We start from the raw sequence: 55,734 nt of genomic DNA, 5'->3' as shown, positions 1-55,734 counted from the left end.
GGACAATTTTAGTATTTGTTCCGCCTACTAGTCACATGTATAGGATATAAAACTGCAGTCATATTTTTCCATGAAAATTCATAGCTGGTATGTCAAGAATTAGGAGGCAAGAAATGGAAAAGCTTAGGGTGGATTGGGATGATTTGGACGAAACACACGTTAATCAAGTTTTTTACAAAGGGCAGTACTTTACGGGCTGGGCCTGCACTTTCTTCGAAGATGGAGGTATTGAAGATGAAATGGAATTCCGTGACGGCGCCCAAACCGGATTATATTACCAATATGATCGCCATGGCAGGTTACTGCGGGAAGAGCATTATTTATACGGCAGTCTTCACGGCTGCGCGCGTTCTTGGCATATAAACGGCCAATTGGTTTCGGAAGAACTTTATCAAGGGTCGGTGTTGATGAAAGAGCGGCAATGGGATATGCAAGGCACTTTAATTCGTGATTATCACATTGATCCGCAGGATTCCAGAATAGAATTCCTCAAGAAACTCAATTTATATAAACAATTGCCGGATTAAGCACTATCAAAACGGGTTGTATTTGACCCATGACAATCAAGGGTGAAGAATCTTTACAAACCACTAATCAGCAATGTAGATAGGATTGCTGATCAAGCGACAATTCATATACAATGAAATTCAAGCAACCCTTTGATATGCTTGCGGAATTTTCAAATGACCATGAGTTTAGGAAAGTGCAGGAAAGCGGAAAAAAGCCATCTTTTGAAAAGTGGCTCCCCGGGCCGGATTCGAACCAGCGACCAAGCGGTTAACAGCCGCTTGCTCTACCACTGAGCTACCGAGGAATATTCCTGATAAAAGCGTGTATACAAAAAATATTACCTCCTGGCAAGCAAAACTTCATCCAAAAAATCGATGGATTGTGTTTCTACCCGGGGTTGTATTTTGACCTAGTCGTCCCACAAAAATTATATTTAAAGTTGTAAAAATGACAAAAATATATTTTTTTAGTTGTGTTTATTAATTTAATAATTTATATATCACTTTAACATTGTTGAACAAAGCCTATAAATTTAAGTATAAAAATAAAAAAACAAAAAAATAAAAATAAAAGAAAGAGGCATCAATCATGAACCATACGCAATTAAAGGCTTTTGACGCCGTTGTTCGCGAGGGTAGCTTTTCTAGGGCAGGAATTCGCTTGGGGTTAACCCAACCAGCAATCACCATCCAGGTAAAAGCACTGGAGCGTTATTATGGGAAAAAATTATTTAACCGTCGCGGGCGGGGGGTAACACCAACCACGACCGGACAATCGCTTTATGAAATGACCCAACGTTTATTTAAAATAGAAGAGCAGGTACACCATTTATTAAAAAACCCAACAGATGAGAAATCCGCTGGCGATTTAAAAGTTGGCAGCGACTGCCAAGGGTTGGCGATTGGCATGGTTACTGAGTGGGCGCGTCAGCACCAAGGTGTTTTTGTAACATTCCATAATTGTTCGGTGGATATGGCGTACCGAGAATTATTGTCGGGTCATTTGGATGTGGTGATTACGGCGACGCCTACCAAAGATAACCGTTTTGTCGTTAAAACATTGGGGGATCAACATTTGATGGTGTTAGTACCAAAGCATCACCCTTTATCCAATAGAAAAACCATTGCTTTGGAGGAATTAACGGGTGTCAGCAATTTGATTTATGACAACGGCTCAATTATCCAGCATATTTTTAACCAAGCCACCCAAGGCCAAGATAAAACAATACAACCCACGATGAATATCGGCAGCAGCGATGCAATACGCCACGCAGTGGGCCAGGGTTTTGGCGTCGGTGTGGTGATTGACAGCGAAGCGGCCTCAGACTCGCGCCTGATTGTCTTGGAGGTCACGGGTGTATCCCAACATTTATTTAGTCAGGTGATTGTTTTAAAGGCGATGGAGGATCAGCCCATCCTCAAAAGTTTTGTTAGTGAGGTGGCCCCGCTTGTCAAAAGGCAGCAACCAGTATTTTTCCCAATCGGCATGGGGGATATCTCAAAACCCCGGGAAGATTTGGTTGTTCCCCTTGCCAACTCCGCAAATCTTTTTCAACAACATTTGAAATCAGTTGCGGGAACCGGCAAGCAAACGCTATCAGCGTCGAAGCGGTAGAAAACAGAAATAAAATAAGGGCTGTTTAAACAGGGGAAAAACATCATTTCCCCTGTTTTTATTTTGGGTTGAACGAAGGGGTGCCTGCTTTCTCGTACACCCTAGGCTATCTCCAGAAACCGAAAAGCAAACGGATAATTCCCCGGCTTGTTTTCAAACCAAACAACAGTAATTGACATAATATTATTCTTTGATCATCCTTAGGCGCATCTTTTGCTAGAAAACGCTAAACCTTATGGGGAACCCATGAAAGCTATTATCTTGAGTGCGGGTCAAGGATCACGGTTGTTGCCGCTGACTGAGAAAAAACCAAAATGTTTATTGCCAGCAGGGAAAAAAACCTTGATCGAATGGCAAATTGACCACCTGGTCAAGGCGGGTGTGAAAGATTTTGTCGTGGTGGTTGGGTTCTATGCCCAGGATGTAGAAGCGTTGCTGAAAAAAATCAATTATCCGGGTGTTACGATCCGTACCCTTTTTAACCCCTTTTACAAGGTGGCGGATAATCTGGGCAGTTGTTGGCTGGCAAGACCCGAGATGAACCAGGATTTTATGATTGTCAACGGCGATACCCTGTTTGAGGTGGAAATACCCCGCCGCTTGTTAACGGGCCCCAAGGCCGATATTACGGTTACGGTTGACAGCAAAGATTCGTATGATGCCGATGATATGAAAGTCAAACGCCAAGGATCGCGGCTGTTGGAAATTGGGAAAACCCTGCCTTTAGACCAGGTCAATGCCGAATCGATTGGCATGCTATTATTCCGGGGCCAGGGTGTGCAAGATTTCAGCAAACAGGTTGATGAAAGCATGCGCCAAGCCGAAGGCCTGAAATGGTGGTATCTGCGAGTGATTGGCCTGATTGCCCAGAAAAAAACAGTTGAAACCTGTTTGATCAAAGGGTTGCAATGGGGTGAGGTGGATTTCCCTGTTGATCTGGCGAAGGTAGAACAGTTGGTCAAGAACTGGTAGGTTAATGGCCAGGTTGTAGCCTGCGTTATGGGTTTAGGGCGTTTAGCTATCAAGCATGGGGTGCTTGGGCCGCGCTATTTTTTATGGGGGATTGCTCTTGAATCGCCCAAAAATATACTGGCAAGCCTAAAACAGGTGTTTTTTTAAGGATGCGATACGCTAAGTGGAACATGCGAACGTTTGATCAAAATACTTTCTGCCAAATCGAAGTCGCTAGGTTTATCGACATCAATTGCTGCTTCGGCATAAGGGATAATGGTTGCGCTAGCAATCAGTCCCAAACGCTTTGATAACATGCTAAAAGCCTGGGTAATCCGCAGGCCAAAAAGCCGGAAGCGGATCATCGGCCACCAGCCGATCTCGCCAATCAAACGAAGGGGTTTTTTGCGGAATTTTTCCATTCGCTGCCAAAATACGATCATTTTCTCGGCGGCAGGTGAGCGGATAAGATAAAGGTTGCAGCCTGAAAAGGCGCCGTCACGCATCCGGTAATAGGTGCGGATAGATTGGGGATAGGATGTTTGAATGGTCTTTTCGGTGGCCAGTCCCACGCACAGATCAGCGGTGGGGTCGCTATGCGTGAGAAAGCTGTTGACCATGCAAGCGGTTAACAAGGGATGGTCAGCCGTTGTTAAAAGAAAAGGATATGAAGTGGGATGCTGCCGCAGGAAATTCTGAACGCTGCTGGCGGGGGATTCAGCGGTTGCCATAAAATCAAGTTTACCGTTGGCCAAAGCCTCCTTAACCAACGGTTCCGCTGTTAATAAATCCGGTTGATCAAAACAGATGCTAATTTTACCGATTTCCGGGCAATTCATCAGGGTATTTAAAACTCTTATAACCATGGGGATACCCAAGATGGGCGTCAAAGCTTTATAAGGGACGCCGCGATATTGCACGATCAGGTCTTTTTCATTGCGGCTGCCAGCTAAGATAAGGGCGTGATATAAATGTGGGGTCAATGGATTAACTCTTTGGAGTAAACGCGGTAGGTTTTATATATGACACTACCAATATTTTTTAACAACTGATTCATTTGGCCGTTACTATCCAAAATCCAACCCAGCTCAGCCGATTTATAGCCTTTGTTTGTTGCCCCTTCGCGAATGCTTTCAAGCAATAGGGCTGCAATAATCGAGGATAAGCGGGTTTGTTGATATTTGCGGCGAATGCCAAAAAGGGCAACCCGCAAACTGTCGATAGAACGGCGGATTTTCAAGCGCCATAATAATTTGGCCCACCCAAATGGTAATAATTTGCCATTTAAATCGGGAATGATCTGATAGAGATTAGGCAAACCTAAAATGACCCCGACCGGCTCTTCGTCTAAATCAACAAACCAAATTAGGGCGGGATCAAGGATGGGTTTCATCGCATGCCCAAGATGATCGATTTCCCCTTGGGTAAAAGGCACAAAACCCCAATTCCCTGCCCAAGCGTCGTTATAAACGGCAATCAATTTGGCAATTTCGTCTGGTAATTTTGCCATATTAAAGGGGCGGAGCTGCAAATTGCCGTATTTGGCAAAACGCGCTGTTAATTGGTGCCTATCAATTATAGGAGCAGCTAAAATATCGTAATTGTAGGCATATAAATCCTGGTGTGGCAGGTATCCGGCTTTCTCGAGCAATTGACTCATATAAGGGGGATGGAAAGGCATCATGATCATCGGCCGTTCTTCAAAACCACCGGTCATCACCCCAACTTCCCCAGCTGTTGAGGGGCTAAGGGGGCCAATGATCCGATTCACTTGTTGGTTTTTTAACCAATTTTCGGCAGTGGACAATAAAGATTGGGCAATGGCTAAATCATCTACACAGTCGAAAAAACCGAAATAACCAGTTCTTTCCTTGGTATGGCTGATAAAAGAATGATCAACAATGGCGGCAATCCGGCCAACAATTCTCCTTCCATCCCATGCTAGGAACAATTGGCTGTCAGCATGTTCAAAAAATGGATTTTTAAGGGGGTCAACGATTTTGAGGGCTTCAGTATCCAGGTTAGCACAAAATCCCTTGAGCCCACGATAGAGAGATTTAGGTAGGGCTGCAAATGCTTTCAGATGTTTGCGGGATACGACGGCAGTGATCATAACCATGAAAAAGCCTTTAAAATATTCGTATAGAGTGGATTTTTAATTGGGGGATCCAGGTGGCTGATGGCGATGGCGGCCTGGCCCCTCATCCCTGCGGATCCCCTTTGATAATTGTAATACCCAAGGGTATTTTTGTGCTTCTTGCTCCGTATAGCCTAAATTAAAAACGGTATGGCTGCGAGCAACGTCGTGTGGGCGTCGGTAAAAAGTTCCCATCAAACGGTCCCACCCGTAATTGGTGATCCCAAAATTTCCTTGTTCATTATGAAAATGGTGGGCAAGGTGCCATTTTTTAATTTTTTGGAGAAAGGGGATTTTCGGTTGATAATTTAAATGTTGGATGCAATGACAAAATTCATAAAAGCAAGTGATGATGAGCCCAGCTGCAAAAGCCATTGCCACCCCAGTATGGCCAGAAATTAGCCATCCGGCGGGCCCTGTCACCAGCAAAATGGTTGGCAAAGTTGTATATAAAGCGCCAAATAAAACATGCAGGTTATGGGGATCTTGATGGTGGTCAAAATGGATTCTTTTCCAAGCATGAGATGTCCAGCGTGACTTGTATAGATAACGGCCATGCAGGATAAAGCGATGGATCAGGTACCAAGCTAACGGATACAGCAATATGGCTGCAATCACGGGCAAAACAATCTGCCAAACACTTCCCCCCCAATGGCTTGCCAGATAAATGGCAATCGCTGCCAGGCACAAATAAACCAGGATGGTGGGATAAGTAAAAAACGCTTTGATCAAATCCTTGAGGCCCATCTTATCTAATTGGTACAGGCGGCCCCGCATAAAATGAAAATCCATGATTCGGTCAGATACCCAAAAAATTGCAAAAATATATTTCACCTGGGTAACGTACCTTGAAAAATGCCCAGAAGCAATACTTCATCAATCATTAAACAGCATATTAGTTTCAATACCTGTTAAAGATTGATCTTTGTACAATTTCAGCTATGGTTTTGATAAATAATTTACAGTTTTTTGGCTATTTCATGACCCCATTTTCTCTTGAAGAAAACCTAACCCATAATAACCCGAGCCTTCTGCGCCAGCAAATCCGTGCCCATTATCAGGCGGATGAAGAACAGGTGATAGGTGATTTATTAGCCCAATCCCAGTCATTGATGGGGTACAGCCAGAAAGCTGAAGCAAGGTCTAAAGAATTGGTACAAGCGGTGCGGAATGACCAGCGGGAATGGAAAGGCATCCGGGCGTTTTTGCAAGAATATAAATTATCGAGCGAAGAGGGGATTGTCCTTCTATGTTTGGCCGAGGCTTTGCTGCGTATCCCCGATCAGCGTACGGCCGATTTATTGATCAAAGATAAATTGGCGGGAGCTGATTGGCAAAAGCATATCGGGCAGTCCCCCTCTTTATTTGTCAACGCGGCCAGTTGGGGGCTGATGGTTACGGGGAATTTGTTAAGCCCCAATGGCCAGGGCCAGGGGGCATGGCATAAATTACAAGGGGTTTGGAAAAACCTGTTGGCAAAAAGCGGCCAACCCTTTATCCGCCAAGCCATCCAAACAGCCATGCGCTTGCTTGGTCAGCAATTTATTATGGGGCATCATATCCAATCGGCTATCAAACGTGCCCAGAAATTTGAAAAACAGGGATATCGCTATAGTTACGATATGTTAGGGGAAGCGGCCCGTACCACGGCGGATGCCAAACGTTACACCCTGGCGTATGAGCAGGCAATTAGTGGGGTTGCCAAAGCTGCAACCGGGAAGGGTTGCCAAACTGCCCCCGGTATTTCGATTAAATTATCCGCCCTACATCCCCGCTATGAAATAAGTCAAGCGCGACCAGTGAAAAAAGTATTGATGCCTGTATTGATCAATTTATGCTTGCAAGCGAAAAACGCAAAGATCGGGTTGACTTTTGATGCGGAAGAGGCAGATCGGTTGGAATTATCGCTAGACCTGATGGAAGGGTTGATCCACGCCCCGGAACTTAAAGGTTGGGATGGCTTGGGTATGGCGATCCAGGCCTATCAAAAGCGGGCGGTGCCTTTGGTCGATTGGATTGTGGAACAATGCAGGCAAGCGGGGCGAAAAATGATGATCCGTCTAGTGAAAGGGGCTTACTGGGATACGGAAGTGAAACGCGCCCAAGAAAAAGGGCTGCCGGATTACCCGGTTTTCACCCGCAAGGCGTCAACCGATTTATCTTATATCGTTTGTGCCCAAAAATTGCTGGCCGCTCGCGATTGCATTTTCCCCCAATTTGCTACCCACAATGCCCATACGGCCGCGGTTATTTTGGAATTGGCAGGCTTAGGGGATGTTAACTCATATGAATTCCAGCGGTTGCAAGGGATGGGGGAAAGCCTGTACGAGGAGTTACGCCGCCGCCAGCCGGAGTTGGGCGTACGCATTTATGCCCCCGTTGGTTCCCACCAGGATTTACTACCCTACCTGGTGCGGCGTATGCTGGAGAACGGGGCCAACACCTCCTTTGTCAACCGTATTTTGGACAGGGCCGTTGAGACTGCTGATTTAATCCAAGACCCGATTAGGGTTGTGCAAAACTGGGATGATAAAAGAAACATGAAACTTCCATTACCTCAAGATATTTTTGGCAGTGACCGGTTGAATTCCAAGGGCATTGATTTATCCGATCCGAGGATTATCGACCAAATTGAAGGGCAGATTGCAGAATTTTCAAAGAAAGAGATTCACAGTTATGCCGGTCAAACAATGCCTGACAAGCGAGAAGGAAAAGTAACCATCTGCAACCCGGCGAATCCTTCCCATATCCTCGGATATATGTGGCCAGCGTCTGAGCAAGATATCATCCAGGCTTTGGAATCTGCCCATGCTGCCCAACCCGCATGGGATCTCTTGGGTGGAGAAAGGCGCGCCCAGTATTTGGATTTGGCCGCCGGATGTTTGGAAAAAAACAGCTTAAGGCTGCTGTCCCTTTTGGTGTATGAAGCGGGGAAGACTTTGCCTGATGCTATTGCTGAATTGCGGGAAGCCATTGATTTTTGCAGGTATTATGCCCATTTGGCCCGCCAGCATTTCCAAAATCCCCAATTGATGCCTGGCCCTACGGGGGAAAGAAACAGCCTTTATCTCAAAGGTCGTGGCGTCTTTATTGCGATTTCGCCTTGGAATTTTCCCCTGGCTATTTTCATGGGGCAATTGACGGCAGCCTTAGCCGCGGGCAATACCGTTATTGCCAAACCTGCCGAGCAAACCCCCTTAATCGCAACTCTGGCTGTCCAATTACTACACCAGATTGGCATTCCTGCGGCTGTGCTGCAATTGATCCCCGGGGATGGGAAAACCGGGGCACGGTTGGTGCGTGATCACCAAATTGCCGGGGTGGTTTTTACAGGCTCCACCGCCACTGCACAGGCAATTAACCGCAGCCTGGCTGCCAAACCGGGGCCCATTATTCCGTTGATTGCCGAAACCGGCGGGTTAAATGCCATGATTGTTGATTCATCCGCTTTGGTTGAGCAAGTGGTACGGGACTTGCTGATTTCTTCTTTCCAATCAGCTGGACAGCGCTGTTCCGCCTGCCGGATCGTTTTTGTCCAAGAGGATTTGGCAGATCGTTTAAAAGAAATGCTAATTGGGGCAATGGCCGAATTGCGGGTGGGTAACCCGGCTGATTTATCAACTGATATCGGCCCGGTGATTGATGCCGATGCTTTAGCCAAACTGCAACAACACACAACCTATTTGCAACAGCATGCGAAGATCCTTTATTCCTGCTCGATTCCTGATGCCCAGCTGGGGTACTTCTTCCCACCCACTTTGGTAGAACTGGCTGATCCTTCGTTATTACAGCAAGAGGTTTTTGGGCCTATCCTACATTTAGTCTCTTGGAAAAGCGGTCGGTTAGATCAGGTGATCGACCTGATTAATAAAACAGGGTATGGCTTAACTCTAGGCATCCACAGTCGGATTGAACAAACGGTTCAGTATATCCACCAACGCTGCCGGGTCGGCAACACTTACGTTAACCGCAGTATGATAGGTGCGGTTGTTGGTGTGCATCCGTTTGGGGGGGAAGGGTTGTCGGGAACAGGTCCTAAAGCAGGCGGCCCCCATTATCTCTATCGTTTTGCAACGGAACGGTTGCTTAGCGTTGATGTGACGGCTGCAGGCGGCAATACCCGTTTGTTATCGATGGGCGAATAGGGGGGCGAATAGGGGCTTAAGCCAGATGATGCCGACCATAGTCTTTGGGTTATGGGGCGGGTCGGTAGCGATGGAACAGAATAGGTGGCTCTTGTGGACTCGCAAAATAGGTGAGCTGCCGGATCGTAAAACCATATGTCTGGCCTTGTACCAAGCCAAAATCAGCCACATAGGCGGGTGGAATCTCTGCCTCTAAAAAGGACGGCTGCATATTGTCGGTTTTAATATGTAATTTAATGGTTGAGCCACCGAACAAGATTTTGTCAATTCGCCCAGTAAAATCCGCTTGGCCAATGGATGAAGCGGTAAGCGGGCGGATATGGTAAGGTCTTAAATAAACAAAAGCGGGTGAGGCAAGGGGGGCGGGTTGGTTGCTTGAAAAAAACTTGCCTGCAATTTTCAATTGTTGTCCACTAGTTTCCGCGAGCAATTGGTTAGATTGGCCTAAAAACTGATAGGCAAAAAAGTTTGCTGGTTTTTCATAAATATTTTCCGGCCGGTCAATTTGCTGCAGCATCCCCTTTTCCAGCAAAACAACCCGGTCAGCCATGTCCATGGCCTCTTCCTGGTCATGGGTTACAAAAATGCTGGTTAATCCCATGCTATCATGTAGTTGTCGCAGCCAAACGCGTAATTCTTGACGGACATTGGCATCTAAAGCCCCGAATGGTTCATCTAGTAATAATATTTTTGGTTCAATTGCCAAGGCGCGTGCCAAAGCAACCCGTTGGCGTTGGCCACCAGATAATTGCGACGGGTATCTTTTGCTTAATTCACTGATTTGCACCAACTCCAGCAACTCGTTGACTTTTGCCCGGATGGTCTTGCGTCCTGGCCTTAAAGACCAGGGTTTAACCCTTAAGCCAAAGGCCACATTGTTAAAAACGGTCATATGGCGGAATAAGGCATAATGCTGGAAAACAAATCCCACTTGCCGTTCGCGCATCCGTTTGGTTTGGGCGGGTGCCCATCAAATAATATTTGCCCGCCATCGGCGCTTTCCAACCCGGCAATGATCCGTAAAAGGGTGGTTTTCCCAGACCCTGAGGGGCCAAGTAACGCAACCAGTTCCCCATCATGCACGGTGAAGCCAACTTTTTTGAGTATAGGGACACGGCCATGGTCAAATGATTTACTGATATCTTGGATATCGATCATGATTTTTTTGCTTTCAATGCCAGATTATTTTCGGGTTTGGCACGTGATGACCACTCCAGTAGGGATTTTAAAACCAATGTCACCAACGCCAATACAAGCAATAGGGAAGATACGGCAAAAGCCTGTGTGGAATAATAGCCGTCATATAAATTTTTGATATGCAAGGTCAGGGTGTCTGTTTGCCCCCGGATATTGCCTGAAATAATGGTAACCGCACCAAATTCACCTGTAGCCCGCGCAAGGCAGAGGGTTATCCCATAAATTAGCCCCCATTTGATATTTGGCAATGTCACCCGGAAAAAAATTTGCCAACCCTTTGCGCCCAGTGAAAGCGCTGCTTCTTCGTCATCTTTCCCTTGTTCCTGCATTAAAGGTACCAGTTCCCGGATAATAAAAGGAAAGGTCACAAATATCGTCACCAAGATAATCCCCGGAACTGCAAAGGCAATTTGGATATCCATCTGTTCAAGCCATGTCCCAAACCAGCCGTTACGGCCAAACAGTAAAATAAACAAAAATCCTACAACCACTGGCGAGATAGAGAAGGGGAGTTCAATCAAGGTGGTCAAAAACGTTTTGCCGCGAAAATGGAACTTGCTGATAGCCCAAGCGCCGCTGAGACCTATGATGATATTGATGATGATAGTAATAAAGGCAACCAGTAAGGTTAGTTTGGCGGCATCCAAAGTTTCCTGGCTTGTCAAAATTTGCCAATAAACGCCAAAGCCTTCGCCAAATGCTTCAACCAGGATGAAAAGGATAGGGATTACCAACAGGATGGTCAAAAAAATAACCGCTAAAGCAATTAAGAAAAATCGGCCCATAAAAAGTTCCAGCAAATCGTGGCAAATAAAAAACAGTAATCGTTCCAACGGGCAAATTGCAACTTATTTTATGGGGACACCCTCTGGGAGCCTTTGCCCATGGACTGGACTGTTTTGACCCCTCCAGCCATCGGGGTAGCCTGGATTACGGGGTTATTTACTGTATAACCTAGTCCAACGCTGCAAAAGATTGCCAACCAAGAGTAATAGGAAGGAAAGAGCCATCATCAGTAGTGCAATTACCCCAGCACTTTCATAGCCTGCCTCTTCGTCAACCCGAATGGCAATCAATAGGGGGGCGATTTCGGAAACATAGGGGAAATTGCCAGCAATGAAAATGATAGATCCATATTCACCGACCCCCCTTGCCAAGGCCAAGCTAAACCCTGTTAAAGCAGCTGGAAAAATGGTCGGTAATACCACCCGCCAGAAAAATTGGCGGTTATTGGCGCCCAGGCTTTTGGCGGCTTCTTCCATTTCTTTATTCATATCATTTAAAATAGGTTGGATGGAGCGGACAACAAAAGGGAAGCCGATAAAAACCAAAGCCAATACGATGCCTAATTGCGTTTGCACTACCTCGATGCCAAGTTTTTGCAAAAATCCCCCCAGCAACCCTTCTTTATCATAGAGGCTGGTCAAGGTAATCCCTGTGACCGCCGTGGGCAAGGCAAAAGGGAAGTCAACCAAAGAATCCAACATTTTTCGTCCACGGAAACGGTACCTAACTAATACCCAGGCAACCAACATCCCCACCACCAAATTGATGGTGGCTGCAATAATGGCTGAAAAAAAACTTAGGCTTAAAGCACTTTTAACGCGTTCATCACTAGCAATGCGCCAAAATTCTTGCCAGGTAATGTGGGAGTTATGGATAAAAAGGGCGCACAAAGGCAGGATCAACAAAAAGCTTATAAAGAACAGCGTGATACCCATGCTGAGGCCGAAACCTGGCAGGACATGGGAGGATTGCTTACGGAAATTTTTCATGATCAACTATTATTTGGGTCAAACGCGAGCACCATTATTTTTGGCCCGGGTGGTAAAGTTGGTCAAAACTGGCACCTTCTACAAAATGTTGCTGCATGGCTTTCTGCCAGCCGCCGAACATTTCGTCAATCGTGAACAGCTGCAGTTTGGGGAATATATTTTCGTATTTTGCGGCTACCTCCGGCAAAATTGGCCGATAATAATGGCGGGCCAGCAGATTTTGGGCTTCCACACTATAAAGGTATTTCAAATATTCTTCTGCCACCTGGCGGGTGCCCTTTTTATCTACATTGCCATCCACCACCGCAACTGTGGGTTCTGCAAGAATACTGACCGAAGGTACGACAATTTCATATTGGTCTTGGCCGAGTCGTTCAACCGCTAGCAACGCTTCATTTTCCCAATTGATCAACACATCGCCAACCCTGCGGCGGATGAAAGTATTGGTTGCATCTCGGGCACCTGTATCCAGGATTGGGACATTTTTAAATAATTTGCTGATAAAATCTTTAGCCTGATTTTCGTTATTACTATATTTCAGCAAGGCATATCCCCAAGCTGCCAAATAATTCCACCGTGCCACCCCCGAGGTCTTCGGGTTGGGAGTGATTACCACAACCCCTGGCCTGACCAAATCATCCCAATCCTTAATATTTTTAGGGTTGCCTTTGCGCACCAGGAAAACAATGGTGGAGACGTAAGGGGCGCTACCATGGGGCAAACGGCTTTGCCAATTTTTATTGATCAGGGTGGTTTTTTCGGCAATGACATCAATATCATAGGACAGGGCCAATGTCACAATGTCTGCGGGCAGCCCGTCTATGACAGCCCGCGATTGACCGCTTGATCCGCCATGTGACATATTGATTTGGATCTTTTGGCCTGTCTTTTGCTGCCAATACGGGATAAATAATTTATTATATTCCTGGTACATCTCTCGCGTGGGATCATAAGATACATTCAATAAACTTTGGGCAACACTGGCGTTGGGTGCAACCATAAGGGCTGTTAATACCAAGCATAAGGACGAGATAAACCAATGATTAAAGCGTAAGGATACAAAAGAGGATGCCATGTTCATCAATTAAATTCCCAATGAAACGATTGATTTTTCATTCTAACCTATCACTTGAGAAAGTAAATATTGAAACCTAGTGTCTTGGCATATTGACTGCCCAATCCCCCAAAAAACCGCAGGATTTTTTCTCGAATAAGGTATGGGAATGAGCCGTTTTTTACCAGGGTCACCCGGTTTTTGCTATTGATCTTTCCAGGTAGGTGCGAAACATCGCTAAGAACAGCAATGTTTCGCCGCTTAAAAAATGTTTGATTGCCGGATATTAGGGAACAACCTATGACACATAAATAAAATAACTTCATTTTATAAAATAATTGTTGTATATAAATTTCAGGTAAAAAGTAGTGTTATTGGGCTAAACCAAATATATAGGCTGTGGCCGAACAATAGAATCAGGTGTTCGAGATATGAAAAAATTTTATTTCCTCATATTAGGTGTGCTGGCGTTAGGTGGGGTTTCGTCTCTAGCTTATTTCACCTTCACAACCCCTTCATCCCCCGATGCGGACTCTTTGGTTGAACTTCCTTCAGCCTTGCATCCTGTGGAACTGCTACCGATACCTTCAATTGATTCAAGTAACCAGATAACCATCCAGAGTGCTTTCACGGCCCTCCAGGCAAATGTAGCCAGCATGATAGGAATTTCCTTAAGGGATAGAATAAGCCGCCTGTCTTATACGAACCTTATGTCGGCTGAAATCCTCCAACAATTGGCGTGGGTCTTGCAGCCGACGCTCCATCCTGATTCATCGTTATCCTGGGCTATTCCACCTATAAAACCTGGCAATTCTGTGACGAATCATAGTGCCGCTTTACTTCATATTCAAATTCCACCATCCAAGCCGGTTAATCAAACCGCCCGCAATCCGGTGAGTACATCTCTAAAACCTAATCCTACAGCCAGCTCGGTCAAACCGAATACCACCATCAGTTCAGTCAGGCCAAATCCGCTGGCAAGCGATAATACAGCCGTTTTTCAAGCGCCAGCAATCAATACGGATCCGCAATATCACGGTAAGGTACGGGTCAGCATGATCCCTTATACCGGGGCTAGTTTTGCCACCAGCGGCGTGGTTTGGGAAGTGTATCAAAATGATCTGGCAACCAAAACTGTATCAACGAAAATTTTTGTGCGTTCTGCCCTGGCCCAATTTGAATTCTCCCTTCCTGAGGGTAATTATGTTATCCGGGCTCACTACAATAATATGACCGCTGATTTGCTGGTTCCCGTGCAAGCAAAACATGTTTATCAATATATCCTGAATTTTTATGCTGGCCAAACCCGGTTGGTTGCTGATTTTGCGAATCATTCGGGAAATACCGAGCCGGTTAGCTGGGAAATCCGGCCACGCTCCGACGCCTCCCGGATTGTTGCCTCTGGCAGCGGTCATGATTCCCTGGTTCCGTTACGCGAAGGGAATTATTTGGTGTTCGCCAAAAGTGGTTCTTTCCGTGGCCAGGCGCCGCTTGAAATCCGCGCCGGTCAAACCAGGCAAGTCAACGTCACATTGCAAGCGTCAAATTAGCAGTTTTCATCAGGGAAGCCCCATGACCTGGCTTTCAGCCCCCAGGGATTTAGGCTGAATAGGTTAATATTATTATTAAATAATGGCTTATATTAAATTCTTGATATATAAGCCGGGATGGTGTTAAGTATAGTTACGTTGTTTTACCCTGTTCACTTCGGCATAAATATTCCGCCTCTAATTTATCAAGGGTTTTTTCGATGTCACAGGCATTAATCAAAAAAACAAGAATCTTCTTAAAAAAATCCCTGATGCTTGGTGTCATAGTTATATGTGCCCTTTTTACATTGCAAGTTCAGGCGGAGCTGCCCGTTGCGGAGCAATTAAAAGCCCTTCGCCAGCAATCAACGGATTGGCTGTATGGCTATAGTCCGACCCAGCCGATTTTGCTGGGCGGGTTTAATGATAAGCCAGGCATGATGCCGGAGCGGATGCGCGAATATTTTGCCTGGCTAAGTTCGCCCAAGGAAATTTCTATTTCGGCTAAAGATCCAGGCTTGCGTTGGCGCCGTGTTGGCGCCTGTTGTTCCTTTAAAACGCCGAATGGGCCGATTGAGGAAACCGGCTTATTGGATATTTATGAAGTGACAGTGCCGGGTGAGCGGCCAGTCCGTTTATTCGTCAACCATTATGATGAAGGTCTGATCATGGCGCCGTCAGGCCTCTATTTGCATCTAAGCAATAATTGGCAAAAGGAATGGGCGCCAGCGCTAGCTGCTTACCGTAAAGGGGCATGGCAGCAGGCCGTGGATGAGTTAAAAAAATTGGTGGCTGTGCAACAGGGAAAGGGCGGGGGCCTGGCCGAATATCTGCTGCAAATCAGTTACCATAATCTCAAGGATGATAATCAAGCTGATGACTGGATGGTGAAGGCAGCGGATCTCAAGCATCCCGAAGCATTGGCGGACATTGCCGTCATAGTCGTCAATCATGATCCTGTCGGGGCTGAAAACATGCTCAGATCGGGTGCAACGAAGGGCGGTTCTTTCGCATCCCTTAATCTGGCCTTCAAAATACTGCAGGATAATCCTGATACCCAACGCTGGTTGTCGGCCGTGTTTTTTCTATATATTGCGGCAGAACAAGGTGAGGCTGCCGCGCAACTGAAACTTGCCCAAGTGCTGCATGACGATAAGATACGTCCCGTATCTGAGCGTATTTTAAGAATCCATGATGCAGATGAGATCATGATGTGGCTGCAAACCGCTAAACTCTTACGTCCTGATGGAGCTTCCCAAATTGATCCGTTTATTGAGCAATTTGCCAAGGATTTTGCCATTGCGGACTTAAAACCCAGTGAAGACGCCGCCAAAGCCTGGAAAGCCTCATTCCAGCGTCCTGATTTTGCTTTGGGATTATATACCGATGCCTTAAAAGGCGATGCCCATTCTGCTTATGATTATGCCATCATGCTGTCATTGGGGCAGGTGGTACCGGCGGATGAGACGCGTTCCATAGCCTGGCTGATCGCCTCCTGTCAAGGGGGGTATGAGGGAGCCGTGCAAGCGTTTACAGGATATATTGGCATTCCCTGCCAGGACTTAAGTCCGACCGCTGTTGCCAAAATTACAAGTGAAAGCAAAAGGGAAAAGGTCGTAAATGGCCTGCGGCTTCTGCAAGCTTGGGTTAAATAAAGGATATAAGGCGGATCATTCACAGGAAATAAAAATAATTTTCTTTCCTTATTTTTTCATTGGATTATTTTTTTAAGACCATTCATTATAAAATAAATTAATTGTCATAGAGCTACATCAATCATGGGGTTATTCAGTAAAAAAGGGGCGGAGCTAGGGCACCAGTTTTCTGCGGCATTCAAGCAACAGAAATACGGGATTTTTTTCCTATGGTTGCGGAAGATATCGGCAGCTATCCTCATTAATTTGGTTTTGCTGCCCAGCTGGCTTTTATCAGCAACTGCCTCGTTGGTTGCCCAAGATGTCCAGTTCTTTCGCATCGGTACCGATAATACCGGCACAACTTTTTTCCCTTTGGGCGGCGTTATCGCTGCAGCCATCAGCAATCCGGCTGGGTCGCGCAGTTGTGATCAGGGGGGCAGTTGTGGAGTGCCCGGCTTAATTGCCGTGGCTCAAACCACTAGAGGTTCCATCGCCAATGTGGAAGCTGTTTCTTCCCTGCAAATTGAATCAGGATTGGTACAGTCGGATATTGCTTTATGGGCTTTTCAGGGATCACATCTTTTCAGCGGGAAAGCTGCCTTATCCAATTTGCGGGTGATTGCCAGCCTTTACCAAGAGAGCCTGCACATCATTGTTCCTGCCGATTCAACTGTTAATAATATATCCCAGCTAAAGGGCAAAAGAATATCTTTGGGTGAAAAAGATGGCGGTAGCTATCCCACTGCTTTGGTCGTTTTAGGTTCTTATAATTTGGATGAAAAGGATTTCATCGCCAGCCACAGTTCTTTGCGCCAAGCCTTAGAAGAATTACGGGATGGCAAGATTGACGCTATTTTTGTGGTTGGGGGATCCCCGTTGCCAGCCATTGTGGATTATACCCAAACCAATAGTATCCGCTTGTTGCCGATTGATGGCGAGGGCGCTGCCGTGCTGCGCCAGAAATATCCATTTTTGGGTATTGAAGTGATCCAGGAAGGCAGTTACCGGGGAGTCGGGAATACCGTGACAATTGGGATCAGCACCTTATGGGTCACCAACGCCGATATACCCGATGATGTGGTTTATAAAATCACCCGGGCCCTTTGGATTACCCTGGCTAAAAAAATGGTTGATGCCAATAATCCGGTAGTGCCAAAACTTCGTTTTGAAACAGCTTTAAATGGGATTCCCATCCCTATCCATCCGGGGGCCATGAAGTTTTATGGCGAATTAGAAAAAGCGAAGCCTTAGACTTCGCTTTTTTCCAGATAATCTGACTAAACCAGGAAAAAATACCTTTAGGCGGGATGCCCTTTGGCAATGATCGGGCGTTTAAGATCGCTGCAAGGGTTTGTGACGCAAACGATGGGGCTGGTCTGCCTTAGCTCCTAACCGCCGGTGGCGGTCGCGGTCATAATCGGCGTAATTCCCTTCAAACCAAACCACTTTGCTATCTCCTTCAAAAGCAATCATGTGAGTTGCGATACGGTCCAAGAACCATCGGTCGTGGCTGATCACCACGACGCAACCAGCAAAGTTTAACAAGGCCTCCTCAAGTGCTCGCAAGGTATCGACATCCAGATCATTGGTGGGCTCATCCAGTAACAACACATTCGCCCCTGATTTAAGCATTTTAGCTAAATGCACCCGGTTGCGTTCACCCCCTGAAAGTTGCCCAACCTTTTTTTGTTGGTCACCGCCTTTGAAGTTAAAAGCAGCTACATAGCTACGGCTTGGCCATTTGCGTTTACCTAATTCAATTTCATCCACCCCATTGCTGATTTCCTCCCACACAGTTTTTTGGGCAGATAAGCTGTCGCGACTTTGGTCAATATAACCCAATTTGACGGAATCTCCAATTCGTAAGGTACCGCCATTCGGTTTTTCTTGTCCCGTAATCATCCGGAACAGCGTGGTTTTACCTGCACCATTTGGGCCAATAACACCGACAATTGCCCCGGCGGGTAATTTGAAGCTAAAATCTTCAATCAGTAATTCTTGTGCGTACGATTTGGAAAGATGAATGCCCTCAATCACCAAATCGCCCAAACGGGGACCTGCGGGAATAACGATTTGCGCGGCTTCCAAATTGCCTTGGTTCGCTTGCTGTAACAAGGTTTCATAAGCCGTGATACGGGCCTTGCTCTTGCTTTGGCGCGCCTTCGGGGATTGGCGGATCCATTCAAGTTCGCTTTGCAAAACGCGCTGGCGGCTGTCTTCTTGTTTGGTTTCCTGGGCAAGCCTGGTTTGCTTTTGCTCCAGCCAGGAAGAATAATTCCCTTCCCACGGGATACAGCGACCCCGGTCTAATTCTAAAATCCATCCGGCCACATTATCTAGAAAATAGCGGTCATGGGTGACAGCCACCACGGTGCCTGAATAATTTTGCAGAAAAATTTCAAGCCAGGCCACGGATTCGGCATCTAGATGGTTGGTTGGTTCATCAAGCAATAATAAATCCGGTTTCTGGATCAGCAACCGGCATAAGGCAATGCGCCGCCGCTCGCCGCCGCTTAATTTGTCAACTGCAGACTCGGGGGGCGGGCAACGCAGGGCATCCAAGGCGATTTCAATGGTCCGTTCTAAATCCCAGCCGTTCACCGCATCAATTTGTGTTTGCAATTCGCTTTGTTCATGGATCAGTTGATCCATTTCATCGGGGGTGATGTCTTCACCCAGGCGGTTGCTGACGGTTTCAAAACGGTCTAATAACCCTTTGGTGGCGGCGGCCCCCTCCATCACATTTTCACGGACGTTTTTTTTCGGATTTAATTGGGGTTCTTGGGGCAGGTAACCAACGGTTGCGCCGGTTGCAACCCATGCTTCACCAGTAAAATCTTTATCTAAGCCTGCCATAATTTTGAGTAAAGTTGATTTTCCGGAACCATTAACCCCCAATACGCCGATTTTGGCACCGGGCAGGAAAGACAACCAAACATTGTCTAGCACCTTGCGCCCCCCCGGATACATCTTAGACATTGCCTTCATCACATAAACATACTGGTAACTGGCCATTTTTTTCCCTAACAATTGAAATAACGCGCGCGTTTTGATCGCGGTTGATGGTACGTAATATAGAAATTCATCTTTAGGGATCCAGTGTTAGAAAAAACCAAGTGGTTTGGCAAGCAGGAAGATGAAAAGGCGCTGATTTAGTTTTTCCTTGCGCGTCGGAAGCAGATATCTGAAAATAGATCTAACCCATAAGGAAATGATTTCATGGCTACCCATTATTTGGATTTATCAGGGTTGAAATGCCCAATGCCGGTGATATATGCCCGGCGCCAGTTGAAAAATCTGGCTATTGGCGACCAATTGGAAATGCGGGTAACAGATCCCGAGGCGCCTAAGGATATGGAATATTTATGCCAGCAAACAGGCCAGCACCTTTTAAAGGCGGATGTGCAAGCAAACGGGTTTTTGATTATTATCGAAAAGAAACAGTAAAATACCCGTCATCAACGCTGACCAACAAAGATGAACCAATGGATGACGTGTCAGGGCGGCAATTGCTGCTAACAGCAAAATTTTCTTTAAACTACTGCCCAGATCATCTAAACTATCTTCATCGTCGCTACGAGCCAGGATACGCAACAGATATATACGAGGGATGTATAAAGAAATGATTGGTTTTGCCTCCAAGAGATCTTGGTTCGTGTTGGTTGTTGTTATGCTTTCGGTTTGGCAGTCCCCAGCAGGCGCCCAGCCCATCTATAAAAATATCCCTTCGGCAACTGAGGGTTATTTACCCGGGTATTTTGCGATGGGCGCACAAGATTATCAATCGGCTGCCGGTTTTTTTAAGCTGTTGTTTCAACAACAGCCTAGGGATATAGCTATCCAGCGCCAATTATTCCTGGCTCTTTGCCAGATTGGGCAAACCAAGGAAGCAGGGGCACTGGTGGAATCGCTGCGCAAAGAAAATATTGATTTTCCGCTATTGCATTTGGTGGCGGGTGTCAACTCCTTGACCCATGATTCGAAAAGGGAAGGGATTGCCACGGCAGAAGCAGAATTTAAAGCTTTGCAAAACCAAAAAGATGATTTTTTTAAAACATTTTCTACCTTCCTGCAGCTTTGGACAGGTGTTATGACGTCTAGCCAAACATCGCCGTTTGCAATCGATTTGGCATGGGCAGAACAAAAATTGCAATCTTTAAGAGATCGCCGGGGGTTGGCTGAAATGTACTGGCTGAATTTAGGGATCATTGCCGAACTGGCTGGTAAAAACGAGCAGGCTGATCATTTTTACAAACAATTATGGCAGGCCGCTCCAAACCCATCCTTACGTACACTGGAAATTATAGGAATCTTTTATGCCCGTTATAACCCCACCGCTGCCAATCCGGTCGTGCTGAAATTACAGCAACAGCTGACGGTTTTAGGGCGCGACCCTAAAGTGTTAAATCTGATCAACATCTTAAATACACCAGAGTTGCTGCCGCCTAAGGCCATCAATTCAGCAGAGCAGGGGATGGCCGAATTATTTTTCAACTTTGCTGGCGTGTTAAGTCAGCGACAGGAGGGGGAATTAGCTGTGCCGATTTATTGGCTGGCGTTGGAATTGCGGCCGGATTTAAGCCAAGCCCGGCTGGCGCTGGCGTCCACTTTACAGCAGATGGGCCGTTTTGATGAGGCCTTGGTACAATATCGCCAAATAGGGGAAACATCTTATTTCTCGCCATTAGCGCAATTTCAAGTGGCGGTGATTTTTTCGGGGCAAAATAAACCTGAAGAAGCCTTAACCCAATTGCGGCAATTATCTGCCATTTATCCGGAATGGATCACGCTTTACAATTTCAGGGCAGACCTTTTGCGTGGGCAAAAACGTTTTGTGGAAGCAATACCTTTCTATGATCAGGCGCTTAAGCTTACGGAGCAGTTAATGCTACAAAACCCGAACTCAATCGAGATCAAAAAAGCTTTAGCTGGATTATATTTCAGCCGGGGGATCGCTTATGCAAGCTCGAAGCAATTGCCATTGGGGGAAGCTGATTTTCAAAAATCCATCGACTTAGTCCCCAACATCGCCCCGGTGCTCAACTACTTGGCTTATAGCTGGGCGGATCAAGGGATAAAATTAGACCAAGCCCTTCAAATGTTACGCAAGGCGGATCAGCTGGAGCCGGATCAGGGATATATTTTAGACAGCATTGGCTGGGCATACTACCGCCTAAAGCAGTATGACCAAGCGGTTGCGTATTTGGAAAGGGCGATTGTGCTTGAGCCGATGGAGGCGGAAATCAATGACCATTTAGGGGATATTTACTGGGCGATCAACCGTAAACGGGAAGCCTTGTTCCAATGGCAACGGGCATTGCGGTTTAATCCAGAACCTGAAACCATCCCCTTAATCCAACAAAAAATCCAGCAAGGGTTGCCGAAATGACGGAGATAAAGACTACTGATGTCAATAAGGACTTATCCCAAAAAATGGAAAACGGGCTAAGCGGCCATGCCTTTGCCAAGGTTAATCTTTTTTTGCATGTTACCGGCAAACGCCCCGATGGGTTGCATTTACTGGACAGCCTGGTGGTTTTTGCGGGGATTGGCGATAGTTTGCGTTTGTTGCCTGATCCGCAGGTTTCTTTAAAAATCAACGGCCCTTTTGCTGATGTGCTAAAAACTGAACCCAATAATATTATCTTAAAGGCCTTTCGTTTATTGCAGGATTATTTGTCATCAGGGCGGGTGATGCGCGGCGGCCAAATCACCTTGACCAAAAGATTGCCGGTGTCTTCGGGCATCGGTGGCGGTTCATCAGATGCGGCGACCATGATGAAGTTATGTGCCCAGTTGTGGGAGATGCAGTTCAACCCCGTGGAATGGCGGCAAATGGGATTAAGCCTGGGGGCGGATGTGCCGGTTTGCCTGGCAGGACAGCCAAGGCGCATGCAGGGGATAGGTGAGTTGCTTTTTAAAACACCTGCTATCCCGCCCTGTTGGCTGGTGTTGGTTAACCCGTTGGTTGCGGTGCCAACCGCGGCTGTTTTTAAACAACGCCAGCATCAGGCATTTTCACCCCCGGCTATCCCATTCCCGGAAGAAGGTTGGGCGAATGCCCAGGTTTTTGCCGATTATTTGAAATCATGCCGGAATGATTTAATGGTGCCTGCCTTGGAATTGCAACCGGTGATTGTAGGTGTGTTGCAAGCCTTGCAAAAAACCAGCTCTTTGTTAAACAGGATGTCGGGTAGCGGGGCAACTTGTTGGGGGCTTTTCGCCCATGAGGGGGAAGCGCGCCAGGCAGCCGCGGCCTTATCAACAAAATATCGCGATTGGTGGGTGGCGGCAGCCCCTGTTTTAGATAATACAGATACGCTTGCCTTAGATGGCAATCAATATGTGTCTAGTGAAGCGGTCACCAATCAATTGGGTGCTAAGGAAAAGTCATCTGCTCAGAGAAAGTATGCACGCATCTCGGGCTAAGAGCTGCAGATATCTCTTTCGGCTGCCCATAAATTTTAGAGGAAAAACAATCCCTTAAATGTCTTACATGCTTTTTTGGCAGGGAAGAAGAGAAAAAGAATGATTATTTCCTCTTGCCGAAATCAGATGCCTACGTTATCTTCACTTTCCGTCGGCATCGATACCGTTATTTATATCTGCCGCTGATGTATTGGGGCGTGGCCAAGCGGTAAGGCAACGGGTTTTGGTCCCGTCACCCTAGGTTCGAATCCTAGCGCCCCAGCCAATCCTACCTCCCACCAAATCCCATAACGTCCAAAAATATCAAGATATAAGCGGTTTGTGCTTATATTGCTGTCCAACGCTGTCTTGGATTATTTATTGACATCCAAGCCATAGTGGGGGTATTTTTGGGGGTATAAGTTATTCAATGGTCATTTTATACCCCCATGTTATTAACAGATATCAAAATAAAAAATGCTAAACCTTTGGCCAAACCCTACAAACTAGGGGATGGGGAAGCGATGTTCCTGTATGTCCATCCGTCAGGCAGTAAATATTGGCGCTTGAAATACCGATTTGCTAGCAAAGAAAAACTATTAGCTTGAGGTGTCAATTTACAAAATTATGGGAGATATTTTAGCGTTTATTTCTTAGGGCAGGGAAAAGCGTCAGAAAGATAATCTTGAATTAGAAGGGCTGCTGCTAAATCCCTTTCTTTAGGATTATCATGCAGGCCTTTGACAATTATATCTTTCAATTGTGGTATCGTTACTTTAGAGCCTATATCAAATAAGATACAAGTTTTAGTTACAAAATTGTATGCTCCATTCGTATCAATAGCCCCTATAATATATCCCCAACACGTGGTTAATAAAAGCTCAGAACTTGAATTACACCAGGTGTATAAATCATGTCCTTTAATAAAGACAGATTGAGCTGATGCTTCCTTAAAAGATATAAAGAGCAAACATAAAATAAATGAAACTAATTTTGTCATAAACACTCTTATTGGGGACAGGGAAACTCATCTTTAATATATGCAAAAGCTAAACCTGCTGCAGACAAATCTCTATCTTTAGGATTGTCTTTTATTCCTTTGATAATCACGTCTAAACATTGTTGTCCGATAACATTTGGCATTTTTTCAAAACACACGCATTTCCCTTCCCAAAGATTCAATATGTCATTACTATCCAATATGCCCAAAATGTAAGCCTGACATAAATTTTTATCCCTTTCAGAATTACACCATTTATGTAAAGTATTCCCTGTAACAAATTGAGCAGAAGATAAATCAATATGAGCAAATATAAAAAGAGTTGATAAGGATAGAGAAATAAGAAGTTTTTTCATGGCTTTTATCTTACTTGGTTGGGCATGGATAAGCTGCGGACATATAATTAAATAACAAAAGCACTGCGCTTAAATGTCTATTTTTAGGATTTTCTTTCAATCCTTTGATAACAATATCCATTAATTGCCCATTTGTTGATTTTTCAGGTCTGTAATATAAATAGCAAGGACTTTTTTGCCAAAATTCCATTGCTTGCTTGGTTTCAATAACCCCTATTATATAAAAAGACAAGTCTCTTTTTCCTGCTGATTACCATCACAAAATTCTAATAATTCATTTCCTGTGATAGACTGTGCCAAGAGGGTTTTACAGCTGTGATTAAACAAAAGAAAATAAAAAAAATCAGTTTTTTCATTTTTAATACTTTGAAATATAAAGATTTTGAACGTCTATAAAACTATGAGGGGTTCATTTTTCTTGCTCAAATTCTTAAAAGTTAACCCCATTAATCATATAAATTTAAGGGGCTGGCATAGATGTTTAGGTTTTCTGACGCAGTTTTATCCAGTTTTTGAGTAAGGTCAACTGGATTTTTGGATTTGGATTATTGAAGCGCCGTTCGCCTTCTTTAAGGAAAAGATTGAAGTTTTGTTTAGGGATGCCATTGAACTTTTGCATGTGCCGCTTAGCTTGGTTCAGAAGTTTTCATTTGAAAGGCCAGTTTCAAGCCAGATCACGTCATCTGATTCAGTATAGGCCAATGTTAGCCTCATTTCATAATTACGCAGGGTAATTTTAGGGAAATAGTAAGATTTGCCAGAAGTTATTGATTTAAACGAATGGTTGTTTCCTAATATGCCGAAGCAGTGAAGCTTTTTTATATGAAGCGGGGTTTTTTCGTTAGGGAGAATTTCTACCGCATTTTCTTCCTCTACTTGGATTTCAAGGGTTTCTGAGAATTTAAAATGCTCTAAATTGAGAATAAGTTGATCCCAGTCTTGGTATATCTGATCTTTACGATCTTTAGCTGTTTCATTTTCATAAAGACGATCACTTTTTTCCATTGTTTAGTCATGGCACCAAATGTTTAGGATTATAATGGTTACAGGGCGGCGAAGGGTTACCTATTTTTTCTTTTATCAACCCATGCTTGCAAACGTACAATACCCATCCCTAACAATCCCATCATAAAGCATCCAATTCCTATCCATGCGCAGCCCTGTCCTAATATATAAAAATAGGTTTTGAGGAAAACAACGTGACGATAGCAAAGAAGCTGCCACCCACAATAAATAAACCTGCAATCTCCGTTCCATAAACTAGTAAAATCTCAAATAAATCAAAATTGGGCTTTTGAGGGGTTGCTGCTGCGGAAGTTAGCTTTCAAGATGTTGAATGCGTTCCTTTAATTGGCGATTCTCCCTAAATTTAATCTTTTCAACTTTTTATTCATTTAAAATATATGATCCTTAAGTATAGATCGATGTTTTAAATATGAAAAGCGAATATATAATGGCCTTAATAGCCAGGAACAATTCATTTATGGCATAGGTTATCATGTTAACAGCGTTTAAGCGGAATATTTTGTATCGGTATGGCGGGTTCCCAAAGCCCATTTATGGGATGGCTATAGCCGCCTTCCTTAGAAGTTCAGGAAGTGTAACCATGATGTTCATGACGCTTTACCTGACGCAAAAGCTTAATTTTCCCCTGACCAACGTTGGTTATTTGCTTTTATGGTTCGGGGTTGGATCCTTGACGGGTGCCTATGGCGGGGCAATCTTTGTCTCTAGGATCGGCCCCCGCCGGATGATGGACCTGGTGTTACTGGTGGGCAGCTTGCCGTTTTTTATCCTGGTGTTCGTGCGTGATCCCATCTTGATAGGCATGGTTATCTTTTATGGGTCTGTTCGATGGGGCGTACCGGCCCCACTTCAATAGCATTATCATGCATTTATGTTCGCCAACCGAACGGTCCCGCTCTTATTCGCTGTATCTGATAGGGATCAATGTGGGTTTTTCAGTTGCTGGTGCGGTGGGCGGATTGCTCGCCAACGTCAACTATCATTATATCTTCGTGGTTAATGGACTTTTGGTGGCAGCAGCCGGGTTGCTGATGCATCAGGCTATACCTGCAAGCATAAGCCTGAAGGAAAAACAAAATCACAACAAGGCGGTGGGTGAGGGCGGGGCCGCTGCAAACCCCTATAAGGATTTTGGGTTTATGCTGATCTGCATATCCGTCCTTTTAAGTTTTTTGGTATCTAATCAAATTGGTTCCACCTATTCGGTTTACCTGACGGATTTTTATCATATCAGCCCCTCCTCTACGGGCTGATGTTAACATTGTCTGGCCTGATGATCGTTGTCTTGCAGCTGCCCATGACGCAGCTGATGGAACGTTATCCAGGCGGGGCTATAGCCAGCTTGGGCACATTCCTGCTTTGTGCGGGTTTTGCCATATTGCCCTTTTCAACGGCCGGTTGGTTTGCTTTTTTCTCGGTCATCATATGGACGCTGGGCGAAATCATGTTGTATCCACCCGTGTTGGGATTGGTGATGGCGCGGGCGGAAAAAGGCAAGGCCGGTCATTATCTTGGGATTTATCATTCGTTATTTTCTCTTGTTCATTTCAGCGCTGCCCCGATTGGCACGGCCATTTATGGTATTTGGGGCGGGTCTGTGCTTTGGCATATATCCGGTGCGGTTGGCCTTGCTGCAACCATTTTCATGTGGATTGGCACGCGGTTGCGGGGATAATCGGGGATATAATGAATTAATTATTTGGGAATATAGGACAAAATTCCCGCAGGGAAGATTGATATGGAAACCTTTTTAACCTGTTCCGGGCATAAATTTTTGATACATAGCAAGACAAATCTTGACGGGGTTGGTGGCCGTGTTAGCATGAGGCTGGTCAGTTTCGTGGGATAAACAACAAAATAGGGAAATAGGCCGTTTGTGGCTTGTTACCCCTGCATCGTCATTTTGACGTAGTGAGGTTTTTGATGGATATTTTGAACGTTTCCCAACCCGCCGACAGCCGGGTGCAGGCGGATAGAAGCAAAATTGCGGCCCTGGCAACTCTTTCCTTGGGCGCCTTGTTCATTTTCATCATCGGGTTTTCCCACATCGATGTGCTGCATAACGCCGCCCATGATACCCGCCATGCGGCTGGTTTCCCCTGTCATTAGCCATGCAGAAAATCTTACTCACGGCGTTGATTGCCGGATGTTTGGCAGGTTTATTAGTCTTCGCCATCCAAAGTTTCAAATTAACCCCCCTGATTTTGCAAGCCGAAATATATGAAGAGGCGGATGCCGCCACGCCAGCAACCTCCCCTGAAACGGGGATCCAAGCCCATCAACATGCGGAAGACGCCTGGGAACCAGCCAATGGGTTTGAACGCAATGCGTACCGCTTGCTGGCCGATTTGGGGGTTGGCATTGGTTTTGCCTTGATCTTGATCAGCGCCTTTATCCTAAGGGGTGACCCGGTTGATGGCAAACGCGGGGTTTTATGGGGGCTGGCTGGCTTTGCCGTATTCTCCCTTGCTCCCGGTTTTGGTTTGCCGCCAGAGTTGCCCGCCACCTTGGCGGGTGGGTTAACCGCCCGCCAAATCTGGTGGTTGGCCACTGTGTTAGCCACGGCGTTTGGGTTATATGCCTTGATATTTGGCAAATCACCTATTTTTAAAGCCGCTGGCGTTGCTGTCCTGGCATTGCCGCATCTTATTGGCGCCCCTCAACCACCTTTGGGTGGGGTGGTGCCGACCGAACTGAATGCCCAATTCGCCGCTGCCTCACTTGCCACCATGGCCATATTCTGGGTGGTGTTGGGCGGGTTAAGCGGGTGGCTGTATGCAAAGCAGAGTGCCAACAATGGCAGGTTGATCGGTAAATTTTAATTAACAAACTTAAAATTTAGAACTTGAGCAACAATGTAGCATAAGCGGCCAATAGCTTCTTTATGCGCCTCTATTTTGACCCAAATATTCTGCTCCCCAATTCTTCATTGCGTGTAAAATCTGCTCCAAAGACCGTCCCAAAATTGTCAGGGAATATTCAACCTTGGGCGGCACTTCAGCATATACTTGGCGTTTAATAATGCCATCCCGCTCCAATTCCCGCAATTGGTTGGTCAACATGCGTTGGGTGATGCCCGAAATCGTTTTTTTCAATTCACCGAAACGCTGTGTTCCCGCCATCAGCCGGAACAGAATCACCGGTTTCCAACGTCCTCCAATCACGGAAAGAGTGGCTTCCACCGTACAGCCGAAAGGTTCATCATCAGATATTAGTTTCATTGGTTACCTTTTTGTATGTAGATAAATAAATAGTGTATACTTGATAATATAAAACCAAATGATATGTGTAAAGTAACAGAAATCAATCAAGGAGACATATTCATGTATACGGTCGCGATTCAATCATTCGGAGGAGCGGATGTTTTTAAGGAAATGCAATTGCCGGAACCCCTATTAAAGCCGGGACATATGTTGGTGACAGTGAAAGCCACCAGCGTCAACCCGGTTGATTGTAAAATTCGCAGCCGCGGGCCGCAAGAATTAGCGCCTGATTTTCCGGCCGTTTTGCATGGGGATTTTGCAGGCATCGTCACCAAAATCGGCAAGGGGGTCAAGGGTTTTAAAATCGGCGATGAAGTATATGGGTGTGCGGGTGGGTTAAAGGGATTAAATGGCGCTTTAGCGGATTTGATGTTGGTTGATTCGCTCCTAATCGCCCATAAGCCCCCATCACTTTCATTTGCCGAGGCGGCGGCTTTGCCTTTGGTCGGGTTAACCGCATGGGAGGGGTTATTTGACAAGGCCAAAATCCAAAAAGGCCAAACAATTTTGGTGCATGGGGCAACCGGCGGAGTTGGTCATATTGCCATCCAATTGGCCAAATGGGCAGGTGCTAAAGTTTACACGACGGTCTCCAGTAAAGAAAAGGCGGAAATCGCCCGCAATTTGGGGGCAAGCCAAGTGATCAATTACCGAGAAGAAACGGTCAGTTCTTATGTTCAGCGACTGACAAAGGGCCAGGGGTTCGACATTGTCTTTGACACGATTGGCGGAGCGAATATGGAAAAATCCTTTGCCGCCGCTGCCCATTACGGTCAGGTCATCGCTATCCAATCCAGTGGCCAGGCAGGCTACGATTTGAAAATGATGCAAGCAAAATCCTTAAGCCTGCATTTCGTTTTCATGCTATTGCCGATGCTGAGAAATATTGGCCGTGCCCATCATGGTGATATTTTAACCCAATTGGCCGGTTTGGTTGAGCAGGGGCAGGTGCGCCCCTTAATCGATCACGTCCGTTTCACATTTGCACAAATAGGCGCCGCCCATGAATATCTGGAATCCGGCAAGGCTGTGGGTAAAGTGGTCGTGACGCGGCAGTGATAGGGCGATGAATAGGGGATGGTGGATCATTAAGAGAAAGGACAATTCCTTGGTAAAATTAAAGCGAGGATAGGGGTTGCCGATCTTTTGAAGCCATTATCCTGTTGTAAATAAATCGCAATTGTTACCTCACGCCAGGAGTAGTCTTTTTTTTAAGATCTTTCAGGAAAATTTCTTGCGGCCCAGGCCTTTCACGTAAAGCTTGGGTTAAACCAGCACATGGAAATTTCATTTTCAAACTGGCCGTTGCTGAGATGGAACTTCTTGAAAGCCTGGCCTTCCACCACAAAGCCTGTTTTTTGATACAATGCAATCGCCGGGTGGTTGCTTGCAAAAACCGATAATTCCACCCGCAAGATATCCAGGTGTGCCGTGCGCACATTTTCCAGCAAGGTTTTTAACAATAGCGTTCCCAGCCCTTGCCCTTGAAATTCGGGATCAACCACAATGATTAAATCACCGAACACATGGTTCAGGAAAGCCGGTTTTTGCCGCCAGCAATGGATCTCGGCAATCAACTGCCTGGGAAGATCGGGGTGCGCAATTACCAATTGCCGCCCATCTTGTGCCGCTTGATCAAACAAGCGGGTGATGAAGGCCAGGGAAATATCCCGCTCCCGCGCGGCAATGCTTAACCCGCCATAACCGCCTTGCCGCACCACTTTGCGGTAGAGGGGAAGGAGCTGGGGGATATCTACTTGTAAAGCGGGCCTAACCGTGAACATCGGGTTTTTCCTAACAGCAATATGCCTCTTTGTATTTGACCGTTGCTTTTTAGCATGGATCAAGCAAAAACAAAAGGGACTGGGAGGACGAAGAATTTTATAGCATTATCCCCTGCAATTTTTTATAGTGATGAAAGAAATCGAAATATGCCAAACCAGATCGTTTGGCTAACCGGAGGGAAAGATGAGCCGTCTTCGCCACCACCGCGAAAAACACGTTGTAGGCCGGATCAGATGGTTGCGGGCAGCTGTGCTGGGGGCCAATGACGGCCTTATTTCGACGGCTAGCCTGATTTTGGGCGTTGCCGCGGCCTCCGCTAGCCCGGCCGATATTTTGCTGGCCGGAACCGCAGGGTTGGTGGCCGGAGCCATGTCCATGGCTGCCGGGGAATATGTATCTGTCTGTTCGCAGGCCGATGCTGAACAGGCAGATTTGGCACGCGAGCGGCAGGAACTGCACGACAATATCGGCCTGGAACTTGAGGAATTAACCCAAAGTTACGTCAAACGCGGGGTCGAGCTAAAGCTGGCGCGCCAGGTGGCTGAACAATTGATGGAGAAGGATGCGTTGCTAGCGCATGCCCGTGATGAATTGGGCATTACCGAAATCACCAACGCTCGCCCGGTGCAGGCGGCTTGGACTTCTGCCGTTTCGTTTTCAGTGGGAGCGGCCTTACCCTTGTTGGTGATCGTATTATCCCCCGCCCGTTTGCTTATACCCGGTATCGTGGTGTCTTCTTTATTTTTTATGGCCCTATTGGGGCTGGCAGGCGCCAAAACGGGGGGCGCTAAAATAAGGGCACCCATCCTGCGGGTTACCTTTTGGGGGGCGTTGGCCATGGCGACTACCGCCGGTATCGGGCATATTTTTGGCATAGTTGTGGGATAAGCACACTCACTCGTTGGGGGAGAAGGGGGGAAGCTTGATCACCAATTGGTAGGTAAAAGCGCGTGATCTTAATCCCAAGCAATGATTTTAGGGCTTTAATCCCCACCTAAAAATGAAGGTAAAGGAACTGATCATGACCAATTTTTCCTTATCTTACTCCTTATCTTACTCGGGGCAATGGCTTAACCGTGCCCACCAAATCCGGCAAAACCCGCAATGGGTTAAGGAAGTTCAGGATAAGCAGGACAGTTTGTTTATCCCGCTATGGCACAATCAATGTTTTTTGGCTTTGCCCGCCGATGCGCCCATCATCTTATCCCAAGAAAGGTTCCACCAGTTAAGCTTGGGAAGCGAGGCATTCTTCTTAGGCCTTGATCAGGAACAGGCGGTTTTTGCGGTTGACCTTTCCGCCATCCCCCAAGCGGTTGCGCTGCAATTGCTGCAGGCTTCCATGGTTATAGAAATACGCGCTTTGCTTGGAAAATTCACGGCCAAGGATGGTGATGTCCTGGCTTACGCTCGTGGCCTGCTATATTGGCATCGCCGCCAGCAATTCTGCGGGGTGTGCGGCCAAAAAACCATCAGTAAAAATGGCGGCCATTTTCGTGCTTGTGTCCATCAAAATTGTAGCACGTTATTTTTTCCGCAAATTGCCCCGGCGGTGATTATGCTGGTGGAATTGCCGGGCAATCCTGTGCGTTGTTTGCTGGCTCGCCATCAGGGGTCGGCGGAGGGACGGTATTCAACCTTGGCTGGGTTTGTTGATATTGGCGAAAGTTTGGAAAATGCGGTCAAGCGGGAAGTGATGGAGGAAGCAGGGTTGGTCGTGACGCAAGTGACCTATCAGGCATCGCAAGCCTGGCCTTTTCCGTCGGGATTAATGGTGGGGTTCCGGGCGCAAGCGGCCTCAAGCGCTTTCGTTTTGGACAAAGAGGAATTAGTTGAGGCCGCGTTGGTTTACCGTGGCCGAGCTTCAACAACGGTTGCAAAACCAGGGCAGTGGGCATCTTCCCTTTAGCTCCGATTCCATTGAAAAATTTCTGGTTGAAAACTGGGTCAATGATCATTCTTAATCCAGCCCCGTTTGCCCGGGGAATAAAAGATTGATCTGATTCTGATCACTTGGCTGAATAGGTAGGGGATGCATGGGTTAGCACCGGTTATTTTTAGATCTTCCACAGTCAATTTCTGGCTGTTTAAAGCCAGAAAACCGTTTGCACCCCGCAGGTCAACTCTAAGGTGGAGGCCATGCTTGAGGAACTGCTGGCCCCGTTACTTTCTTGTCCTTATCAAATAAGCGGATATAGCCGTTCATGCTGATGGATATACCGCCTGGGATAAATATCTCCAGCCCTGCCGTTGTTCCATAAAAATTGTTGTGGTTCTTCGCATGATCGCTCTCCTACCTTGGTGTTTTTAATAATGTTGCGTTACGCGGTGGGTGAAGGTTACTGCTGTTTTAACTTGACTAGCGCTTTCACCATCCTTTTGGGTGAGGCATTATTATTAGCAAGATAAGGTTAATGACTGATTAACGGATATTGGTTTGATGATTGAGGCGAATGGGCAGATTTGGCTATTCAACCCTCTTAAGAAAAACAGAAAAAACTTTTAGCAATAAAAAATGGTCTGCGCCGCCCGTTGAAACAGCTTGCAAGTTAATTCCTCAAATGATGATCGACGCTATACCAGAAGGATTAAGCTCAAGAATAATTGGCCATTGCCTTTTCCAATGATGTTTCAGGGTTTGCCCCGCCAATGAGGGCCATTATTTTTTCTTATGTAGGCCCCTATTTTTTTTGGTAAGGCGGGTCATAGAGTGCCGATGGTCATTGTGTTTAGTTGACAAGCGAGGATCAAAAAACGTGAAGTTTATGGAAAAACATCAGGTCAAATTGGTTGCTGAGGAATAGGGCTTGTATCCGCACGATCTTCACACAGATAGCAAAAAAGGAACATGACATGAGACAATTTTATAACCGATTATTACAAGGTGGGTGTGTACTGGCTTTAACAGTAGGTGTCATGGGGTCAGCCCATGCACAATCAGGGTCATTGGGTGTTGGGGCAACGAAAATAACGGGTGGCGGCGGCTTCGGCATGGATGCCAAAGCTTGGATACCGTTCGGCGGTTTTGGTGCTTATCTGGATGGTGGGTTCCAAGATCACAATCCCTTTGCGGATGTGGGCGTTGGTGCCCGCTTTATGCTGGGCAATAGTTTTGGTATGGGCAGTTTGCTAACCTTTGGCATGCAAAAAGGCGAAAGCAATAAAATGTTTTATGCTGTAAAGCCAACCTTGGAAATTGGGTTAGGTGGGTTCACCCTCAGCAGCACTTTACAAATCCCGGTGGGCAAAAAAGAACGGAGTGTTAAAAACTCTGGCGCGGCCGAAGGAGAATTCCGCGACCAACCCGGTAGTACGGAATGTAGCAACCCCACCAATACGACAACCAAGATTTGCAATCTGTGGCTGGTTGGTCAGGAAAAAAGCACCGAGCAAAATCGCTTCGGGGTTAATTTGAATGCCCAATATGAATTGAATTTAGGCAGCTTTAGCATCACCCCCAATGCTGGCATCTATGTCTATGACCGTCAGGGCAAAAACCTGGTTGGGGTCCATGGCGGTGTGAAATTTGGCCTTGGCTTTGGCAATGGCTTAGCTATTGAGGCTGGGGTTAATGTCCGTCACCACAACAAAAGCAACCAATATGCAGACAACCGGCGCACCCAGGCCGTGTTTACGGCTGGTCTAACCTGGCATTTTGGCGGCGATTTGGCTGGTGCTTCCGAAAGCTTTGTTAACCGCGCCCCTGTGCGCACCGTGTTTGATCGCGGTCTCCGCACCCAGGAAAAACGGGGCAATTCTTTTGCCGAACGTGCTGGCTTGAAAGCTAGCAATACCAATGCCCCCCTTGATGCGGTTGAGTTTGTGGATAGCGGCGTTATGAACCCCTACAATAAAATTGGCAGTTTGGGGACAAACCGGATGATTATTGTCCAAGGTGGCATTGACATTGCTTTTGGCAATAATACTGCCACGATTGCTCAAGATAATGTTTTTGTGGTGGGTGGCGGATCAACGTTGGAACTGGTTACTTTAAATGGGCATACCGGTACCTTTACTGCCCCAGGCATACGCCCCAATATTACCGCTGGCAATGTCACTGCTGTTTTTAAAACGGATAACAACCGCAACAATGTGCTTTTTAAAGGCTTCGATATCAACGGCAACGGTGTGAATACCACACGTGCTTTCCATATCATCAATAATTCTAACTATATCAAGATCGATGATGTATCGGTGGCAAATGTAACCCGGCATGCTGTCCAAATTGAAAATAAGTCAGACAATAATAGCATTAATAATCTGCGGGTCAGTAATGTTGGGGAGATCAACCGCGGTGTCATCGAGGTCAATGACAGTCAGAGTGCTCTTATAACCAATATAACCCTAGATAAATTACGTACGGGTAGTATTGGCATATGGTTGACAAACAATGCGGATCATACCATCGTGCGCGGTTTTGATATTAATGATGACGATAACAATTATCAATCGGGTATCAGGATGGATAACAATGTCGATGACGTGGAGATTTCGTATGGATCAATCCGTAACTTTGCCGCCAACGGTATTGTGATCGATGGCGATAGCAGTGATGATAACGAATTGCGGAATCTGACCATCCAAACATCCGCTGCTACTAATGGTCACGGTATCCTTATTAGTAATGGTGCAGATGCCGTTACCCTTACCAATATCAGCGTTACCGGCAGTGGGGTGGCTACTTTCCGCGCCCTGCAAGTGAATAATAATTCGACCAACATCCGCATTGGTAATTTCCATGCCGAAAATTGGGAAGTTGGCTTTGGGTTAACCGGTGCTGCTACCACCGTTGTTGATTTAGATGGCAATAGCTTCACCGCAGTTGGCGGGCAAACAGCTTGCGATGCTGTCGATGTGATGGGTGGTATTAACGTCACTGTTACCAACACCGGTATGGTACCGCTCTGCCGTTAATTACCATATCTTTATAACCGGAAAAGGGGGGAAGGCAACTTCCCCCCCTTTTTTATGGGTAGAAAACATTTACAACCAGTAAGCATAGCACACAAGCCCTGGAAAAATCATCTTTTACTCCAGCCCATAGCGGAAATGTCCTTGGATCGGGTAATTGAAAAGTATGTCTTCTATTTGGGGGCCTAAGCCAATATTATGGATGATCAAGGGGCGCTTGCCATCTGCCGTTTTCAAAGTGCTGACAATGCCGATATGGGGAAGGGGTACCCGCCAACTGACAATATCGCCCGCTTTATAATCAGAGGGATTGGCGGAAATGGATAAAATTTTACCGTGCCGCGCAAAAAATTTTTCCAAATTGGGGACGCGGCGATGGTCGATATTGGTATCCGGCTTTTTTAGCCCCCATAAATTAGGATAAAGGGAGAAATTAGCTTCCATATCTTCATGGACCAGCTTTTGCAAATCAATGCCGATTTGGCGGTATGCACGGACAACCACGTCGCTGCAAACCCCGTAATTCGCTGGCACGTCACCTAAAGGGTAAGCAATGGCTCGGTAACTTGAATCATAGATAACCGGTTGTAAGGTTTGGCTAAGTGCTGCATTCACCAATTGGGTCGACAAAGGCAAACGGGGCTGGGCCGCGGTAGGCAAAGGGGCTACCAAAACAAAAAATAATAAAATAATGCGGCCCATCGGAAAATTTTTCCTTTCTTCAAAATTTATGAGAGAAAAATCCTTCTAAAGGAGAAGAATATCAGCTGATTATGGCAGGATTATGGCGAATAACAAAAAATAATTGGTATATATGTATATATATTGTCAGGATATAATTCTTCCCGTATAAAATCCAAAGAAAAGGCAAATAAATTCTTTAATAAAGTATGTCAGGTCAATGATTTCTCCTTGTATTAAAGTTTGTAAGCTGGATGATAGTCGTGACTATTGTGTGGGTTGTGGCCGTACCCTGCAAGAGATTAGGGCTTGGCCAACCATGACCGACCCGCAACGCTTGGCTATTATGCAACGGCTCGCACTTGCCAAGTTTGGTGTATAATTTTTCATAAGGAATCCTCATGAATACCTTGTCTTCTCCCCATCGGCCGCAAGATGCGGTTGATATCGTCCAGCAGCGCCGTCCAGGATTTGTACCTCAGATCGGGCTCATCCTAGGTTCAGGAATAGGGGGGCTGGCTGATCAAGTCGAACAGCCGACTTTTATTGATTATCAAGAATTGCCAGGATTTCCCCAGCCGAAAGTGCAAGGCCATCGCGGCAGATTGGTGTTGGGAATATTAGGGGGTAAGACCGTTGCTTGTTTGCAAGGACGGGTGCATTTCTATGAAGGCAATGTGCAAAATTATCTAAGGCAAATGGTGCGGTCGTTGCAATTAATGGGGTGCCAAGTTTTGATGGTCACCAATGCTGCCGGTTCTTTAAAGCCCAATATGCCAGCTGGCAGCCTGATGATGATGACGGATCATATCAATTTTAGCTTACCCAACCCTTTATGTGGGGCTAATGATGAAACCATTGGGCCGCGCTTTATCGGAATGGATCAGGCCTACGATAGTTCTTTACAACAAAATATGCGGCAGGCGGCGGCTAAGGCGAACATCCTCCTGCATGAAGGGGTGTATTTAGGATGCCTAGGCCCCAGTTTTGAAACGCCTGCGGAGATTCGGGCTTTTTCAAGGTTAGGGGCAGATGCGGTCGGCATGTCCACCATTCCCGAAGTTATCTTAGCGCGCCATTGCGGATTGCAAGTTGCCGGTGTTTCTTTAATTACCAATTTAGCGGCAGGGATGGGCCAGGAACTTTTAACCCATGAACATACCCTGCAGCAGGCGGCAAAAAGCAGTGCGAAATTGCAGGAATTAGTAGTTGAATTTTTACGTCTAAGTAAATTATAAGAACCGCCCTCGACAAAAGACCCTATAGAATCCCTTATAGAATGTTGATATGATCCCTTTTTTATCCCTGCGGTTATCCGGTTTTTATGTAATCTTCTTTATCGTGGGAGGGATTTCATTGCCGTTTTGGCCGGTATGGTTGGCATCGAAAGGCTTGGATAAGAATCAAATCGGCTTAGCCTTAGCAATCCCGGCTTGGATACGCGTGGCAGGCAGCCTTTTTTGGGTTCGGATGGCATCATATTATCCTTCTTATCGGTTGTTATTGGCTACGCTCGCGGTTTTATCCCTTTTATCATACGGATTGTTTGGGCTGGTCAGCAATGTTTGGTGGATTATGGCGGTCAGCGCCTTATGCGCTTTTTTCTTTACACCCATTTCTCCTTTTTCCGATCATTTAACCCTTCATTACGCTAGATCGCATTCTTTGGATTATGGCCGCATCCGATTGTGGGGTTCCTTGTCTTTTATGATGACGGCTATCTGTAGTGGGTGGGCATTAAAAGGTCAGGACCCGGATTTTATTTTATATGCGATTTGGTTGGCTTTAGCAGCGCTAATCGGGATGTCGCTGATTGTGCCTTCGCCCCTTCAATTTTCTATCCAGAAATCCCGAGGATCAGCATGGGAAATGCTAAAAACCAAGGGATTTGTATTGTTTTTGCTAACCACCAGCTTACTGCAAGGAAGCCATGCGGTTTTATATGTCTGTGGAACATTGCATTGGCAATCAAAAGGGTTATCAGATAATATGATCGGTTTTCTTTGGGCCGAGGGGGTGATGGCTGAAATTTTTATTTTTGCCTGCGGCAAAGTGATTTTTAAATATATAACACCTTTACAAGCCTTCAAGATAGCGGCACTTGCGGTGATGGTGCGGTGGGTGGTTTATAGCATGACCGCAGACCTTATCTATTTAGTGCCTTTGCAAATTTTTCATGGCCTTACTTTTGGTCTTAGCCACCTGGCTGCTATGCGTTTCTTGACCCGCTATATCCCAACATCTTTAGCCATGAGCGGGCAGGCTATGTATGCGGGCGTTAGCACCGGCTTGATGATGGGGATTGCTTTACTGGCGGCAGGATGGCTATATAAATTATGGTTTGACGATGCTTTCCTGCTAATGGCGGTCATGGGGATGATTGCTTTAGCTATGTTATTCTTGCTGCAACAACGCCTTATCACCAAAACGTCCGACAATCTTATCATCAAGGAATAAATCATGCAGAAAGCCAAAAATTCACCCTTCAACAATTTTGCGGTATTGGATCACCCGTTGATCCAGCATAAATTGACTATTATGCGGGACCGTCACACCCCCACCATCCAGTTTCGCCAATTATTACGGGAAATAACTTTACTGATGGGATATGAAATTACCCGCTCCTTGCCGATGATGGATATCCCCATTGAAACACCTTTAATGACCATGCAGGCACCAACAATTGCGGGAAAGAAAATTGCTGTAGTGCCGATTCTACGGGCAGGATTGGTCATGGCTGATGCCTTGCTCGAATTAATTCCCTCTGCCCGTATCGGGCACATCGGTTTATACCGGGATCCGAAATCTCATCTGCCGGTTGAATATTATGTAAAACTTCCCGAAACCGATGGCCGCTTATTCATTGTGGTAGACCCGATGTTGGCAACAGGCAATTCCGCTGCAGCTGCCGTTGATCTTTTAAACAAACACGGCGTTAAAGATCAGCAAATTCGCTTCCTGGCCTTAGTGGTGGCCCCGGAAGGAATGGCGGTTTTTCACAAAAAACATCCGCATGTACCAGTCTATGCAGCCGCTTTAGATCAGGGTTTAAATGATAAAGCCTATATATTTCCAGGATTGGGGGATGCTGGCGATCGATTATTCGGCACGAAGTAATGGGGATGAGGCCGTGGTTTTATAAGGAGATAAAGAATTTTTGATAAAATTATAACCAATCGCTATTTTGTTTTATTGACTTAAGGGCCATCACCCTTTATACGCTTAGGGTTCAAATAGGTGGTTGCTGGTGTGATACCGCAACCTTTTAATCAGGAGTAAAGAAAGTGAAGCGGACATTTCAACCGAGTGAGTTAGTTCGTAAACGCCGCCATGGGTTCCGTGCGCGCATGGAAACAGTTAGCGGCCGAAAGATTTTATCCGCACGTCGCGCTAAAGGCCGGAAGCGGTTGTCAGCATAAGCACCTGTCAATGAAGTTGCCGCGTTTGAAAAAACGGAAAGACTTTGTTCAAATTGCCCAAAAGGGCAAGCGTCATGTGACGGATGCTTTTATTTTACAATATCTTTGGAAAATACAACCTCCAGCAGCTGATTTGGCGGGGTTACCCGCCAAGGAAACGGGTGCGCTAGGAGATTGGCGGATAGGGTTTACCGTGACAAAGAAAATCGGTTCAGCCGTAATTAGGAATAGGGTGCGCCGCCGTTTGCGGGCGGCGGCAGATTTGATGATGCCAAAATATGGCCATGCGGGAATTGATTATGTCATGATTGCCAGGGATCAAGCAAAATTTTTGTCCTTTATAAAAATGGCGGCAGACCTTAAAAAGGTTTTAGGATTTATTCAACCCTGATGGTTTTATGCAAAAGATATTTTCTTATTTGATGATAGGGCTAATCAAGGGATATCAATATGTGATTAGCCCTATATTACCTAAATCCTGCCGATTTTTGCCAACTTGTTCGGAATATGGATTGGAAGCGTTAAAACAGCATGGCTTGATCAAAGGCGTTTGGTTAACAAGCAGACGGCTATGCCGTTGCCATCCTTGGGGTGCTTCTGGTTATGATCCTGTGCCGCTTAAGGAAAAGTTACAATCAAGTGGCATCATTAGCGGCGATAGGGATAGAATGTAAGTGAGACAATTTTTACAACGGATGGCGATAGGTATTTGTGGATGAAGTGGGATTAAAAGATGGAACAAAAAAATGTAATTTGGGCAATAGGCCTTTCCTTAGTGATTTTATTAGGGTTCCAATATTTCTATGAAATTCCAAAGAACCGTGAAAATGCTAGGATCAATTCGGAGCTGCAACAACAGGTTGGTGTGCAAAATCAGGTGCAACAGCCTGAAAACACATCAACAAAAATTCAATTTGCCACACGCAACGAAGCCTTGGAAAAAAGCGGCCCCAGAATTCCTGTCCTATCCCCCCGCTTAAGCGGTTCTATTGCTTTGATAGGGGCAAGATTTGATGATTTGACCTTGACCCAATACCGGGAAAATGTGGGTGTTGGCAGCCAAAACATTGATTTGTTGCAACCAGTGGGCACTCCAGATAGTTATTTCGTTGAATTTGGTTGGATTTCAGGGAATTCATTAACTATAACTCTGCCAAAAGCTGATACCCTGTGGCAAACCAGTGACGATAAATTAGAGCCTGGTAAACCTTTGCGTTTGCATTGGGATAACGGACAAGGACAGCGTTTTCAGCTCATTTTTACGTTAGATGAAAATTATATGGTCCATGTGGAACAACAGGTCGACAATACATCTGAAACATCGATCCAATTGTTTCCCTACAGCCGAATTGTCCGCGCAGGAACACCGCAAATTGGCGGCTATTTTATTTTGCATGAAGGCTTAATCGGGGTTGCCAATGATGAACTAAAAGAAATTGATTATAGTGAAGTTCAGGAAGCCAAGAAATTTGCTTTTGATAGCCGTGGGGGATGGAGCGGGTTCACGGATAAATATTGGCTGGTTGCGCTGATCCCCTTACAACAAGATCAAGTGAAATCTGGCTATTCCTATTTGCCGTCAAAAAACGGCCAAGCCGAGCTTTATCAAGTGGATTATCTTTTGCCTGCCGTAACGGGTAACGCGAACGGGCAAACACGTTCCGAAATTAATTTGTTTGCCGGCGCTAAAGAAGTAGAGCAATTGGATAAATATGCAGATAAAATGGGCATTCCCTTATTTGACCGGGCAGTTGATTTTGGGTGGTTTTATTTTTTAACCAAACCGATTTTTTTGGTCTTGAAAACGTTATATGATTGGATTGGTAATTTCGGGGTGGCGATTTTATTGTTAACTGTTTTTATTAAATTGTTGTTGTACCCGTTAGCTAATAAATCATATCGCTCGATGGCTAAGATGAAGTTAGTGGGTCCCGAAATGGCTAAATTGCGGGAACGTTATGGCAGTGATCGGCAAAAACTAAACCAAGAGATGATCGCGCTTTATAAGCGGGAGAAACTTAATCCGGCCGCCGGTTGTTTGCCAATCTTAATTCAGATTCCTATTTTCTTCTCATTATACAAGGTCTTGTTTGTCACGATTGAAATGCGCCATGCACCATTTTTTGGGTGGATACAAGATTTATCGGCGCCAGACCCTACGTCAATCCTGAATTTGTTTGGGTTATTGCCGTGGGTTGTTCAGGCAGGCAGCTTTGGATCTTTCTTAAATATTGGTATTTGGCCCATTTTGATGGGGCTTAGCATGTATTTCCAACAGCGCCTAAATCCGGCGCCACCCGATCCCATACAAGCAAAAATATTTAAATTTTTGCCGATTTTATTTACCTTTATGTTGGCCCATTTTGCCGCCGGTTTAGTCATCTATTGGACATGGAACAATCTACTATCCATTTTACAGCAACGGCTAATTACCAGAAATGTGGTGAAAGCGCCTGCCAAAAAATATAATAAAAGCAGTTGATATGTTGATCAAACAGGTTGGAGTTTAAACTATGTCTAGCACTCTTCGCTGGGCAGATGATCCGAAATGGCAAGTGGCGGGGAAGAAACTTTTCTCTCGCAGTTCTTTTGTCAGAAGTTGTGTGGATGTCAAGGATTTACCGGTGAATTCCTTACCAGAAATTGCTTTTGCTGGCCGCTCAAACGTTGGGAAATCCAGTATTATTAACGCTTTGACAAACAATAAAACCTTAGCTCGGGTTTCTGCCATGCCCGGTCGCACCCAACAACTGAACTATTTTCAAATTGCCGATCAATTTTATCTGGTGGATATGCCGGGATATGGATATGCCCAGGCAGGCAGGCGCGAAGTAATGGGGTGGCAGAATTTGATGAAGGCCTATTTACGGGGACGCCATTCCCTGTTAAGACTGTTCCTATTAATTGATTCAAGACATGGCCTTAAAAAATTAGACGAAGATTTTATGAAATTTTTAGATAGTGCCGCTTTATCTTACCAGATCGTTCTCACCAAGATAGATAAACTAAACTTGGGTGAGCAGAAAGCAATCCAGGAGAAGATGGCGCCAGAAATTGCCTCTTATCAGGCGGCACATCCAGAAATTTTGACCACCAGTGCGTCCGATAATATCGGGATACAATCCTTACAGGCGGAAATAGCTGCCCTTATAGCCAGATCACCCACCAAATCAGGGTATTAAAGATTATGCAAACCAATTTCACTGAAACGAAATATTGGCTCAGGACAGCCAGGACAATTTCAGAGGCGCTGCCCTATATGAGGCGGTATTCTGGCAAAAGCTTCGTCATAAAGTATGGTGGCCATGCGATGACCGAGCCAGCGCTCGCGAATATTTTCGCCAGCGATATTGTTCTTTTAAAACAGGTGGGGATTAATCCTGTGGTGGTGCACGGGGGTGGGCCACAAATTGGCAATATGCTGGAAAAGCTCAATATCAAAAGCCAATTTATCGATGGGTTAAGGGTAACGGATCAAGCATCCATTGAAATTGTGGAAATGGTATTATCCGGCACCATCAATAAACATATTGTGGCCGCCATTAATGCTGCAGGTGGTAGTGCGGTTGGTTTAAGCGGCCGGGATGCCCACTTGATCCGAGCAAAGAAACTAACGTCACCAAAAGGTGATCTGGGGCTCGTGGGCGAGCCGACCAATGTGGATCCCCATGTGTTATCGACCTTGGAAGCAGCTGGCGTTATACCGGTGGTAGCGCCGGTTGGAACAGGCTCTAATGGGGAAATTCTGAATATCAACGCGGATACAGCCGCGGGTGCGATTGCCGGTGCTGTGCGCGCCGCACGTTTGCTGATGTTAACCGATGTGCCGGGGGTTCTTAGCAAAAATGGCAGCCTGATTGAAAATCTTTCGGTGCATGAAGTGCGGGAATTAATTCAAGATGGTACCATCCACGGGGGCATGATCCCAAAATTGGAAACTTGTATTCAGGCCATTGAACAAGGGGTAGAAGCTGCCGTTGTTCTAGATGGCAGGGTACCGCATGCGTTGCTGCTGGAAATTTTTACGCCGCGGGGACTTGGAACCTTAATTACAAAAAAGAAAAATTAACAAGGCCGTTGGGGCAAGCCATGGACATGGATCAATTCCCGAAGGAATTTTCAGATTGTCTTACAGACTATGGCTTGCAATTATTATACCAAAGGCAACCTAGGGACAAGCTGCCAATTTCATCTTTCCTGGCCATTGCCGGTGCTATTCGGACTGATTTCTGTGAGCGGGCATACCAATTATTGAACAAAAGCTTAAGGCCCCATTTGGAGTTGTTGGAGCGGCCGATCCCAGATTTTACCATCTGGAATATGGTATCGAACTATAAAGAACGCTTGCCGAAAGTGGTGCGGATGCAAACTGCCTACTTGGATTCCATCCAACATATAACATACCGGATTGCAAAAGAAATCGGATTGCTAGAATTCTTAAGTTCTTCAAGTTACCAGCAATTTGTCCGCCAAATAACCGGTCATAGATTTCGTAAAAAACCCGGTCATCAGGTATTATGTTACGAGGAGGGCGATTATATAGGCCCTCATAATGACCATCATCCAGAAGATCCAGAGGCTGCAGCGGGATATTTGGATTGCCATATTTCCTTGGTTGGGACAGGAGTGAGCCATCAATGGTTAATCTACGAAAAAAATGGCCACTTCAGCCAAAGCCAGCCGGTGCATGAAACGGGGTTGATCACACTGTATCATTTGCCTTTTTGGCATTATACTACCCCCCTGGTTGTGAACGTAAGGGCAAAGGCAGCAGAAAAAAGAAGATGGGTGTTGTTAGGCACATTCCTTTTTGATCGCCGGGGTGGTAAAACGGCTAAACAAGGGCAGCCTCTTCAAACCATTAGTTCGTAGTATAAACCAGTTGTTTACCGTTATTGGGGGATTGAAAACAACCAATCATGACATCACAATTTTGGGTCGTCGGTGGGGAATATGAAGATATGGATTTTTTGCGGTTGGCAAAAAATGCCCCCGAGCAAAAATATGGGCCGTTTGCAAATTATGCGGATGCTTTAAAGGAATGGCAACGCTTGGCTTGGCAGACGGTTGATCAAGCACTGATGCGTTTTTATATCCAGGAAATATCTGAAACCAAAAAATATTGGGTGGTGGGCGGGGAATATCGGGATGCCAGTTTTACCGAACTGGCAGGCCAGCAAGAACAATATGGCCCTTTTGCCGATTACCAAATGGCCCATCTAGAATGGGCAAAATTTGCCTGGCTTTCGGTTGACAAAGCCTTATCCCGCTATTGGATTGTCGAAGAAAGCAAAAATCTGACTTCATAACCACCCAGCGGAACTACCAAAATTTACTGCCTATGATCAGCAGGAAAATTGCCAGTCCAATCCAGCGATGAAAACGAAAGGCCCGTAAACAGGAAAGCGGATGATGGGTGTTAACACCCCAAATATTTCCGCCTAATAAACCCGCAAGAACGATAAAACCTGCGACCACCATCCAGGCTAAATCAGAAGAAGGGGGATTGCTTACATAAAGCGCACTCCCCAAAAGGCCCATTAAAAGAAAAGCAAAAAAGCCTAAAATAATTTTACTGTGTTGGCCGAAAAGCCGGGCAGTGGATTTAACGCCGATCAGGGCGTCATCTTCCCTATCCTGCTGGGCGTAAATCGTGTCATAAATGATAGTCCAGCTAATGCCTGCTCCATATAAAAGGCACGTGGATATCTCCAAATTTTTACGAATGGTGGCATATCCCACTAAAATCCCAATATTAAACGTTAATCCTAAAAAAGCTTGCGGCCACCAGGTAAAGCGTTTCATATAGGGATAAAGCAATACCAAAACTACCGATGACACAGCAATCACGATGGCGAGGGGGGATAGCCAATATAGAGTCAAAGCCCCTAGAAACAATTGGATCAACAAAAAATAAAAGGCATCTTTGGTGTTAAGGGTTTTTGCAGCGAGGGGACGGAATGCGGTTCTTGCGACTTGCCTATCAATATTGCGGTCTATATAATCATTGTAGGTGCAGCCAGCGCCGCGCAGGAAAAAAGCGCCCCAAGCAAACACGATCAAAAGAATAGGGTCGGGCCAGGTGAGAGGCGGTGTAGCTAAGGCAATGCCCCACCAACAGGGCAGCATCAACAGGATGACGCCAATTGGTTTTTCTAAACGGGCTAAAGAAATATAAGCCTGTAGGTTTTTGATCAATTTTTAATACCTTATGACGATTTATTCACCATAAATGCCCAAGCAAAAATATAAAAATAGAAGGGGCTGTACGAGATAAAGTTAAGATTTGATCCAGTTAAGCAGAGGTTTGATCTGCTGTCTGGATGAACCGTAGTTAAACCTAAACTCACATTCCTTCAGAAACAAGGGGAAGTTTTTGCAGGGGATGCCATTGTGTTTTCGCAAGATGGGCTTGGCCCTGGTTCCAGAAGTTTTCAATGCCATTGATATGATTGTGACCATCAACAAAGTCAAGGGAATGATTGATGCGAAAATGTCTGAACCCTCCAGGCCTTATAGGAACATACCCCTACAACACTTCAGGTTGATCTTGTTCACCATAATGGTTTTCAGTACCTTCGCCCGACATATAGCGCCCCCGCTTAAGCAGGCCGAAGATGGCACCTTGCCAGCAGCGCCACGGCCACGTTTACCCTTCCTACCCCCCCCGAAGTCACTCTCGTCCATTTTAATCTCACCATCAAACGGCACGTCATCTGCAATATTCTCAGCAATAACCTCACGTAACTTATGGTAAAAAAGAGCAGTTGTATTTGGATGTACTCCAATCACGTCCGCAGCTGAAGGCCCCGTCACTGCCATTACAAAATATTCAATCAGTTTCCTCCGTTGATTTAACCTTATACGACAATGTCTTAGTCCCATATTTCTATCCTAGATATTTCTTTTATCTCGTACAGCTCCAATATTTTTGTGATCACATCTTCACCTGTATATGAATCCAACAAAACCAGTCCTTGATATCCCAACCGCAGGCCGAATGGCATATCGCCGCCACCATTACGCCCCCATTGTTCACCTGGGTTCCTACATTCCCTTGACTTTGTTGATGGTCACAATCATATCAATGGCATTGAGAATTTCTGAAACCAGGCCAAGCGGATCTTGCGAAAATACCTCTGTATACCCCGCAAAAACTTCCCCTTGTTTCTGAAGACCCTTGTTTCTGAAGGAGTGTGAATTTAGGTTCAACTATGGTTCACCCAGACAGCAGATCAAACCTCTGCTTAACTGGATCAAACCTTAACTTTATCTACTACAGCTCCATGGTAAAAGATGTCAGTGAAAAAATTCAAGCACTACTGATGAATAATTTCTCATAAAAAAGAAAAGGATATAAAGATGATAAAAAGATATTTTAAAGAACCGCGCGAATTGCTTTTTGGTATTAAAAAATATATCAAAAAGACAGCTATCGTCATGGATATAGGATGTGGTATTAAGCCACAAACATACTTTAGCCCTAAATGTCACATTATGGTCGAACCATTTAAGGAATATGTTGATATCCTGCACTATCGTTTTCAAAAGATGGATAATGTTCTGATTATTCAGGAAATGGCCAATAAAGTTCTGCCCACTTTTACAAACAGAAGCATTGATACGATTTTTCTATTAGATGTCATCGAGCATTTGGAAAAGAAAGATGGCATGGCGCTGCTAAAAGAAATGGAGCGCGTAGCAAAAAAGCAGATCATCATTTTTACGCCGCTTGGATATATGCCCCAAGAATATGAAAAGCATGAAACGGATGCGTGGGGGCTGTCTGGCACAGAATTACAAGAACATAAATCCGGTTGGGAACCAAAAGATTTTGACGGCATCAAAGGAAACTGGAGTTTTTTAATTTGTGAAAACTTTCATGGAAAAGATGCTAAAGGCAATCCGCTTGAAAAACCGTTTGGAGCTTTCTTTGCCATTAACAATATATCGCCCTTTAAAATTGAAACGCCAAAAAAGCTGTCTATTTTTAAAAGGCATAATAGGATTGAAAAGAAACGCGGATTTATCTATCGGATAGTAAAGAACACAAAAAGTGTTGTGAAATATTATATCAAGGGAAAATAAATTAGAAAAAACGCCTTTATATCCACTCATTTCTATTATTATGCTCAGCTATAATGCCAGCGCTTTTATTTAGGGGGGTATTTTATCTGTTTTATCTCAAACGTATCATAATGGGTAACTTTTGATTGCGGATGATGGATCAACGGATAATAATCTTTCAATTATTCAAAAAAAGATAAGCGGATCAAACTTGTACCTCATGTACCATCAAAAAATGCTGTAAACGCAGGGAATTTTGCTATAAAGACAGCGAGGGGCGACCATATTACTTTCTTGGACAGCGACGATATCTATCATGAAGATCGACTGAAGTCACAGGTTGTAACTACTCTACTCTCCCTAATTAGGTAAAATACCCCCTATATTTTTGAGAATATGGGCATTCTATAACCGAAATGGGATGCTTGCCAATCCAGAGACATTTTTAACGGAAAATGATCCTTGCTAAAGTTTTGAAGTATTTCTTCGACAATGTTGGGGTTTCCATCAGTTTTTTAAAGGCGTGCCATCTGGCCGTAAAAGAACGATTTTTTTTGCTATAACGGTTAATAATACCTAAAATCTTCCGATTCCTGTTCCTAAATGCTTCTTTCTTTCTTTTTAAAATATCTGCGGGGAGGTTGCTTCGTTGAAAAAATTCTTTCACGAGCAGTTTATGTTGGTCAACTGCTTCAAGTGACATATTAAATGTCAATGTTCCCGTATGATTTCGCCATGTTGCAATATTATGCGGGATACGGGCAAATTTTCCGTAAAAGGCCAGATTCCACCAAGCTACTAAATCCGATATAAAAACAAAGCGGGAATCGCGTAAATTGTGGATATTAGGTAAGGCAGATTTCCTGATAACTGCCCCCGGACCAGGATAGCAGTGATGCGATATAATCATTTCTGTCATATCACCTTCGCGAACTTGCTTGGTCTTTAATATTTTGCCTTGTTCATCAATCATATCCCAATCGGGATAACCAACAATCACCTCCTGATTCTTATCCATAAAATTTACCAAAGTTTTTAAAAAGCTGGGTTTTACTGGGTCATCGGAATTCACAATAACAACCAACGGACTCTTGGCCATTTGCCAGCCGCGATTAACGGTAGCCGATTCCCCTTTATTATCATGATAAAAATACTGAACCCTGGGATCTTTTAAATAGGGTTTTACCACTTCTTGGGTATGATCTTGAGAGCCATCATCAATAATCAGATATTCAAAATCCTCAAAATCTTGCGATAAAATATTATTGATGGTTTCGCGCAATAAATGGGCGCGATTATAACTGGGAGTTATAATGGTAATTTTAGGCATTGGAGAGTACTCCTTTTATTTTTTTAAATGCTTTTTTAGGCAATTTTACAAAGAGCCTATGTATTGTATATTGCCATCGAATTAAAAATTCTGCCTTTTCTGGCTTCATGGGAAAATTAAAATAGCTATTTATAGTTGGCAATGAGCCCTTTCTTACGCAAGCGGATACATTAATTATGGGAAAATTCAAATAGTTATTTATAGTTGGTAATTTGCCCTTTCCTACAATCCCTGCTGCAGAGGAATTGTTGTGCGTGATTCCTTCCAAATCCTCATAAAAAAACTCTTTGTCCTCCTTGAAATTATTAAAGTCATTTTCCGAAATATTGAGTAGTAAATGATGGGGGTTACGAGGTTTTTCTTTATAGGGAACACCTAACATAGCTCTTTTCGTATAATGGGCATTGTGGGCGGTCATATTAATTCCATTAGGGATGTGTTCCAATACACCTCGACTGACAATGTAATCAAATTGATTTTCTTGTAAAAATTTTTCTGTTTCTTGGTGAATTATGTAACGAATATTGGTTTTATTGTATTTGCGAATCGCATATTCATAACATTCTTTAGCAACATCAATGCCAACAATTTCAACATTTGGAATTTGAGACAGTAAGTAGCACCCATAGCCTGTACCAAAACCTATGTCCAAAATTCTAATTTTTTTGTGGATATCACGGCATACGCCGTTCTTTATATCTTGCTTGATAATTGCTCTAAAAAAATCATAGGTAGCACGGTGTCTGATTAATTCTTGTAAATTATGTGTCCTGCCAGGGATTAATCGCTCACCATCGTTATATAATTCTTGAATGATTTCCTTGTTGCTTTTCTTCATCCTGTACCTCTTGGCATTTATTAGGACATTTTACTTAAAATTAAACTAATTACCCTATCGCTAACGTCTTGGATTTTGACACTTCCAGGATAAACTAATTGATTGGTTTATTGATTGCAATGTCAAAATCTTTTATGTTTCTCTCCTTATTTGAAGCGCCTACCAAGATACTGCAGCCGTGATCAAGCAATTCGGTTCTTTCCGTGGTTTCGCGCAGGATTAAGTTAGGCACGCCTAAAATAGCACATTCCTCAGGGACCGTGCCTGAATCACTGGCAACCACTTTCGCATTTTTCTGTAATTTGATAAAATCTAAAAAACCAAAAGGTTCCACAAACCGGATATCTGCCAGCTTGTTTTGGATTTTGATATTATATGTAGCGATTTTATCCTTGGCCCGGGGATGGGTTGAAAAAATAACGGGAATTTTATATTGAATGCTTATTGCTTCTAGGGCCGCGATAACTTCTTTCAAATTATGAACATCATCAACATTTTCCGACCGATGCAAGGTTACTAAAACATACTCGTTCTTAGTGATTTTTAATAAATCTAATATGTTGCTACCCTCAATTTTATCCTGGTGATAGGCAATGACCTCCTTCATCGGGTTTCCCACCACAAATACGTTCCGCAGGCCTTCATTATATAAATGCTCTTTTGACTAGTGGGTGTAAGCCATATTAACCGTACTGATATGATCCACTATTTTTCGGTTGGTTTCTTCAGGCACCCTGGCATCGAAAGATCTATTGCCTGCTTCCATATGGAAAACGGGAACCCCATTTTGGTTGTTTTTCCTAAAATGCCGGGCGGTAATGGCTGCGGCCACATCGGTATTCGTATCCCCTAAAATCAGCACATAATCAGGATTTTCCTTTTCAAAAACTTCATAAAGCCCAACCATCATTTTACCAATTTGTTCAAATTGGTTGGATGCCCTTACCCCTAAATGATAGTCCGGTTTCCTGACCCCAAGTTCCTGGATAAAAATATCATTGAGCTTCGGGTCAAAATTCTGTCCCGTATTCACCAACACATGATCCTTCAGGAATAGTTGGTCCAATTTTTTAATAATAATATTTAATCGAATGATGTCTGGCCTGACGCCCAAGATAGTGATTAATTTCATTTAAACCCTGACTTTGTTGAATAAAGACTTAGTTCCTTAATCATGTCTTCAATGGTTGGTATTTCCTGATACCCAGCAGCATTCCATATTTTTTTATTCAAATCAATATAATTCGTTTTAAGGGTTCTGTGAATGCTTTGCGGGGTTTCAAATTTTTCTACTTTCAAATCATTTCGGTTAAAATATTTTTTAAAACACCCAATCATTTCATATTTATTTAAGCTATTCTTGGGCACAATATGCTGAAGATTGTTTAAGGTGATATTATGGTTGATGATACCTAAGCATATTTTGGCAAAGTGCAAGGTTGTGATGCCATTCCAGCTATGGTTCGTGAATCCTTTTAACGGGGCATTTAAAGGTTGGGTTAAAACCCAATCTAAAAGAGATTTATGGGTTTTTCTTTCAGGCCCAATAATGGATACACGCAAATGATAAAAATTCTCTGTAATCACTTCTCCCAAGCTTTTGCTTTTCCCGTAAACATCCGCTGCATCATGCAAGTCCGTTTCAACATACCCGCCAGTTTTTCCTGAAAAAACGCAATCGGTAGCAATTTGGATTATTTTGGTTTTGCTTCCCTGGATTGCTTGGGCCAAGCTATTGGGAAATAAAGAATTGATGTGTATAGCCCGGGCTACGTCTTTCAAATTATCATCCCGTATATACGGCTTTATAATACCAATGCAATTGATAACCCAATCCGTATCATGCAAAAGGGTTTGTAATTCTCGAAGGGTGGTTTTTTCGGCATCTATGAATTTGCACGCAGTATTGGTGTGATGGGATTGGTTTTGTGAGCGGGTGGTCGTTAAAATTTTGTGCTTGGTTTGTTGAAACACGTCCAAGACCATGCTTCCCAGCATGCCAGATGTACCTAATATGGCTATCTTCACATTCTCTCCTGATAGTTTTATGGTTCTATCGAGTTTATTTTTTGTCAAGGGCTGCTGTTGAAAAACATTAAAGAACAAAATAAAGCAAGGTTTTAATAGCATCATTTTTTTAAAATGACTAGTTGTTCTTTAAAGAACTATCCTTAAATCTGAAGGTATATTCCTGCAGAAAAGGGTAGCAATTCTTTTTAAAGTTAGGCAAGGCCGGTTCTTAGAAAAGATAATCAAATACCAAAATCATATTTTTACTTGTTTCTAAAATAAGGTACGTTTAGATTCAATCGCTGCTTCTATAAGAAATGATGCCCTATTTGACCTGGCTTATACCGCCGAAGGATTAAGACTAAGTTAACCCCTGCACAGTTTAGGATGGTGAATGATATGTTTAAAGGAAAAACGCTGCTAATCACAGGAGGTACTGGGTCTTTTGGTAATGCAGTCTTACGCAGGTTTTTACATACGGATATCAGTGAAATAAGAATCTTTAGCCGCGATGAAAAAAAGCAAGAAGATATGCGCCTTAAGTTTAAAAGCGATAAGGTTAAATATTATTTAGGGGATGTGCGTGATTATAGTAGCATATTAAATGCGATGCCGGGGGTTGATTATATATTTCATGCGGCGGCTTTAAAGCAAGTGCCTTCCTGTGAATTTTATCCCATTGAAGCCGTAAAAACCAACGTGCTAGGCACTGAAAATTTATTGAATGCTGCCATAGCTTGTGGGGTTCTAAGGGTTATAACATTATCAACCGATAAAGCCGTGTACCCAATTAATGCCATGGGTATATCCAAGGCCATGATGGAAAAAATCATGGTTGCGAAATCAAGAACCATCATTAACAATAAGACAATCATATGCGGTACCCGTTATGGCAATGTCATGGCTTCGCGTGGCTCGGTTATTCCGTTATTTATAGATCAAATAAAACAAGGAAAGCCATTGACGATAACAGATCCTTTAATGACCAGGTTTTTAATGTCATTAGATGATGCCGTTGATTTAGTGTTATATGCTTTTCAGTATGGGCAGCAAGGGGATATATTTGTACCAAAAGCACCCGCCTCAAATATTCAAGATTTAGCAATGGCTATCAAAAAACTGTTAAATGCCGCCAATGAGGTAAAAATAATCGGTACCCGTCATGGGGAAAAATTACATGAAACCTTGTTAACCCGGGAAGAATTTGCTCACGCGCAGGATTTAGGGCAATATTATAGGGTCCCCGCTGATAACAGAGATTTGAATTACAATAACTATTTTGTTAGCGGCAAAGTAGAGGTATCCCAAGCCCAGGATTATAATTCAAGTAATACGACCCAATTATTAGTTCCAGAAATTGTGGCATTGTTAAAAAATTTACCCGAAATTCTGGATGATAGTCAAAATGTTATCAAAAAAGGCAAAATATACCCTTAAGGATTATGGCTTTCATTATCACTTAACCTAAAACTATGCAATTTGCAGGGGATAGAAAGTGAAGAATCTTGACCCAACATTTTGACATTTTCAATTGGTTTGCAACGGTGCCACGATTAAACCTAAACTCACATTCCTTCAGAAACCAGGGGAAGTTTTTGCGGGGGATACCCATTATACTTTCGCAAGATCCGCTTGGCCCTCGTTCCAGAAGTTTTCAATAGATGAAAGATAGAAACCAAAAACTTAAGGTATTTTCCGTCCCATGATTGCAAATACACGGTGAGGGATTTGCAAGGTGTTTTGTAGAAAATCCCGCTCTAGAATTTTCTGATGTTCTTGGTCAAATTTTTCCACAAGGTCAGCAGAAAGACTAGCGGCAACGCCGGAACTGGCCCGTATTCTGCCCCGCCAATTATCAGGGGTGTAAGAAAAGTTAAGGTCAAAACTAAAACTTTCTAATCCGATGAAACCCGCGATATAGAGATGCTCGGCCCATTGTCCATAAAAACCGTTACCTCCTGCAAACTGCCAATTGGGATTATATTTTAGGATTAATTTTTCCGTGGCTTCCACCACGGTTTTGGGTAATGGTAACCAATCCACATGACAAATGATAAGGGAGCCATTGCGCCGCAATAAACGATAGGCTTCTTGCGCAGTTTTGATGCCTTGGAACCAATGCCAGCATTGTCCGGCACTGACCACATCCGCAATTTGATTGGGTAAAGCCGTTTGTTCCGCGGACGCCCGTTGGTACGTGACAGCTAAATTTTCTGCCTTAGCAATTTTTTGGGCTTCGTCCAACATCGGCTGAGAAATATCTAACCCAATAACGCGGCAGTTCTGGCGCGCAAATTGATTGGCTAAAGCTCCGGTACCTGTTCCGAAATCAACGATATCTTGACCGGTCAGCCCGATTCCCAAGGTTTTTAAACGAATAAAAAGATCTAAGGGGAAGCCAAGGCGATGCTGACGATAATCGCCAGCTGTCTTGCCAAAATCAACCGATTTATTAGTCATGGGATATTCCTTATACTATTTGATCAAAATATGATTTTTTGTGGGCATGGCGGGTAGGGGGGATGGGAGTGGTCAGTATAGCGGACGGAATGACAATGTGTAGATAATTATTTTCAAATAGTCACCCCATAAAAATTCAGGATTGTCGCAGCGAATATCAATGGCTAATTTCCTTTTCAAGAACAGCTGGAATTTTTTGAGAAGCTTGTTATGCTTGGTACCGATGACACCGACGGTCGCCTCTCACTTCATTGTCCATTGATTGTTCCATATCTTTAACGGGGAAAATGCATGAAATCCGTAGCATCCAACACTAATTCCGTCACCACCACAAAATCCGTCTAGTGAAACCCTGGTTAATAAGGCCCTTCAGCGCAAAGAGGGGGTTTTGGCCAGCAACAAAGCATTGGTTGTGGCAACCGGCAAACGCACCGGCAGATCACCAAAAGACCGTTTTATCGTTCGCGATCCAACCACTGATTCGGCAGTTGATTGGGGCAGTGTTAACCAGGCAGTTACCCCGCAAGTTTTTGAAGCCTTATGGCAAAAAGCCCAGCAATATATGAAGGGGCGGGAAACCTTCAGCGCGCGCCTGAAGGTTGCGGCTGATCCCGCTTACCAACTTAGTGTGCATGTGACCAGCGATTTGGCTTGGCATATTTTGTTCTGCCAGAATTTGTTTATTCGCGAATCAGGGGTGATGGAGGAAAAGAAAAATTGGACCATGCTGAATGCCAGCGGACTTGCAACCGATGCGAAGTTGGATGGGGTGAATAGTGATGCAGCCCTGATGCTGGATTTCACCAATCACCGCATCCTGCTGTGCGGACTGCGTTATGCGGGCGAGATGAAAAAGGCCATGTTCTCGGTGTTGAATTTCTTGGTTCCTCCGCAAGATGTGTTGCCGATGCACTGTGCTGCCAATGTAGGGGATAAAGGCGATGTTGCCCTGTTTTTTGGCTTATCGGGCACGGGGAAAACCACCCTGTCTGCTGATCCTGCCCGCTTTTTAATTGGCGATGATGAACATGGGTGGAGTGCGAAGGGAATTTTCAATTTTGAAGGCGGTTGTTACGCCAAATGCATCAATTTATCGCAAGAGCGGGAGCCGGTGATTTGGAACGCCATCCGTCAAGGCACGGTTTTGGAAAATGTCGTCCTGGATCCCAAAACCCTGCAGCCAAAATATGAGGATGACAGTTTAAGCCAAAACGGCCGGGCGGCTTATCCGCTGGAATATATCGAAAAACGGGTGGTTGCCAATCAAGCCGGGCATCCTAAGGCTGTTATTTTCTTAAGCTGTGATTTATATGGTGTCTTGCCGCCGGTTGCGCGCTTAACCAAGGAACAGGCTGCCTATTATTTCTTAAGCGGCTACACCGCCCGGGTGGGCAGCACGGAGGTTGGCAGTACCGCGGGGATTGAGCCCACTTTCAGCGTTTGTTTCGGCGCCCCTTTCTTCCCGCGTCCAGCCAAAGTATATACAGATTTATTATTGCGGCGCTTAGAGCAAACGTCTTGCCCGGTTTACCTGGTCAATACCGGCTGGGCAGGGGGTGGGTTTGGGAAGGGCGGGAAACGGTTTGATATTCCGGTAACCAGGGCTGTTATCACCGGGATACTTTCAGGTGATT

General features: G+C 44.8%; 60 protein-coding genes, 2 tRNA genes and 3 pseudogenes (1 of these 65 only partly in view). 38 read left to right on the top strand and 27 right to left on the bottom strand.

Annotation, left to right across the window (positions count from 1 at the left end):
- Positions 1-113 precede the first annotated feature (113 nt).
- Positions 114-527 (top strand): hypothetical protein, encoded by a 414-nt coding sequence (locus IPP67_07910; protein MBL0339063.1) that lies wholly within the window; start codon positions 114-116, stop codon positions 525-527.
- Between the two features lie 212 nt (positions 528-739).
- Here IPP67_07910 and IPP67_07905 read toward each other — a convergent pair.
- Positions 740-814: transfer RNA gene (locus tag IPP67_07905), tRNA-Asn, on the bottom strand.
- Between the two features lie 284 nt (positions 815-1,098).
- On the opposite strand from IPP67_07905, the gene IPP67_07900 reads away from it, so the two are divergent.
- Together IPP67_07900 and IPP67_07895 are read left to right on the top strand one after the other, a co-directional pair.
- Complete coding sequence (locus IPP67_07900; GenBank protein ID MBL0339062.1) at positions 1,099-2,124, top strand: LysR family transcriptional regulator; 1,026 nt, start codon at positions 1,099-1,101, stop codon at positions 2,122-2,124.
- Positions 2,125-2,370: 246 nt separating this feature from the next.
- Positions 2,371-3,096, top strand: a complete 726-nt coding sequence (locus IPP67_07895) for a phosphocholine cytidylyltransferase family protein (GenBank protein MBL0339061.1) — start codon at positions 2,371-2,373, stop codon at positions 3,094-3,096.
- Positions 3,097-3,239: 143 nt separating this feature from the next.
- Here IPP67_07895 and IPP67_07890 read toward each other — a convergent pair whose 3' ends face one another.
- From IPP67_07890 to IPP67_07880, 3 genes are read right to left on the bottom strand one after another with little or no spacing between them, the layout of a single operon-like run.
- On the bottom strand, positions 3,240-4,058 hold the full coding sequence (locus IPP67_07890; GenBank protein MBL0339060.1) for a nucleotidyltransferase family protein: 819 nt from the start codon (positions 4,056-4,058) through the stop codon (positions 3,240-3,242).
- Entirely contained in the window at positions 4,055-5,194 is a 1,140-nt protein-coding gene (locus IPP67_07885; GenBank protein MBL0339059.1) for a dATP pyrophosphohydrolase, read from the bottom strand. The genes IPP67_07890 and IPP67_07885 overlap by 4 nt, the downstream gene beginning before the upstream one ends.
- A gap of 36 nt (positions 5,195-5,230) precedes the next feature.
- The gene (locus IPP67_07880; GenBank protein MBL0339058.1) at positions 5,231-6,004 is read right to left on the bottom strand and encodes a sterol desaturase family protein; all 774 of its coding nucleotides are present in this window, start codon (positions 6,002-6,004) and stop codon (positions 5,231-5,233) included.
- 188 nt (positions 6,005-6,192) lie between these two features.
- Between IPP67_07880 and putA the strand changes: the two genes are divergently transcribed.
- Positions 6,193-9,357, top strand: a complete 3,165-nt coding sequence (gene putA, locus IPP67_07875) for a bifunctional proline dehydrogenase/L-glutamate gamma-semialdehyde dehydrogenase PutA (GenBank protein ID MBL0339057.1) — start codon at positions 6,193-6,195, stop codon at positions 9,355-9,357.
- A 49-nt stretch (positions 9,358-9,406) separates the two neighbouring features.
- Here putA and IPP67_07870 read toward each other — a convergent pair whose 3' ends face one another.
- The 5 genes from IPP67_07870 to IPP67_07850 all read right to left on the bottom strand — a co-directional run bounded on the left by IPP67_07870 (position 9,407) and on the right by IPP67_07850 (position 13,329).
- Positions 9,407-10,303: an ATP-binding cassette domain-containing protein gene (locus IPP67_07870; protein ID MBL0339056.1), complete on the bottom strand. Its 897-nt coding sequence runs from the start codon at positions 10,301-10,303 to the stop codon at positions 9,407-9,409.
- Positions 10,246-10,515 (bottom strand): ATP-binding cassette domain-containing protein, encoded by a 270-nt coding sequence (locus tag IPP67_07865; protein ID MBL0339055.1) that lies wholly within the window; start codon positions 10,513-10,515, stop codon positions 10,246-10,248. Before IPP67_07865 ends, IPP67_07870 begins: the two co-directional genes overlap by 58 nt.
- Positions 10,512-11,339 (bottom strand): sulfate ABC transporter permease subunit CysW, encoded by an 828-nt coding sequence (cysW, locus tag IPP67_07860; GenBank protein ID MBL0339054.1) that lies wholly within the window; start codon positions 11,337-11,339, stop codon positions 10,512-10,514. The genes IPP67_07865 and cysW overlap by 4 nt, the downstream gene beginning before the upstream one ends.
- 153 nt (positions 11,340-11,492) lie before the next feature.
- On the bottom strand, positions 11,493-12,329 hold the full coding sequence (gene cysT, locus IPP67_07855) for a sulfate ABC transporter permease subunit CysT (protein ID MBL0339053.1): 837 nt from the start codon (positions 12,327-12,329) through the stop codon (positions 11,493-11,495).
- A 34-nt stretch (positions 12,330-12,363) separates the two neighbouring features.
- Positions 12,364-13,329 carry a sulfate ABC transporter substrate-binding protein gene (locus IPP67_07850; protein ID MBL0339052.1) on the bottom strand — a complete coding sequence of 322 codons (966 nt, stop codon included), beginning with the start codon at positions 13,327-13,329 and terminating at the stop codon, positions 12,364-12,366.
- Positions 13,330-13,814: 485 nt separating this feature from the next.
- Between IPP67_07850 and IPP67_07845 the strand changes: the two genes are divergently transcribed.
- The 3 genes from IPP67_07845 to IPP67_07835 all read left to right on the top strand — a co-directional run bounded on the left by IPP67_07845 (position 13,815) and on the right by IPP67_07835 (position 17,800).
- A complete protein-coding gene (locus tag IPP67_07845) occupies positions 13,815-14,933 on the top strand; it encodes a hypothetical protein (GenBank protein ID MBL0339051.1) in 1,119 nt (372 codons plus the stop codon).
- Between the two features lie 200 nt (positions 14,934-15,133).
- Entirely contained in the window at positions 15,134-16,567 is a 1,434-nt protein-coding gene (locus IPP67_07840; GenBank protein MBL0339050.1) for a hypothetical protein, read from the top strand.
- Between the two features lie 123 nt (positions 16,568-16,690).
- Positions 16,691-17,800, top strand: a complete 1,110-nt coding sequence (locus IPP67_07835) for a TAXI family TRAP transporter solute-binding subunit (protein ID MBL0339049.1) — start codon at positions 16,691-16,693, stop codon at positions 17,798-17,800.
- Between the two features lie 81 nt (positions 17,801-17,881).
- Here IPP67_07835 and ettA read toward each other — a convergent pair whose 3' ends face one another.
- A complete protein-coding gene (gene ettA, locus IPP67_07830) occupies positions 17,882-19,564 on the bottom strand; it encodes an energy-dependent translational throttle protein EttA (GenBank protein ID MBL0339048.1) in 1,683 nt (560 codons plus the stop codon).
- A 204-nt stretch (positions 19,565-19,768) separates the two neighbouring features.
- Between ettA and IPP67_07825 the strand changes: the two genes are divergently transcribed.
- The 5 genes from IPP67_07825 (at position 19,769) to IPP67_07805 (ending at position 23,565) form a co-directional block, all read left to right on the top strand.
- The gene (locus IPP67_07825) at positions 19,769-19,996 is read left to right on the top strand and encodes a sulfurtransferase TusA family protein (GenBank protein MBL0339047.1); all 228 of its coding nucleotides are present in this window, start codon (positions 19,769-19,771) and stop codon (positions 19,994-19,996) included.
- A gap of 175 nt (positions 19,997-20,171) precedes the next feature.
- Complete coding sequence (locus IPP67_07820) at positions 20,172-21,938, top strand: tetratricopeptide repeat protein (protein MBL0339046.1); 1,767 nt, start codon at positions 20,172-20,174, stop codon at positions 21,936-21,938.
- A gap of 44 nt (positions 21,939-21,982) precedes the next feature.
- On the top strand, positions 21,983-22,978 hold the full coding sequence (locus IPP67_07815; GenBank protein ID MBL0339045.1) for a 4-(cytidine 5'-diphospho)-2-C-methyl-D-erythritol kinase: 996 nt from the start codon (positions 21,983-21,985) through the stop codon (positions 22,976-22,978).
- A gap of 191 nt (positions 22,979-23,169) precedes the next feature.
- Positions 23,170-23,243, top strand: a tRNA-Gln gene (locus IPP67_07810).
- A 163-nt stretch (positions 23,244-23,406) separates the two neighbouring features.
- On the top strand, positions 23,407-23,565 hold the full coding sequence (locus tag IPP67_07805) for a DUF4102 domain-containing protein (protein ID MBL0339044.1): 159 nt from the start codon (positions 23,407-23,409) through the stop codon (positions 23,563-23,565).
- Positions 23,566-23,603: 38 nt separating this feature from the next.
- Here the strand turns inward: IPP67_07805 and IPP67_07800 are convergent, their stop codons facing one another.
- The 5 genes from IPP67_07800 to IPP67_07780 all read right to left on the bottom strand — a co-directional run bounded on the left by IPP67_07800 (position 23,604) and on the right by IPP67_07780 (position 25,318).
- On the bottom strand, positions 23,604-23,957 hold the full coding sequence (locus tag IPP67_07800; protein ID MBL0339043.1) for a hypothetical protein: 354 nt from the start codon (positions 23,955-23,957) through the stop codon (positions 23,604-23,606).
- A gap of 8 nt (positions 23,958-23,965) precedes the next feature.
- Positions 23,966-24,313, bottom strand: coding sequence for a hypothetical protein (locus IPP67_07795; GenBank protein MBL0339042.1), 348 nt, complete (start codon positions 24,311-24,313; stop codon positions 23,966-23,968).
- Between the two features lie 10 nt (positions 24,314-24,323).
- Complete coding sequence (locus tag IPP67_07790; protein MBL0339041.1) at positions 24,324-24,545, bottom strand: hypothetical protein; 222 nt, start codon at positions 24,543-24,545, stop codon at positions 24,324-24,326.
- A 249-nt stretch (positions 24,546-24,794) separates the two neighbouring features.
- Positions 24,795-24,932, bottom strand: a complete 138-nt coding sequence (locus IPP67_07785) for a hypothetical protein (GenBank protein MBL0339040.1) — start codon at positions 24,930-24,932, stop codon at positions 24,795-24,797.
- A gap of 17 nt (positions 24,933-24,949) precedes the next feature.
- A complete protein-coding gene (locus tag IPP67_07780; GenBank protein MBL0339039.1) occupies positions 24,950-25,318 on the bottom strand; it encodes a hypothetical protein in 369 nt (122 codons plus the stop codon).
- A 493-nt stretch (positions 25,319-25,811) separates the two neighbouring features.
- Between IPP67_07780 and IPP67_07775 the strand changes: the two genes are divergently transcribed.
- From IPP67_07775 to IPP67_07755, 5 genes are all read left to right on the top strand, one after another.
- Positions 25,812-26,195: a hypothetical protein gene (locus IPP67_07775; protein MBL0339038.1), complete on the top strand. Its 384-nt coding sequence runs from the start codon at positions 25,812-25,814 to the stop codon at positions 26,193-26,195.
- The gene (locus tag IPP67_07770) at positions 26,155-26,592 is read left to right on the top strand and encodes an MFS transporter (protein MBL0339037.1); all 438 of its coding nucleotides are present in this window, start codon (positions 26,155-26,157) and stop codon (positions 26,590-26,592) included. Before IPP67_07775 ends, IPP67_07770 begins: the two co-directional genes overlap by 41 nt.
- A complete protein-coding gene (locus IPP67_07765; GenBank protein MBL0339036.1) occupies positions 26,592-27,014 on the top strand; it encodes an MFS transporter in 423 nt (140 codons plus the stop codon). The genes IPP67_07770 and IPP67_07765 overlap by 1 nt, the downstream gene beginning before the upstream one ends.
- A gap of 248 nt (positions 27,015-27,262) precedes the next feature.
- Entirely contained in the window at positions 27,263-27,448 is a 186-nt protein-coding gene (locus IPP67_07760) for a CbtB-domain containing protein (protein MBL0339035.1), read from the top strand.
- 2 nt (positions 27,449-27,450) lie between these two features.
- Positions 27,451-28,161, top strand: a complete 711-nt coding sequence (locus IPP67_07755) for a CbtA family protein (GenBank protein ID MBL0339034.1) — start codon at positions 27,451-27,453, stop codon at positions 28,159-28,161.
- Positions 28,162-28,221: 60 nt separating this feature from the next.
- Here the strand turns inward: IPP67_07755 and IPP67_07750 are convergent, their stop codons facing one another.
- Positions 28,222-28,560 carry a helix-turn-helix transcriptional regulator gene (locus IPP67_07750; protein MBL0339033.1) on the bottom strand — a complete coding sequence of 113 codons (339 nt, stop codon included), beginning with the start codon at positions 28,558-28,560 and terminating at the stop codon, positions 28,222-28,224.
- Between the two features lie 102 nt (positions 28,561-28,662).
- Between IPP67_07750 and IPP67_07745 the strand changes: the two genes are divergently transcribed.
- A complete protein-coding gene (locus IPP67_07745; protein ID MBL0339032.1) occupies positions 28,663-29,661 on the top strand; it encodes a zinc-dependent alcohol dehydrogenase family protein in 999 nt (332 codons plus the stop codon).
- Between the two features lie 191 nt (positions 29,662-29,852).
- On the opposite strand, the gene IPP67_07740 is transcribed toward IPP67_07745, so the two are convergent.
- The gene (locus tag IPP67_07740) at positions 29,853-30,386 is read right to left on the bottom strand and encodes a GNAT family N-acetyltransferase (GenBank protein MBL0339031.1); all 534 of its coding nucleotides are present in this window, start codon (positions 30,384-30,386) and stop codon (positions 29,853-29,855) included.
- 184 nt (positions 30,387-30,570) lie between these two features.
- Here IPP67_07740 and IPP67_07735 point away from each other — a divergent pair, with 184 nt between their 5' ends.
- The 3 genes from IPP67_07735 (at position 30,571) to IPP67_07725 (ending at position 35,298) form a co-directional block, all read left to right on the top strand.
- Positions 30,571-31,275, top strand: coding sequence for a VIT family protein (locus tag IPP67_07735; GenBank protein ID MBL0339030.1), 705 nt, complete (start codon positions 30,571-30,573; stop codon positions 31,273-31,275).
- A gap of 133 nt (positions 31,276-31,408) precedes the next feature.
- On the top strand, positions 31,409-32,293 hold the full coding sequence (gene nudC, locus IPP67_07730; GenBank protein ID MBL0339029.1) for an NAD(+) diphosphatase: 885 nt from the start codon (positions 31,409-31,411) through the stop codon (positions 32,291-32,293).
- A gap of 944 nt (positions 32,294-33,237) precedes the next feature.
- A complete protein-coding gene (locus IPP67_07725) occupies positions 33,238-35,298 on the top strand; it encodes a right-handed parallel beta-helix repeat-containing protein (GenBank protein MBL0339028.1) in 2,061 nt (686 codons plus the stop codon).
- A gap of 114 nt (positions 35,299-35,412) precedes the next feature.
- Here IPP67_07725 and IPP67_07720 read toward each other — a convergent pair whose 3' ends face one another.
- The gene (locus IPP67_07720; GenBank protein MBL0339027.1) at positions 35,413-35,997 is read right to left on the bottom strand and encodes a DUF1287 domain-containing protein; all 585 of its coding nucleotides are present in this window, start codon (positions 35,995-35,997) and stop codon (positions 35,413-35,415) included.
- Between the two features lie 199 nt (positions 35,998-36,196).
- Between IPP67_07720 and IPP67_07715 the strand changes: the two genes are divergently transcribed.
- From IPP67_07715 to IPP67_07660, 12 genes are all read left to right on the top strand, one after another.
- The gene (locus IPP67_07715) at positions 36,197-36,358 is read left to right on the top strand and encodes a DUF1289 domain-containing protein (protein MBL0339026.1); all 162 of its coding nucleotides are present in this window, start codon (positions 36,197-36,199) and stop codon (positions 36,356-36,358) included.
- Positions 36,359-36,377: 19 nt separating this feature from the next.
- Positions 36,378-37,214: a purine-nucleoside phosphorylase gene (locus IPP67_07710; protein ID MBL0339025.1), complete on the top strand. Its 837-nt coding sequence runs from the start codon at positions 36,378-36,380 to the stop codon at positions 37,212-37,214.
- 49 nt (positions 37,215-37,263) lie between these two features.
- Positions 37,264-38,433, top strand: coding sequence for an MFS transporter (locus IPP67_07705; protein MBL0339024.1), 1,170 nt, complete (start codon positions 37,264-37,266; stop codon positions 38,431-38,433).
- A 3-nt stretch (positions 38,434-38,436) separates the two neighbouring features.
- Positions 38,437-39,093 (top strand): uracil phosphoribosyltransferase, encoded by a 657-nt coding sequence (gene upp / locus IPP67_07700; GenBank protein ID MBL0339023.1) that lies wholly within the window; start codon positions 38,437-38,439, stop codon positions 39,091-39,093.
- A gap of 167 nt (positions 39,094-39,260) precedes the next feature.
- Complete coding sequence (gene rpmH, locus IPP67_07695) at positions 39,261-39,395, top strand: 50S ribosomal protein L34 (protein ID MBL0339022.1); 135 nt, start codon at positions 39,261-39,263, stop codon at positions 39,393-39,395.
- A 25-nt stretch (positions 39,396-39,420) separates the two neighbouring features.
- Complete coding sequence (gene rnpA, locus IPP67_07690; GenBank protein MBL0339021.1) at positions 39,421-39,786, top strand: ribonuclease P protein component; 366 nt, start codon at positions 39,421-39,423, stop codon at positions 39,784-39,786.
- Positions 39,787-39,793: 7 nt separating this feature from the next.
- Positions 39,794-40,069, top strand: coding sequence for a membrane protein insertion efficiency factor YidD (gene yidD, locus IPP67_07685; GenBank protein MBL0339020.1), 276 nt, complete (start codon positions 39,794-39,796; stop codon positions 40,067-40,069).
- A gap of 59 nt (positions 40,070-40,128) precedes the next feature.
- On the top strand, positions 40,129-41,877 hold the full coding sequence (gene yidC / locus IPP67_07680) for a membrane protein insertase YidC (protein ID MBL0339019.1): 1,749 nt from the start codon (positions 40,129-40,131) through the stop codon (positions 41,875-41,877).
- A 31-nt stretch (positions 41,878-41,908) separates the two neighbouring features.
- Complete coding sequence (locus IPP67_07675) at positions 41,909-42,577, top strand: YihA family ribosome biogenesis GTP-binding protein (protein ID MBL0339018.1); 669 nt, start codon at positions 41,909-41,911, stop codon at positions 42,575-42,577.
- A gap of 5 nt (positions 42,578-42,582) precedes the next feature.
- Entirely contained in the window at positions 42,583-43,464 is an 882-nt protein-coding gene (argB, locus tag IPP67_07670; GenBank protein MBL0339017.1) for an acetylglutamate kinase, read from the top strand.
- Between the two features lie 20 nt (positions 43,465-43,484).
- A complete protein-coding gene (locus IPP67_07665; GenBank protein ID MBL0339016.1) occupies positions 43,485-44,267 on the top strand; it encodes a hypothetical protein in 783 nt (260 codons plus the stop codon).
- A 47-nt stretch (positions 44,268-44,314) separates the two neighbouring features.
- Complete coding sequence (locus IPP67_07660; GenBank protein MBL0339015.1) at positions 44,315-44,704, top strand: DUF4170 domain-containing protein; 390 nt, start codon at positions 44,315-44,317, stop codon at positions 44,702-44,704.
- Between the two features lie 13 nt (positions 44,705-44,717).
- Here the strand turns inward: IPP67_07660 and IPP67_07655 are convergent, their stop codons facing one another.
- Both IPP67_07655 and IPP67_07650 read right to left on the bottom strand, forming a co-directional pair.
- The gene (locus IPP67_07655) at positions 44,718-45,593 is read right to left on the bottom strand and encodes a 4-hydroxybenzoate octaprenyltransferase (GenBank protein ID MBL0339014.1); all 876 of its coding nucleotides are present in this window, start codon (positions 45,591-45,593) and stop codon (positions 44,718-44,720) included.
- A gap of 81 nt (positions 45,594-45,674) precedes the next feature.
- Positions 45,675-46,280 (bottom strand): annotated as a pseudogene (locus IPP67_07650) (transposase).
- A gap of 192 nt (positions 46,281-46,472) precedes the next feature.
- Between IPP67_07650 and IPP67_07645 the strand changes: the two are divergent.
- The 3 genes and pseudogenes from IPP67_07645 to IPP67_07635 all read left to right on the top strand — a co-directional run bounded on the left by IPP67_07645 (position 46,473) and on the right by IPP67_07635 (position 47,834).
- A pseudogene (locus tag IPP67_07645) lies at positions 46,473-46,662 on the top strand (IS1595 family transposase).
- 95 nt (positions 46,663-46,757) lie between these two features.
- Complete coding sequence (locus IPP67_07640) at positions 46,758-47,483, top strand: class I SAM-dependent methyltransferase (protein MBL0339013.1); 726 nt, start codon at positions 46,758-46,760, stop codon at positions 47,481-47,483.
- Positions 47,484-47,666: 183 nt separating this feature from the next.
- Positions 47,667-47,834, top strand: coding sequence for a glycosyltransferase (locus tag IPP67_07635; protein MBL0339012.1), 168 nt, complete (start codon positions 47,667-47,669; stop codon positions 47,832-47,834).
- 73 nt (positions 47,835-47,907) lie between these two features.
- On the opposite strand, the gene IPP67_07630 is transcribed toward IPP67_07635, so the two are convergent.
- From IPP67_07630 to IPP67_07610, 5 genes are all read right to left on the bottom strand, one after another.
- On the bottom strand, positions 47,908-48,792 hold the full coding sequence (locus IPP67_07630) for a glycosyltransferase family 2 protein (GenBank protein MBL0339011.1): 885 nt from the start codon (positions 48,790-48,792) through the stop codon (positions 47,908-47,910).
- The gene (locus tag IPP67_07625) at positions 48,785-49,630 is read right to left on the bottom strand and encodes a class I SAM-dependent methyltransferase (GenBank protein ID MBL0339010.1); all 846 of its coding nucleotides are present in this window, start codon (positions 49,628-49,630) and stop codon (positions 48,785-48,787) included. Before IPP67_07625 ends, IPP67_07630 begins: the two co-directional genes overlap by 8 nt.
- 94 nt (positions 49,631-49,724) lie before the next feature.
- Complete coding sequence (locus IPP67_07620) at positions 49,725-50,252, bottom strand: UDP-N-acetylglucosamine 2-epimerase (protein MBL0339009.1); 528 nt, start codon at positions 50,250-50,252, stop codon at positions 49,725-49,727.
- Between the two features lie 42 nt (positions 50,253-50,294).
- The gene (locus IPP67_07615; GenBank protein MBL0339008.1) at positions 50,295-50,762 is read right to left on the bottom strand and encodes a UDP-N-acetylglucosamine 2-epimerase; all 468 of its coding nucleotides are present in this window, start codon (positions 50,760-50,762) and stop codon (positions 50,295-50,297) included.
- Positions 50,759-51,658 (bottom strand): sugar nucleotide-binding protein, encoded by a 900-nt coding sequence (locus tag IPP67_07610; protein MBL0339007.1) that lies wholly within the window; start codon positions 51,656-51,658, stop codon positions 50,759-50,761. The genes IPP67_07615 and IPP67_07610 overlap by 4 nt, the downstream gene beginning before the upstream one ends.
- A gap of 381 nt (positions 51,659-52,039) precedes the next feature.
- On the opposite strand from IPP67_07610, the gene IPP67_07605 reads away from it, so the two are divergent.
- Positions 52,040-53,077: a polysaccharide biosynthesis protein gene (locus IPP67_07605; protein ID MBL0339006.1), complete on the top strand. Its 1,038-nt coding sequence runs from the start codon at positions 52,040-52,042 to the stop codon at positions 53,075-53,077.
- An 88-nt stretch (positions 53,078-53,165) separates the two neighbouring features.
- Here the strand turns inward: IPP67_07605 and IPP67_07600 are convergent.
- Both IPP67_07600 and IPP67_07595 read right to left on the bottom strand, forming a co-directional pair.
- Positions 53,166-53,311 (bottom strand): annotated as a pseudogene (locus IPP67_07600) (IS1595 family transposase).
- A gap of 12 nt (positions 53,312-53,323) precedes the next feature.
- Positions 53,324-54,100 carry a class I SAM-dependent methyltransferase gene (locus IPP67_07595; protein MBL0339005.1) on the bottom strand — a complete coding sequence of 259 codons (777 nt, stop codon included), beginning with the start codon at positions 54,098-54,100 and terminating at the stop codon, positions 53,324-53,326.
- Positions 54,101-54,416: 316 nt separating this feature from the next.
- On the opposite strand from IPP67_07595, the gene pckA reads away from it, so the two are divergent.
- Positions 54,417-55,734, top strand: partial view of a phosphoenolpyruvate carboxykinase (ATP) gene (gene pckA / locus IPP67_07590; protein MBL0339004.1) — the 5' portion only. It continues 215 nt past the right edge of the window; only the first 1,318 of its 1,533 coding nucleotides appear in the window; its start codon is at positions 54,417-54,419; the stop codon falls past the right edge of the window.

Source organism: Rhodospirillaceae bacterium, from assembly GCA_016722635.1.
Taxonomy (GTDB): domain Bacteria; phylum Pseudomonadota; class Alphaproteobacteria; order JAEUKQ01; family JAEUKQ01; genus JAEUKQ01.
The sequence above is the reverse complement of the archived record's forward strand: the minus strand, read 5'-3'. Positions and strand labels throughout refer to the sequence as shown.

Excerpts from the sequence above, each read along its gene's own strand:
- IPP67_07910 (MBL0339063.1), top strand. The coding sequence starts at position 114 with ATGGAAAAGCTTAGGGTGGATTGGGATGATTTGGACGAAACACACGTT.
- IPP67_07900 (MBL0339062.1), top strand. The coding sequence starts at position 1,099 with ATGAACCATACGCAATTAAAGGCTTTTGACGCCGTTGTTCGCGAGGGT.
- IPP67_07895 (MBL0339061.1), top strand. The coding sequence starts at position 2,371 with ATGAAAGCTATTATCTTGAGTGCGGGTCAAGGATCACGGTTGTTGCCG.
- IPP67_07885 (MBL0339059.1), bottom strand. The coding sequence starts at position 5,194 with ATGGTTATGATCACTGCCGTCGTATCCCGCAAACATCTGAAAGCATTT.
- IPP67_07880 (MBL0339058.1), bottom strand. The coding sequence starts at position 6,004 with ATGGATTTTCATTTTATGCGGGGCCGCCTGTACCAATTAGATAAGATG.
- putA (MBL0339057.1), top strand. The coding sequence starts at position 6,193 with ATGACCCCATTTTCTCTTGAAGAAAACCTAACCCATAATAACCCGAGC.
- IPP67_07870 (MBL0339056.1), bottom strand. The coding sequence starts at position 10,303 with ATGCGCGAACGGCAAGTGGGATTTGTTTTCCAGCATTATGCCTTATTC.
- IPP67_07865 (MBL0339055.1), bottom strand. The coding sequence starts at position 10,515 with ATGATCGATATCCAAGATATCAGTAAATCATTTGACCATGGCCGTGTC.
- cysW (MBL0339054.1), bottom strand. The coding sequence starts at position 11,339 with ATGGGCCGATTTTTCTTAATTGCTTTAGCGGTTATTTTTTTGACCATC.
- cysT (MBL0339053.1), bottom strand. The coding sequence starts at position 12,329 with ATGAAAAATTTCCGTAAGCAATCCTCCCATGTCCTGCCAGGTTTCGGC.
- IPP67_07850 (MBL0339052.1), bottom strand. The coding sequence starts at position 13,329 with ATGGTTGCACCCAACGCCAGTGTTGCCCAAAGTTTATTGAATGTATCT.
- IPP67_07845 (MBL0339051.1), top strand. The coding sequence starts at position 13,815 with ATGAAAAAATTTTATTTCCTCATATTAGGTGTGCTGGCGTTAGGTGGG.
- IPP67_07840 (MBL0339050.1), top strand. The coding sequence starts at position 15,134 with ATGTCACAGGCATTAATCAAAAAAACAAGAATCTTCTTAAAAAAATCC.
- IPP67_07835 (MBL0339049.1), top strand. The coding sequence starts at position 16,691 with ATGGGGTTATTCAGTAAAAAAGGGGCGGAGCTAGGGCACCAGTTTTCT.
- ettA (MBL0339048.1), bottom strand. The coding sequence starts at position 19,564 with ATGGCCAGTTACCAGTATGTTTATGTGATGAAGGCAATGTCTAAGATG.
- IPP67_07825 (MBL0339047.1), top strand. The coding sequence starts at position 19,769 with ATGGCTACCCATTATTTGGATTTATCAGGGTTGAAATGCCCAATGCCG.
- IPP67_07820 (MBL0339046.1), top strand. The coding sequence starts at position 20,172 with ATGATTGGTTTTGCCTCCAAGAGATCTTGGTTCGTGTTGGTTGTTGTT.
- IPP67_07815 (MBL0339045.1), top strand. The coding sequence starts at position 21,983 with ATGGAAAACGGGCTAAGCGGCCATGCCTTTGCCAAGGTTAATCTTTTT.
- IPP67_07805 (MBL0339044.1), top strand. The coding sequence starts at position 23,407 with ATGTTATTAACAGATATCAAAATAAAAAATGCTAAACCTTTGGCCAAA.
- IPP67_07800 (MBL0339043.1), bottom strand. The coding sequence starts at position 23,957 with ATGACAAAATTAGTTTCATTTATTTTATGTTTGCTCTTTATATCTTTT.
- IPP67_07795 (MBL0339042.1), bottom strand. The coding sequence starts at position 24,313 with ATGAAAAAACTTCTTATTTCTCTATCCTTATCAACTCTTTTTATATTT.
- IPP67_07785 (MBL0339040.1), bottom strand. The coding sequence starts at position 24,932 with ATGCAAAAGTTCAATGGCATCCCTAAACAAAACTTCAATCTTTTCCTT.
- IPP67_07780 (MBL0339039.1), bottom strand. The coding sequence starts at position 25,318 with ATGGAAAAAAGTGATCGTCTTTATGAAAATGAAACAGCTAAAGATCGT.
- IPP67_07775 (MBL0339038.1), top strand. The coding sequence starts at position 25,812 with ATGTTAACAGCGTTTAAGCGGAATATTTTGTATCGGTATGGCGGGTTC.
- IPP67_07770 (MBL0339037.1), top strand. The coding sequence starts at position 26,155 with ATGGGTCTGTTCGATGGGGCGTACCGGCCCCACTTCAATAGCATTATC.
- IPP67_07765 (MBL0339036.1), top strand. The coding sequence starts at position 26,592 with ATGTTAACATTGTCTGGCCTGATGATCGTTGTCTTGCAGCTGCCCATG.
- IPP67_07760 (MBL0339035.1), top strand. The coding sequence starts at position 27,263 with ATGGATATTTTGAACGTTTCCCAACCCGCCGACAGCCGGGTGCAGGCG.
- IPP67_07755 (MBL0339034.1), top strand. The coding sequence starts at position 27,451 with ATGCAGAAAATCTTACTCACGGCGTTGATTGCCGGATGTTTGGCAGGT.
- IPP67_07750 (MBL0339033.1), bottom strand. The coding sequence starts at position 28,560 with ATGAAACTAATATCTGATGATGAACCTTTCGGCTGTACGGTGGAAGCC.
- IPP67_07745 (MBL0339032.1), top strand. The coding sequence starts at position 28,663 with ATGTATACGGTCGCGATTCAATCATTCGGAGGAGCGGATGTTTTTAAG.
- IPP67_07740 (MBL0339031.1), bottom strand. The coding sequence starts at position 30,386 with ATGTTCACGGTTAGGCCCGCTTTACAAGTAGATATCCCCCAGCTCCTT.
- IPP67_07735 (MBL0339030.1), top strand. The coding sequence starts at position 30,571 with ATGAGCCGTCTTCGCCACCACCGCGAAAAACACGTTGTAGGCCGGATC.
- nudC (MBL0339029.1), top strand. The coding sequence starts at position 31,409 with ATGACCAATTTTTCCTTATCTTACTCCTTATCTTACTCGGGGCAATGG.
- IPP67_07725 (MBL0339028.1), top strand. The coding sequence starts at position 33,238 with ATGAGACAATTTTATAACCGATTATTACAAGGTGGGTGTGTACTGGCT.
- IPP67_07720 (MBL0339027.1), bottom strand. The coding sequence starts at position 35,997 with ATGGGCCGCATTATTTTATTATTTTTTGTTTTGGTAGCCCCTTTGCCT.
- IPP67_07715 (MBL0339026.1), top strand. The coding sequence starts at position 36,197 with ATGATTTCTCCTTGTATTAAAGTTTGTAAGCTGGATGATAGTCGTGAC.
- IPP67_07710 (MBL0339025.1), top strand. The coding sequence starts at position 36,378 with ATGAATACCTTGTCTTCTCCCCATCGGCCGCAAGATGCGGTTGATATC.
- IPP67_07705 (MBL0339024.1), top strand. The coding sequence starts at position 37,264 with ATGATCCCTTTTTTATCCCTGCGGTTATCCGGTTTTTATGTAATCTTC.
- upp (MBL0339023.1), top strand. The coding sequence starts at position 38,437 with ATGCAGAAAGCCAAAAATTCACCCTTCAACAATTTTGCGGTATTGGAT.
- yidD (MBL0339020.1), top strand. The coding sequence starts at position 39,794 with ATGCAAAAGATATTTTCTTATTTGATGATAGGGCTAATCAAGGGATAT.
- yidC (MBL0339019.1), top strand. The coding sequence starts at position 40,129 with ATGGAACAAAAAAATGTAATTTGGGCAATAGGCCTTTCCTTAGTGATT.
- IPP67_07675 (MBL0339018.1), top strand. The coding sequence starts at position 41,909 with ATGTCTAGCACTCTTCGCTGGGCAGATGATCCGAAATGGCAAGTGGCG.
- argB (MBL0339017.1), top strand. The coding sequence starts at position 42,583 with ATGCAAACCAATTTCACTGAAACGAAATATTGGCTCAGGACAGCCAGG.
- IPP67_07665 (MBL0339016.1), top strand. The coding sequence starts at position 43,485 with ATGGACATGGATCAATTCCCGAAGGAATTTTCAGATTGTCTTACAGAC.
- IPP67_07660 (MBL0339015.1), top strand. The coding sequence starts at position 44,315 with ATGACATCACAATTTTGGGTCGTCGGTGGGGAATATGAAGATATGGAT.
- IPP67_07640 (MBL0339013.1), top strand. The coding sequence starts at position 46,758 with ATGATAAAAAGATATTTTAAAGAACCGCGCGAATTGCTTTTTGGTATT.
- IPP67_07630 (MBL0339011.1), bottom strand. The coding sequence starts at position 48,792 with ATGCCTAAAATTACCATTATAACTCCCAGTTATAATCGCGCCCATTTA.
- IPP67_07625 (MBL0339010.1), bottom strand. The coding sequence starts at position 49,630 with ATGAAGAAAAGCAACAAGGAAATCATTCAAGAATTATATAACGATGGT.
- IPP67_07615 (MBL0339008.1), bottom strand. The coding sequence starts at position 50,762 with ATGAAATTAATCACTATCTTGGGCGTCAGGCCAGACATCATTCGATTA.
- IPP67_07605 (MBL0339006.1), top strand. The coding sequence starts at position 52,040 with ATGTTTAAAGGAAAAACGCTGCTAATCACAGGAGGTACTGGGTCTTTT.
- IPP67_07595 (MBL0339005.1), bottom strand. The coding sequence starts at position 54,100 with ATGACTAATAAATCGGTTGATTTTGGCAAGACAGCTGGCGATTATCGT.